At 41.3% G+C, this 57,671-nt stretch carries 47 protein-coding genes and 3 pseudogenes (1 of these 50 running past the window's edge); 33 read left to right on the top strand and 17 right to left on the bottom strand.

All coding sequences use genetic code 11. The features are described from left to right. Window positions 1-267, top strand: a 267-nt coding sequence (locus LGZ99_RS11305) for an alpha/beta fold hydrolase (protein ID WP_262979122.1), incomplete at its 5' end; no start/stop codon positions are given. Window positions 268-293: 26 nt separating this feature from the next. Further along, a complete protein-coding gene (locus LGZ99_RS11310; RefSeq protein ID WP_081858316.1) occupies window positions 294-1,820 on the top strand; it encodes a flavin-containing monooxygenase in 1,527 nt (508 codons plus the stop codon). A gap of 81 nt (window positions 1,821-1,901) precedes the next feature. Here the strand turns inward: LGZ99_RS11310 and cynS are convergent, their stop codons facing one another. After that, window positions 1,902-2,372 carry a cyanase gene (cynS, locus tag LGZ99_RS11315; protein WP_021323418.1) on the bottom strand — a complete coding sequence of 157 codons (471 nt, stop codon included), beginning with the start codon at window positions 2,370-2,372 and terminating at the stop codon, window positions 1,902-1,904. 291 nt (window positions 2,373-2,663) lie between these two features. Between cynS and cynR the strand changes: the two are divergent. Continuing rightward, window positions 2,664-3,557: pseudogene (cynR, locus tag LGZ99_RS11320) on the top strand (transcriptional regulator CynR). Between the two features lie 46 nt (window positions 3,558-3,603). Here cynR and LGZ99_RS11325 read toward each other — a convergent pair. The 9 genes from LGZ99_RS11325 to LGZ99_RS11365 all read right to left on the bottom strand — a co-directional run bounded on the left by LGZ99_RS11325 (window position 3,604) and on the right by LGZ99_RS11365 (window position 18,340). Beyond that, window positions 3,604-4,800, bottom strand: a complete 1,197-nt coding sequence (locus tag LGZ99_RS11325) for a DUF3322 domain-containing protein (RefSeq protein WP_036839150.1) — start codon at window positions 4,798-4,800, stop codon at window positions 3,604-3,606. Then, the gene (locus LGZ99_RS11330; protein WP_036839151.1) at window positions 4,797-8,195 is read right to left on the bottom strand and encodes an ATP-binding protein; all 3,399 of its coding nucleotides are present in this window, start codon (window positions 8,193-8,195) and stop codon (window positions 4,797-4,799) included. The genes LGZ99_RS11325 and LGZ99_RS11330 overlap by 4 nt, the downstream gene beginning before the upstream one ends. Further along, window positions 8,188-9,096, bottom strand: coding sequence for a DUF4194 domain-containing protein (locus tag LGZ99_RS11335; RefSeq protein ID WP_051769470.1), 909 nt, complete (start codon window positions 9,094-9,096; stop codon window positions 8,188-8,190). The genes LGZ99_RS11330 and LGZ99_RS11335 overlap by 8 nt, the downstream gene beginning before the upstream one ends. Before the next feature lie 58 nt (window positions 9,097-9,154). Next, the gene (locus tag LGZ99_RS11340; RefSeq protein WP_036839152.1) at window positions 9,155-10,615 is read right to left on the bottom strand and encodes a DUF3375 domain-containing protein; all 1,461 of its coding nucleotides are present in this window, start codon (window positions 10,613-10,615) and stop codon (window positions 9,155-9,157) included. 318 nt (window positions 10,616-10,933) lie between these two features. Then, window positions 10,934-14,200 carry a pullulanase-type alpha-1,6-glucosidase gene (gene pulA / locus LGZ99_RS11345; protein WP_036839158.1) on the bottom strand — a complete coding sequence of 1,089 codons (3,267 nt, stop codon included), beginning with the start codon at window positions 14,198-14,200 and terminating at the stop codon, window positions 10,934-10,936. Between the two features lie 487 nt (window positions 14,201-14,687). After that, on the bottom strand, window positions 14,688-15,140 hold the full coding sequence (locus LGZ99_RS11350) for a hypothetical protein (protein WP_036839161.1): 453 nt from the start codon (window positions 15,138-15,140) through the stop codon (window positions 14,688-14,690). A gap of 652 nt (window positions 15,141-15,792) precedes the next feature. After that, a complete protein-coding gene (locus LGZ99_RS11355; RefSeq protein ID WP_036839163.1) occupies window positions 15,793-16,281 on the bottom strand; it encodes a GlcG/HbpS family heme-binding protein in 489 nt (162 codons plus the stop codon). 101 nt (window positions 16,282-16,382) lie between these two features. Beyond that, window positions 16,383-17,009, bottom strand: coding sequence for a response regulator transcription factor (locus LGZ99_RS11360; protein ID WP_036839166.1), 627 nt, complete (start codon window positions 17,007-17,009; stop codon window positions 16,383-16,385). Continuing rightward, window positions 17,009-18,340 (bottom strand): sensor histidine kinase, encoded by a 1,332-nt coding sequence (locus LGZ99_RS11365; protein ID WP_036839169.1) that lies wholly within the window; start codon window positions 18,338-18,340, stop codon window positions 17,009-17,011. Before LGZ99_RS11365 ends, LGZ99_RS11360 begins: the two co-directional genes overlap by 1 nt. 724 nt (window positions 18,341-19,064) lie before the next feature. Here LGZ99_RS11365 and LGZ99_RS11370 point away from each other — a divergent pair. Then, entirely contained in the window at window positions 19,065-19,760 is a 696-nt protein-coding gene (locus LGZ99_RS11370) for a pirin family protein (RefSeq protein WP_023043928.1), read from the top strand. A gap of 59 nt (window positions 19,761-19,819) precedes the next feature. Here the strand turns inward: LGZ99_RS11370 and pckA are convergent, their stop codons facing one another. The 4 genes from pckA to LGZ99_RS11390 all read right to left on the bottom strand — a co-directional run bounded on the left by pckA (window position 19,820) and on the right by LGZ99_RS11390 (window position 25,128). After that, window positions 19,820-21,439, bottom strand: a complete 1,620-nt coding sequence (gene pckA, locus LGZ99_RS11375; RefSeq protein WP_036839171.1) for a phosphoenolpyruvate carboxykinase (ATP) — start codon at window positions 21,437-21,439, stop codon at window positions 19,820-19,822. 205 nt (window positions 21,440-21,644) lie between these two features. Next, window positions 21,645-22,517, bottom strand: a complete 873-nt coding sequence (gene hslO, locus LGZ99_RS11380) for an Hsp33 family molecular chaperone HslO (protein ID WP_036839172.1) — start codon at window positions 22,515-22,517, stop codon at window positions 21,645-21,647. 22 nt (window positions 22,518-22,539) lie between these two features. Continuing rightward, window positions 22,540-22,956, bottom strand: coding sequence for a ribosome-associated heat shock protein Hsp15 (gene hslR / locus LGZ99_RS11385; RefSeq protein ID WP_021323434.1), 417 nt, complete (start codon window positions 22,954-22,956; stop codon window positions 22,540-22,542). Window positions 22,957-23,013: 57 nt separating this feature from the next. Further along, window positions 23,014-25,128 carry an IgaA/UmoB family intracellular growth attenuator gene (locus LGZ99_RS11390; RefSeq protein WP_036839175.1) on the bottom strand — a complete coding sequence of 705 codons (2,115 nt, stop codon included), beginning with the start codon at window positions 25,126-25,128 and terminating at the stop codon, window positions 23,014-23,016. 478 nt (window positions 25,129-25,606) lie between these two features. Here LGZ99_RS11390 and nudE point away from each other — a divergent pair, with 478 nt between their 5' ends. Next, window positions 25,607-26,155, top strand: coding sequence for an ADP compounds hydrolase NudE (gene nudE, locus LGZ99_RS11395; RefSeq protein ID WP_036839178.1), 549 nt, complete (start codon window positions 25,607-25,609; stop codon window positions 26,153-26,155). Between the two features lie 43 nt (window positions 26,156-26,198). Here the strand turns inward: nudE and mrcA are convergent, their stop codons facing one another. Continuing rightward, window positions 26,199-28,727, bottom strand: coding sequence for a peptidoglycan glycosyltransferase/peptidoglycan DD-transpeptidase MrcA (mrcA, locus tag LGZ99_RS11400; protein WP_036839181.1), 2,529 nt, complete (start codon window positions 28,725-28,727; stop codon window positions 26,199-26,201). A gap of 119 nt (window positions 28,728-28,846) precedes the next feature. Here mrcA and pilM point away from each other — a divergent pair, with 119 nt between their 5' ends. The 12 genes and pseudogenes from pilM to LGZ99_RS11460 form a co-directional block, all read left to right on the top strand. Further along, on the top strand, window positions 28,847-29,677 hold the full coding sequence (pilM, locus tag LGZ99_RS11405) for a type IV pilus biogenesis protein PilM (RefSeq protein WP_021323436.1): 831 nt from the start codon (window positions 28,847-28,849) through the stop codon (window positions 29,675-29,677). Further along, a complete protein-coding gene (locus LGZ99_RS11410) occupies window positions 29,674-30,228 on the top strand; it encodes a PilN domain-containing protein (protein ID WP_031280606.1) in 555 nt (184 codons plus the stop codon). Before pilM ends, LGZ99_RS11410 begins: the two co-directional genes overlap by 4 nt. Continuing rightward, window positions 30,215-30,760 (top strand): hypothetical protein, encoded by a 546-nt coding sequence (locus LGZ99_RS11415; protein WP_036839183.1) that lies wholly within the window; start codon window positions 30,215-30,217, stop codon window positions 30,758-30,760. Before LGZ99_RS11410 ends, LGZ99_RS11415 begins: the two co-directional genes overlap by 14 nt. Further along, window positions 30,753-31,787, top strand: a complete 1,035-nt coding sequence (gene pilQ, locus LGZ99_RS11420) for a type IV pilus secretin PilQ (protein ID WP_023043933.1) — start codon at window positions 30,753-30,755, stop codon at window positions 31,785-31,787. Before LGZ99_RS11415 ends, pilQ begins: the two co-directional genes overlap by 8 nt. A gap of 602 nt (window positions 31,788-32,389) precedes the next feature. Then, window positions 32,390-32,911: a shikimate kinase AroK gene (gene aroK, locus LGZ99_RS11425; RefSeq protein WP_011144496.1), complete on the top strand. Its 522-nt coding sequence runs from the start codon at window positions 32,390-32,392 to the stop codon at window positions 32,909-32,911. A 46-nt stretch (window positions 32,912-32,957) separates the two neighbouring features. Continuing rightward, entirely contained in the window at window positions 32,958-34,058 is a 1,101-nt protein-coding gene (aroB, locus tag LGZ99_RS11430; protein ID WP_021323440.1) for a 3-dehydroquinate synthase, read from the top strand. Window positions 34,059-34,212: 154 nt separating this feature from the next. Continuing rightward, window positions 34,213-35,127 carry an SPOR domain-containing protein gene (locus LGZ99_RS11435; protein ID WP_023043935.1) on the top strand — a complete coding sequence of 305 codons (915 nt, stop codon included), beginning with the start codon at window positions 34,213-34,215 and terminating at the stop codon, window positions 35,125-35,127. An 84-nt stretch (window positions 35,128-35,211) separates the two neighbouring features. After that, window positions 35,212-36,024 carry an adenine-specific DNA-methyltransferase gene (dam, locus tag LGZ99_RS11440; protein WP_023043936.1) on the top strand — a complete coding sequence of 271 codons (813 nt, stop codon included), beginning with the start codon at window positions 35,212-35,214 and terminating at the stop codon, window positions 36,022-36,024. A 58-nt stretch (window positions 36,025-36,082) separates the two neighbouring features. Further along, window positions 36,083-36,763: a ribulose-phosphate 3-epimerase gene (gene rpe / locus LGZ99_RS11445; RefSeq protein WP_021323441.1), complete on the top strand. Its 681-nt coding sequence runs from the start codon at window positions 36,083-36,085 to the stop codon at window positions 36,761-36,763. Next, on the top strand, window positions 36,753-37,457 hold the full coding sequence (locus tag LGZ99_RS11450) for a phosphoglycolate phosphatase (RefSeq protein WP_036839185.1): 705 nt from the start codon (window positions 36,753-36,755) through the stop codon (window positions 37,455-37,457). The genes rpe and LGZ99_RS11450 overlap by 11 nt, the downstream gene beginning before the upstream one ends. A gap of 4 nt (window positions 37,458-37,461) precedes the next feature. Beyond that, complete coding sequence (gene trpS / locus LGZ99_RS11455) at window positions 37,462-38,499, top strand: tryptophan--tRNA ligase (RefSeq protein WP_036839186.1); 1,038 nt, start codon at window positions 37,462-37,464, stop codon at window positions 38,497-38,499. A gap of 287 nt (window positions 38,500-38,786) precedes the next feature. Then, window positions 38,787-39,071 (top strand): annotated as a pseudogene (locus LGZ99_RS11460) (ISKra4 family transposase); the annotation flags it as partial. A gap of 26 nt (window positions 39,072-39,097) precedes the next feature. Here LGZ99_RS11460 and accA read toward each other — a convergent pair. Continuing rightward, complete coding sequence (accA, locus tag LGZ99_RS11465; protein WP_021323445.1) at window positions 39,098-40,057, bottom strand: acetyl-CoA carboxylase carboxyl transferase subunit alpha; 960 nt, start codon at window positions 40,055-40,057, stop codon at window positions 39,098-39,100. Between the two features lie 234 nt (window positions 40,058-40,291). Beyond that, on the bottom strand, window positions 40,292-40,450 hold the full coding sequence (locus tag LGZ99_RS11470; protein WP_390894011.1) for a hypothetical protein: 159 nt from the start codon (window positions 40,448-40,450) through the stop codon (window positions 40,292-40,294). A gap of 815 nt (window positions 40,451-41,265) precedes the next feature. On the opposite strand from LGZ99_RS11470, the pseudogene LGZ99_RS11475 reads away from it, so the two are divergent. The 16 genes and pseudogenes from LGZ99_RS11475 to LGZ99_RS11550 form a co-directional block, all read left to right on the top strand. Then, window positions 41,266-41,475, top strand: a pseudogene (locus tag LGZ99_RS11475) (transposase domain-containing protein); the annotation flags it as partial. Window positions 41,476-41,742: 267 nt separating this feature from the next. Further along, entirely contained in the window at window positions 41,743-42,027 is a 285-nt protein-coding gene (locus LGZ99_RS11480; RefSeq protein ID WP_036839187.1) for an acyl carrier protein, read from the top strand. Window positions 42,028-42,305: 278 nt separating this feature from the next. After that, complete coding sequence (locus LGZ99_RS11485; RefSeq protein ID WP_152552740.1) at window positions 42,306-42,905, top strand: hypothetical protein; 600 nt, start codon at window positions 42,306-42,308, stop codon at window positions 42,903-42,905. Then, window positions 42,898-43,647, top strand: a complete 750-nt coding sequence (locus tag LGZ99_RS11490; RefSeq protein WP_036839190.1) for an SDR family NAD(P)-dependent oxidoreductase — start codon at window positions 42,898-42,900, stop codon at window positions 43,645-43,647. Before LGZ99_RS11485 ends, LGZ99_RS11490 begins: the two co-directional genes overlap by 8 nt. Before the next feature lie 203 nt (window positions 43,648-43,850). Next, window positions 43,851-46,052 carry a beta-ketoacyl-[acyl-carrier-protein] synthase family protein gene (locus LGZ99_RS11495; protein ID WP_036839194.1) on the top strand — a complete coding sequence of 734 codons (2,202 nt, stop codon included), beginning with the start codon at window positions 43,851-43,853 and terminating at the stop codon, window positions 46,050-46,052. 193 nt (window positions 46,053-46,245) lie between these two features. Continuing rightward, window positions 46,246-46,578 carry an ApeI family dehydratase gene (locus LGZ99_RS11500; protein WP_036839197.1) on the top strand — a complete coding sequence of 111 codons (333 nt, stop codon included), beginning with the start codon at window positions 46,246-46,248 and terminating at the stop codon, window positions 46,576-46,578. Between the two features lies 1 nt (window position 46,579). Beyond that, window positions 46,580-47,401: a transglutaminase domain-containing protein gene (locus LGZ99_RS11505; RefSeq protein WP_036839199.1), complete on the top strand. Its 822-nt coding sequence runs from the start codon at window positions 46,580-46,582 to the stop codon at window positions 47,399-47,401. After that, window positions 47,401-47,796 carry a hotdog family protein gene (locus LGZ99_RS11510; protein WP_036839200.1) on the top strand — a complete coding sequence of 132 codons (396 nt, stop codon included), beginning with the start codon at window positions 47,401-47,403 and terminating at the stop codon, window positions 47,794-47,796. The genes LGZ99_RS11505 and LGZ99_RS11510 overlap by 1 nt, the downstream gene beginning before the upstream one ends. Window positions 47,797-48,059: 263 nt before the next feature. After that, the gene (locus tag LGZ99_RS11515; RefSeq protein ID WP_200875287.1) at window positions 48,060-49,685 is read left to right on the top strand and encodes a phenylalanine aminomutase (D-beta-phenylalanine forming); all 1,626 of its coding nucleotides are present in this window, start codon (window positions 48,060-48,062) and stop codon (window positions 49,683-49,685) included. A 167-nt stretch (window positions 49,686-49,852) separates the two neighbouring features. Further along, window positions 49,853-50,101, top strand: a complete 249-nt coding sequence (locus LGZ99_RS11520; protein ID WP_036839202.1) for a hypothetical protein — start codon at window positions 49,853-49,855, stop codon at window positions 50,099-50,101. 7 nt (window positions 50,102-50,108) lie between these two features. Beyond that, window positions 50,109-51,692 (top strand): AMP-binding protein, encoded by a 1,584-nt coding sequence (locus tag LGZ99_RS11525; RefSeq protein WP_036839203.1) that lies wholly within the window; start codon window positions 50,109-50,111, stop codon window positions 51,690-51,692. Between the two features lie 224 nt (window positions 51,693-51,916). Further along, window positions 51,917-53,599: a non-ribosomal peptide synthetase gene (locus LGZ99_RS11530; protein WP_036839207.1), complete on the top strand. Its 1,683-nt coding sequence runs from the start codon at window positions 51,917-51,919 to the stop codon at window positions 53,597-53,599. Between the two features lie 293 nt (window positions 53,600-53,892). After that, complete coding sequence (locus LGZ99_RS11535) at window positions 53,893-54,300, top strand: ester cyclase (protein ID WP_036839210.1); 408 nt, start codon at window positions 53,893-53,895, stop codon at window positions 54,298-54,300. Between the two features lie 58 nt (window positions 54,301-54,358). Then, window positions 54,359-56,992 carry a beta-ketoacyl [acyl carrier protein] synthase domain-containing protein gene (locus LGZ99_RS11540; protein WP_036839212.1) on the top strand — a complete coding sequence of 878 codons (2,634 nt, stop codon included), beginning with the start codon at window positions 54,359-54,361 and terminating at the stop codon, window positions 56,990-56,992. Continuing rightward, the gene (locus LGZ99_RS11545) at window positions 56,985-57,287 is read left to right on the top strand and encodes a Dabb family protein (RefSeq protein WP_036839214.1); all 303 of its coding nucleotides are present in this window, start codon (window positions 56,985-56,987) and stop codon (window positions 57,285-57,287) included. The genes LGZ99_RS11540 and LGZ99_RS11545 overlap by 8 nt, the downstream gene beginning before the upstream one ends. Window positions 57,288-57,295: 8 nt before the next feature. Next, window positions 57,296-57,671: the 5' portion of a beta-ketoacyl synthase N-terminal-like domain-containing protein gene (locus LGZ99_RS11550; RefSeq protein ID WP_262979123.1), read on the top strand. Its footprint extends 2,540 nt past the window's final position; the window shows 376 of its 2,916 coding nt (coding positions 1-376); the start codon lies at window positions 57,296-57,298; the stop codon falls past the right edge of the window.

Below are 57,671 nucleotides of genomic sequence, written 5' to 3' on the forward strand. Positions count from 1 at the left end.
CTTGATGCCCGGGTCGACATCACTCAGATTGCTCCTACGATAAAAGCCACAACGCTGATTATTGGCTGTACACACGATAAAATAACCCCTACTTACCATAGCAAAGCACTTCTCGGCGCAATCCCGGATGCACGCTATATAGAGATAGAAGCCGGGCACGCTGTCATTTATGAACGCCCTGCCCAGTTAATGTTGGTTATTGACCAGTTCTGCGCGGCACCTTCACTTTACCCTGCCGGGGCCATTATTCCCGCTGACCAGATATAATCCCTTTTACGCTTTGGAGAGCTATTATGAATAAAAGTACACCAGACCATAATCCACAAGCAGATATATCGCAGGTCACAGATGCAGAGATTATTATCATCGGCGCAGGTTTTGCCGGCCTTGGTATGGGAACCCAGCTTAAGCGCCGATCTCAGCACAATTTCCTCATTCTCGAACGTGCCGATGATGTAGGAGGCGCCTGGCGCGATAATACTTATCCCGGTGTAGCTTGTGACGTCCCCTCACACCTTTATTCTTACTCATTTCGCCCCAATCCTGACTGGTCTCATGTTTTTTCACCAGGGAATGAAATATTCGCTTATCTTCAGGATACAGCCAGGGATGAAGGGCTATTGCCTCATATCCGCTTTGGCGCCAACGTTGAAAAAGCCTACTGGGATAACCAAAAAGAGCGCTGGATAATTATCACCACCGCAGGTGTTTTCAGTGGGCGGTTCTTGGTAACAGGCACCGGGCATTTAACAGATGCAAATCTTCCACAGATCGAAGGTTTGAGCAGCTTTACTGGGGAAGTTTTTCATTCAGCCTGCTGGAAACATGATGTCTCTCTTCAAGGTAAGCGGGTAGGTATTATCGGATCGGGTGCTTCAGCAACTCAGATCGTGCCTGAAGTAGCGCAAAGTGTCTCTGAACTTGTTGTTTTCCAGCGAAGCCCATCCTACATCATTCCACGTCCTGACCGAAGTTATTCAGATAGTGAAAAACGGCGTTTCCGACGCGATCCAGAGTCTATTCCCGCTCTTCGTTCAGATATATTCTGGCATTTTGAATCTCTGTATCCGGCCCGTCGTTCTATTCCGCAATATCTTGCAGAATTCAAGCGCATAGCCTCAGATCATCTTAAACAGCAAATCCCCGATCCGGAATTACGTGCAAAACTCACCCCCAGCTATGAAGCGGGTTGTAAAAGGCTTGTGATTGCAAGCAATTATTATCCTACGTTTCTGCAAGATAACGTTAAACTCGAAGCATCAGCCTTGAAGCACGTAGATGGGCAAAATGCAGTTTCGGTGGCCGGCAACAGTTATCCGCTTGATGTGTTGATCTTCTGTACTGGTTTTCAAACCACCCAACCACCTTATTCCCGCCTGGTTCATGGCCGTGATGGCCTCAGCCTTGCTGATCACTGGGCCCAAGGTATGGAAGCTTTCGCATCAACCACTGTTACAGGTTTTCCAAACCTATTTATTATCAACGGACCGAATGCGACACTTACTCATAACTCAATGATTTATATGATTGAGTCTCAAATAGAGTACATTATCGGTGCTATTGAATACAGCAGGAAAAATAACAACTGCGTACTTGAGGTTTCTCCCAAAGCTCAACATCGTTATGTAACCGAATTACAAGAACAGGTTAATGGCACAGTATGGGTTGGAGATAATTGTACAAGCTGGTACCGTGATTCCCGAAATAAGCGTTTAACACTGATATGGCCTGATTTTGCTCACACCTTCAGACAGCACAATAGCAAATTTGATCCTGCTCCTTATCTGTCTCATACGACGACCGAAATCACTAATCCATAAGCTTTAAGCAGCAATTGGATATTCATTCTGTGAAACGGCAAGGGAGAGAACTTGTCTCCCTTGCCGATGCCAACAATCACTTTAGAATGGTTTGGTCGGCAAATACTTCCCGTCGAGGGTAATCACGGCACGGGAACCGCCATTAGGATCATCAACCTTTTTGATATCAAGTTTGAAATCAATCGCGCTGATAATGCCATCACCAAACTGCTCATGGACCAGCGCCTTAAGCGTTGAGCCATAAACTTGCACCATTTCGTAGAATCGATAAATAGTCGGATCAGTCGGTACACCACCTGGGATGCTGCCGCGCACAGGGATAGTTTGTAGCAGAATGAAAGCATTCTCATCAAGTTCAAGCTGGTCAACTACCATCCTCGCAGCGTCGGCAGGCAATGGATGCTGACCTAGCAATGCAGCGGTAACGAATGCGAGACTCAGGCCAGTTCCTTGTGCGATATCTTCAAACGTCAAATTCTTGCGTGTTTTGGCGTCGATGATAGCATCGGTAAGAATCTGGCGGGGAGTTTGGGAATATTGAGATTGTGTCATAATGATTTCCTTTGGATTAATAGGCTATTAAATGCCGTGATGAAACACGGATTGCGTTGCAAAAACATGCTGATGGATGAAGAATGAACGAATTTATCTATAGCGTCAAAGATCGGATTACTATCATCTCTATAGTATTTACCAATAATTGACATGCTCGGGAAGCCCTTATAGTCTTCACTCCATCGTGGCCGATAAGACAGCTGACAGGTGAAGAATGAACGAACTTTTCTATAGTTTCAAAGATCGGGCAGTCATTATTTCCATATTATTTTCAAATAGTTAATTGATATGCTGTTACGACATATCCGTTATCTGCTGGCAGTTGCCGAACATCAGAACTTCACTCGCGCCGCAGAGGAGCTTCACGTCTCGCAGCCGACCCTATCGCAACAAATCAAGCAACTTGAGGAGTCACTGCATGTGCAGTTATTCGACCGATCGGGAAGGAGTGTACGACTCACCGACGCTGGCGAGGTATACACAAGTTATGCCCGCCGTGCATTGCAAGATCTGAATGCTGGGAAGCGTGCGATTCACGATGTACAGGATTTAAGCCGTGGATTGCTCAGGCTCGCAATGACACCCACCTTCACGACTTACTTCATCGGCCATTGGGTAGAGCGTTTCAACGCACGCTATCCGGGAATTGCATTGAATATCAAAGAAATAACGCAAGATCAGATAGAAGCGGCTTTAGCGGAGAACCAGCTCGATCTCGGCATCGCGTTCTCTGAGGTGCGATCCCCCGACATTGATAGCGAGCCATTGTTCATCGAAACACTCAGTCTGATCGTTGGTCAATCCCATCGATTCATCGGTCAACAAACATCATTGACAGCGAAGATGCTGGGACATGAAGGATTAGCGCTACTAAGCAAAGACTTTGCAACGCGAAGCCATATCGATTCGTACTTCCAGAAATAGGGGATCACGCCGCGCATTGCAATTGAAGCTAACTCAATCAGCGCAATCGTAGAGATTGTCCGCCAGGGACGGCTCGCGACTTTATTACCTGATGTCATAGCCCACGAGCAGGCCGGGCTCTATTCCATTGCCATTCAACCTCCGTTGCCGCAGCGCAATGCCGTGCTGTTGTGGCGCAGCGGCGCATATCGAAGCGCTGCAAGTCAGGCGTTTGCCAATCTGATCACGCACCGTTTCGACATAACGCCAAGAAAGTGATCATTCCTGATAAACAGAAAACACCGTGCGCTTGGTGGCTTCCGAGTTAGGACAGCCAATCTATAAGTTTGTTTCTAATGTAATCAGATGAAAGACGCTCCTGTTCTAAGCGTGAAGAGTGGAACCGGCCAGAGATGAGATCATTAAACAACTTTGCTTCATCTTCATTTAGCGATGAAGGATTGGATTCAACTGGATTGGGTTCAGGAACCATTCTATCTTCATGAACTTTAACGGTTTCAACATCCATCATCAGGGATTTAATATCCACAAACTTGTCTCTGGCGTCACTGAGAATCGACAAGCCCCAGCTATCAATATCTCCCCAATACCCTACACGCTTGTCTTTCAACCATGCCGCATCCATCCAGGCAATGTTTTTCCCTCCTCCTATCACCGCTACTGTGTCAGGCATGTCGGGTAACGCCAAACCAGACTGTAAGTTTTCGACGACTAATATATTCGATGCCGGAAGTTCGTGCTGTTTAAGTAATTCACCCGGTATTTGAAGTATCGGAATTCCACCAAACGCGACCGTCGCAGTATGGCAAAGCGGTCTGATGGTTAACCAGCCCTTGGGATTTGTTAAACAACCCAACCAAGCAGTAAGACCACCAAATGCTGAAACGGCACCTTTGTGAATCACATCGGTCAGCTCTTCGATCAGGATTTGGTGGTTCTCAAGAAACTTAGTATCAATACCAATGAGGGGTAATGCTCTTAAATATTGTCCTTCCCCCAAGCCTTGCTTTAATTGTGGGAGCAGCTTTGCCAATAATTCCGCATCTCTCAGAGAGAGTTTTTCCACAATATCTATACATTTAACCAATGCAGGATAGAGATCTTTATCAATCCGCAAGAATGGCTTCATATTTCTTTCCCACAACTTACTTCGGGAAAGGGCATCATTCCCTAAAAATTGAATCAAATGTTGCATCGATTCAATAACAACAAAAGTTGGAATTCGCTGCTCAGACAACTCCCGAAAATTTTTGGAAGACCACTCCACATGGTTTTGATAGGGAAATAATTTCCACTCTTCAACAAATCGCTGAAAATGAACCATATCTGATATGGCAGAACTGCCTCTGGGGGGTTTTAAACCAACGCGGACAGGGAATACTTTGCTGCCCAGTAATCGAGCCTTTAGTGAGGAAAGATTATCCCACTCACGTTGCTTAATGAGCTTCTTAACCTGCGCCGGTAGTAACCCCCAGCGCACCCCATTCAGCTCTCTTTTCATATCAGTTTCTCAAGTTCGATACCTAAACCAGAAGCCTCGGCAGCTAACTTTTTCTCCTTCTCTTCTCCCATTCTCCGGTCAATTTCTTCCCAGGTGACTTCACATAAATGGCTGTCGTGGTTTTCCTGGTCTCTTTCCGCAATGAGCAACGAACGGGCCGATTCTCTCGCCAAATTCAGGTTCTTATAAGGTGTAATCAAATTAACGTGAATATGCAGTTCCCTAAACACCCTAAGCACACGCCGGCTTACTGTTTCGGCTGTATTCGAGAACGCTTCGTCCAGGAAAACAGTACAGTAAACAGGCCGATCATAGCCAACCGGCGTCAAAACGTAGGCCAAACTTGCCGCAACAATAGTCGCTGCGAATGACTCCTTTTCTCCTCCAGACTTTCCACTGGATGACTCCAATACATCACGGATCTCACCCGTATTAATATCCAATTCTTCGGCATAAAATGACATCTGATAACGGGGATCAAGCAGCCTCAAACTTTCCAATGTATTTGAGGAGCTTGGCGCACTGGCTTTCCCAAGGATCTCAACTACCTTAGCCAACTGACGGAACCGTGCTTCATGGTCATCACTGGTTACCTGACTAAGTACCTTACGCAGATGCTGTTCAAATTCATTAACATGCGGGAATTTCTCCCTCTTTGAACCCAGCTTTAAATGTGTCTCTGATCGAAACTCTGTACGCTTGAGGACCCGGTTAATGATGTCAATCCGCTCGAGGATATCTTCCCGTTCAGATTCAAGCTTAGTTTTAATCCGCGCCAGCGACTGCGTTGCATGCTTATTCAAACGTTCAATAAACTGCTCCACAAGGTTGGGAAGCCCTTCCTCTTCCAGTTGTCGTAAATGATTAAGATAATCAGGTAAGCTGCCAATATCACTTTGCCAGTCAACCGTGAAGACTTGCCATTTATCGTTAGACCTGAACGAAACCATAATGCTGATGGCTGATCTTTCCGCTCTGTCTTTATTGTTCCGGCTAGAATCTAATAGACGATCCAAACCTTCTTCAACTTTCGACACCAATTCAGCCATCCGGCTTAAATCGTTGGTATTAAGCACGCCTACCCGAATCGCAAGTAACTGCCTGGCTGCATCAGGTAATCCCTTCTCCGCTTTTGCCCGCGCTTTGTTCCACTCTTCTTGTGCATTTCTCAGCGTATTTTTAATGCCACCAGAATCAGAGTTGAGTTGATTTAATGCCGATTGAATCTGAGCCAATTGCTCTTTAGCCGATTCCCAACGTTCTCTGGCCTTATCAAGATCACCGCCTGACTGCTCTAACACCTTAAGGTCAGCCTGCAAATCAGAAAGCTTTTCGTGCCAGTAAGGAGCATTAATATCATCCCAACGGTAACTTTGGAGCTTCTCCCAAAGTATTTTACGATCAGAAACAGAATTCAAATCCTGACGGGCCTGGCTCACCTTTTTTCCGGTTTCCTCCAGTTTCAAACCTAAATCTTTTTTATCGTTATTAAGAATGGCTAAACGTGATTTGTTTGAAAAGCCCAGACACCAGCGTCTTCTATCATCTATCCGGTGCTGATCTTTTTTCTCAAAGCGCCCCTTATCCATGTGCATTAACCCCTGTTGTGTCATCGAAAACGGGGTTTGATCCAACTCTTCCGTATTCGAAACACATTGCAGGTCAAATCTTTGCAAGTGACGCTTGAGCCACTCCCGATAAGGGTGAGTGCGCCATACTAGCTTCCTTAAATAACCATCAGGCTTAAACTCCGCCGATTGACCCTGGTTAGTCGCAGCATCATTCACAACTTGAACACGTACATGTAAACCCGTATGCCGGGCATTTAACCAGCGAGTTACCATCGAATAACAATGATGTGGCACAGCCAGTGTTGTTCGTAACCCGCCCAACGCCCTCTCTATCGCGCCTTGCCATATCTTTTCATGATCTTCGACGTCGATAAGCTCACCGATAAATACACATTGGTCTTTACTTAATTCTAAGGAATTAACCAGTTCATCCCGCAATTGCTGATATTTCACATCAATATTAGAATCCGGCCTTGCCTCGATTTCCCGAATTTCCTGAGAGATATCATGGATATTTGCTTGCAACTCACTGAATTTGGCACTGATGGTGGCAAACCTGTCCTGATACTCTTCTTCGTCTCGCTGAATACTGGCAAGCCTGGCTGATACTTCGGATTGATTTTTGAGAAATACAGCCTCCTCTAATACAGAAGGAAGAGCCAGTTCATTAGCATGAGTTTGATATTGCGATGAATTTCGAACCACACGATTCAATTGATCTTGGGTATGACCCATCTCTTTTCGAAGCGACTCTATTTTATCCCCGCCAAACTGAAGATATTCCTCATGCCTTCGTTCAACCAGCTTATCCGCATCGACTTTCTGCCCTTCAGCTTGCTTAATTTTGAGGGATAGTGCTTCAAGTTCAGCCTCAATATCGGCAATTTTCTCACTCCACAATTGTGCGAAGATTTCCCCAAAGTAGACCGGAAGACTATTTCTTTCGACCGTCAGCTTCTCAAATTCTTTCGTCGCTTTTTCGATAATTGAGCTGAGTTCAGGTAACCTAGATAAGTGCACCTGTTGTGCTCTTGCATCCACTAATTGACTATGAATCGCCACCAGATCAGCAAACTCTTCCACTACCTTTTTGGCATCATCTTTGACTGCACTCGGTTCAAGTACCAATTCACGAATCAACCCGGTTAAATCATCAATTTTTTTCAGGCCCAACGCCCGCGACAACAGTGCAGGCGCATTCTTATTGTCCATATACAGAAGCTTTCGGTACAACTCCTGATAATCGGAAAAATTATCATCACAGCATGTCAGTGCCGGGTCATCACGGAGCCATTGCTTGAATGATCGGGCATTACCATCCCCAAAAGCATCAAGCATTTCCTTAAGAGTCAGGTCTCTTTTAGCGACAATATAAACTCGTGTCACGTCCGCAAGCACATTCGTCGATTTAGTGATCCAGAAAAGTGCCGCAAGTGTGATTTTTGAACCATCATCACCCTGATATAACGCTCTCAGCCCAGTCACCACGCCAGATTCACGCTTACTTCTGACTCTCGTACCCGCTCCATCATGGGCAGATCCAAAACTTCCCCGCATATAAGAAAGTAAAGTCCGGTCAGAACGATCACCCTGCGCCGCAGCCACATTAAAGGTTGCCTTTCCGGCAGGAAGGAGTAAAGCCATAAGACCATCAATAAACGTCGATTTTCCCGCGCCGTTATCCCCAGTGACCAAAGTTCCCATCGGATCGATCAACGCGGTATGCAAGCCGTTAAATGACCCCCAGTTATAAACTGAGAGTTCGGCTAATCTGATTTGACCAACATGAAATAATGAATCAGCCGAAAGAGTTTGATCAGTCATTTTCATCTCCTGTTTCCTCCTCTCCATCTTGATAATCAACAGCGTTGCTGCCGTTTTTATTTAGCTCAATACCCTTCTCATCCGCCATTTTCAGGTATTCATTCAACATACTTTCGAGAAATTCAGCACTGACTACGTAGCGGATCACCGGTGTAATCTCGAAGCGATCCTCACTTCCCCGCACCGAACTCAATATTTTTTTCGTCACCATTTTCTCAAGAGCACCCTTGAGTTTCCTCCGGTCAGATTTAGTACTGTTTGTCAGCGGTAAAAACGGTGTCAGATGGGATTCTATACGCTCGATATCAATGATAATCCTTTGCTCGCCCGATGTTTCCCGATCCTGGTAGTGTTTGCGCAGCACTAACAGCAACAACGTATCGTATAAAGAGAGCGTCCTTCGGCTAATCAGAGAGACAACCTCTTCACCATCTATGCCCAATGATTCGGTATCTTCCTCATTTTGAAAACCGGCTATAAAGGCGACACCCGCTTTCTCATCTAAGACCAGCTTCAAATAGACTTCTGACAGATGTTTGCGTACAGCACATTGGTATCGACAAAGTGATTCAAACAACTTGGCTTTCTGCGAAGACAATATAACGCCCTGACGCAGCAAGCTAACCAGCACTCGGCGCGCATCAGGTGGCATACCACTGTTTGAGCTTTCAGGGTGATCACTGACTAACACATCATCAACTTCAACGGATGAACTCTTATTGGCAGCGACAGCAGATTCAACACCGGTTGTGTCTGTAAGCGGGTTGTACTCTGATTGAGTACGATGTTTTATCAACTGATCGAAAAACCCTGTTTGCTGCTCTTTTTGAGGATCTGAATCAGACTTCCCAAGGGTTGCGGGGGTACCACGATCTTTATTCAACTTTTTGTCTTTATGCATTCCAACCCTCACTATGAAATCTACAGCCACTTTCTATTCACTACTACGCTATCCACCATTACAACACCAATTCATCCAAACTGTCTGGAAACAGGTCGGCACTCAGAAGAAAAGTGGGGATAGACGCCCGCAAGCGAATTCCCTGTTTGTCACTGATTTCAATTGATTCCTTCTCTTCCAATGATGCAGCCCCGACAGATTTCGCAACCCGCAAATAGGCAACTAACTCTTCCAACCCTGAATTAAGCGGGTGATAATGTGCAATAGATGCAATCGTCATTGGACCAAACGCTTTTAACGTTTCTAACGCCTTCTCAGCGATCAATCGGATTTGAACAGCATCAAGGCAATCCAGCATCTGTATACTCGGTTCTCGAGAGTTAAGCTGTTCTTCAACACCTGAGGTATCCAGCTTTTCATCAGGTGATTTAAGGAGCATGCTTTCGGGAGAGCTAATACTTGCCGCCCCAACGGGCAATGAAAGAGCTGTTGTTGTTTGCAAGTCGCAATCAGCATTCTTCAATTCAACAGCGAGTCGCTCCAATTGACCAAGCAATCTATCAACAGCACGATTTTCTTGAGCAGTACCACTCTCTATGTAAGCACGCAAGCTCTCTTCCGTTCTTCGCCTGATTTGAAAAACTCGGTCACTCTCTCGACTCAACTCTCTCATGAGCTGACTTAAGAACTGACGTTGCTGAGTAACCAAGTGTTTTGCAGCGGGACGATTTAAAATGCTTCGAAGCTGATCCCGCAGCTCCATAGTTCTATTTTGATCACATAACAAATCAAAAAAGCTTTCAAACGCACTACCGGCATCTGTTTTAGCCAGAAACGCTTCTTTCTCTAAAACAGCAAGAAGGATATCTCCTCTGGTGGAGTCTCCCTCAATAATTTGAATACGAATTTCCTGATCCAACCGACGAATTTCATCTTCAACCCGGCGAAAATCACCCGTTAAAACAGAAGCCAACTGGTAAATTTCACGAATTCTTTCCCGCTGCTCAACCTCGGTCAGCTCGGTTACAACACCGGCCCTCAGGGCATCAATCTCTCTCTGAATTTCGGATTTTCTATCTTCCAAAAGCGTGACACGCTCATCGACATTTGGGCTAATCGCCACCGCAAAGTCCCTGACCGCTTCCTGAACAATTCGAAGATGAGACGCAGTAGTTCCTGAACTGCGCTCATCAAGTCCCTGACTAAAACGGAGCGCAATTTCACTGGCATCCGTTTTAGTTAATGCGTCATCCATCTCACGCAACCAGCCCTCCCGAATCCATTTATTGAGGTACGTGCTGGCACCCGTTTCAGTTTCCCAAAGACCAAGTTCACGACAGCGTACCAACTCTGCATCGAGTGACACACGGGCACGACTAAAAGGGACTTCACTATCTTCCGAAAATAACTCACCCAAAAATGCCAAAATTAAAGGGGAATTATCCGCTCTTAACAGTTTCCAGGCTGCACTTTCCTGAAATAGACGGCGATACTTTGCCTGTAACCCTTGGAAGTTCAACTTGCCTCCTCTGTGTGGTTATGAGTAAAAAGCGATTAAATGAGTACTGGCTCGTTACCACCCTTTCCAAAAAGCCACTACCAAGAATTTTGTATGATTCACAATCAAATAAAAACCATATCATCATGCTTTTTATTATGTCAACGCCTGTTATTAACTCTTGTAATTATTATGCGCTGTGATCAGAGAGAGAATTAAGATGATAAACAATGTCTCAATTATCATCAGCAAGGGAAACGGCGGGAGTACCCCTTCGAAGTTAGAGATGGGCGGTCTGGACAGACCGCCCCGATGCAAACAGTGGAAAATTCCTGTGCGTTACTTCCTGCGAACAGGCAAACCAGTACCGCGAACGCCATCTTGTGGTAAAACCAGCACCGCTACCGACCAGGCCGGCAACGTAACCGCGCCATCTTTTGCTATTTTGATACCGGCCGCCAGCGAGGTATTGCCCAGCTCGCTTTGAATATCATTCAACTTCAATCCCTTGATATTAAGATCTCTCACTGTAGCAAACCATGGTGCAGCATTGATCACCACCACCAAGCCGTCAAACCGCAAATCACGGTCATCATCGGTGGTATTACCATCATCTATCGTCATCACCAGTAATCCAAGTTGCTGATTCGGTCCGACATTACGAAAATCGATACGTTGCTTAACCGATGCACCATCACCGAGCGTCATCAGTGGTGAGAATTGACGCAGGCGCAGCAGTTCCTGATAAAAAGCTGTCATCTGCAATAACTCAGTTTGGCCTGGTTTATCCACTACGTTTTTCACTCGTTCAATCAATGCATAATTTCCGCCATCATTACGCAGGCCCGGCATACCAACATCATAGTTGTTGTCTTGGTAAGTGTAGCTGACACGGTTAAACCAATCGCCGGCATCATAGGAATCACGAGTAAAAGACTTAGAACGCAGTAGTTCCGATCCATGTTGGGCGAAGGCCAGTCCCTGCCCAAGGAATGTAGTAGCGAGGGATATTGCCTGCATGCGAACCCTGGTTGCCAGATCCGCCTCACGTGCCGCTTTGTAGCTGATTAGGTCCCATAACGTTTGGTTATCGTGTTTAGATACATAATTGATCACCTCAATTGGATCAGCAGCATAACCGGCTATAGCCCCTTTGTAGTCAATTTCTCTGCCGGTTTTCACCGCCCCATCTTTATCGATCAACACGAAATCAGCCAGATTGCCCGCCATACCCAAACGTACCAGATCCGCCAGATGACGCACCTCATTAGCATTTAACCAAGTCTGTTCGTTAGGTAACGTTCCAGCACCATTACCCACTCCCTGGTTAATACGAATGCTATCAGCAGAATCGAACGGTCCACCACCTTGTACTGCGTCACGCAATCGATCAGAGAAAGTACCAATCCCGGTGCCCTTAAGATTAATCTGTGAAGCCATCTCGAAACGATCGTCCTGCCCGGAATTCCAACCTTCACCGAAGAAGTAGACCGATGGGTTAATCGCACGTACTTTTGCCAGCGCCAATAACATCTGTGCCTTAGGATGAAAGCCCATTAAGTCAAATCGGAATGCGTCGATCTTATAGTCCTTAACCCAGGTCACCAATGAGTCTTCGATTAGTTTAGCGAACATGCGGTGCTCTGGCGCCGTATCGTGACAACAGGTGTTGGATTCAACATTACCGCTGATTTCATTCAGGCGATGATAGTACCAAGGGACTATCTTATCCAACACGGAAGATTTGTCTGTTGGGCCAGCAGCATTGGTGTGATTGTACGCTACGTCCATAACCACATTCACTCCCAGTTGCTGCTTGATGGCCTGAATCATGGCGCGAAACTCTTTTATACGCACCGAACCTTCCGCATCTGTGGCATAAGAGCCTTCCGGTACTGAATAATGGAACGGATCATAGCCCCAGTTGTAGGAGTCGGTTTCTGCAATCATCGCATTCAGCTCTTGTACCTGTGGATTACTGGCACTATCACCGCTCCGTAACTCCTGCAACACTTCACCCACGGTTTGTGAACTATTACAGTAATCAGCAAAGCGGCTGTTTCTCACCATTGTATTGACCTGGCACAAACGACTGAATGGATGATTAAGATCAGCCACTTGGTCGCTGAATTCATTAACGGAAGCCAAATCAAATACTGGCAACAGCTCCATATGAGTGACTCCGGCCTGGCTCAGTGCCTTAAGATGCTTGAACATATCGCTGTTGTTGGCAGTCAGAGCCAGATATTTACCACGCCAGGCTTCCGGCACTGTGCTATCTGCAATGGAGAGATCACGGACATGAGATTCGTATATGGTCATGCGCGCAATGTCCGCCAGTGTACTTTGCGAACGCGGCATGATCAGGCTATCCCAGTTCTGTGGTTTCAGTGCCTCATCATCCAGGTTGATTACCTGACTATATTCCGAATTGGTGGATAAGCTGTGGGAATAGGGATCAGTGACCTCATAGTGTTCCACATTACGGGAACGTGGATGGTACACCGTTAGAGCATAACGGTAGTAAGCACCAACCAGTGCCTTATCGCCTTGCCATGACCAAGAGCCACTAGCAGGATCACGGCTCATTGGATGGTTGGCGATTATTTGTTTATCTGTATCATAAATAACCAACCCGACATCCTGAGCAGTAGGCGCCCACAAACGGAAGGTAACACCTGCATCATTGATCAGCGCACCATACTCCAACGTGTCAGCTGCATCGGCAAAACGGTCATCCAGCACTCCGGCAGTTTGTACCTGAGTCGCCGATAATAACAAACCTTCTTTATTGGTCGCCAACACGACCAGATCACCAGTGAGTAATGTCTCGATATCCGTGTCTTCTGGCAGGCGGAACGCTGTTAAATTCTTCAAGTGTGGAAATCGATCAGCTGTTTTCTGGCTCAGGGTAGTCGGTGTTAATGCCAGATAACTATCGGTAAAGTTTCCTTGGTCATTGGCTACGACTTTGCTCCAGCTATGATATAAACGGACATAAGGCTTATCTGCTCCGCCTGACCACAACAGTGTCTGATTGTCGATCCAATGTGCCGAAGCCTGGGAAACACCGAACACAGATTCAAAGGCTTCCGCCCGACTACTATAAATTTGATCACTGCCGGGTATCACAGAAATAGTACGGTTACTGAAATCGGAGAAGGAAATTCTCAGGTCACTGTCGATCAATTTAGTGTTGTTGCCATCACGCACGATAAAATTAATACAGCCCTCGTTTTTGTTTAACGGCACAACCCAGTAAGGGCCATAACTATCGCTGCCCGTAGGAATTGCACTGAAATCATTCCAGCTCAATGAGGGAGAAGCCAAGGAATCACAGTTTTCATCGTTCCATAGATAAAGCGTGTTAGCGCTGTAGTCATGATTTGTTGTCGGACTTTGACTTAATTTAGCAATGTCCACCAGATGGATCACCGCCTGTAAATCACCAGCACGGGCGGCTTCACCCGGTATTTTGATAGGAAGATGCGCTATCGGCTCTTGGGAGGTATTAGATGAAGAACCATTGTTGTCACAGCCAGCCAGTAAAACAAATGTACCGCTTAATAGAGCCCGGTAAGCCTGTTTAACGAAGTGAGCTACCATAATCAGACCTTTTAATAGTAAGAAATTAGCGATGATATTATTGTTAATTCAATGAAACGGAAATATTAAATAATGTCTCGAATAACACAGCATCCTCCTAATTTTGATACTGATAGGGAGTAGGAGCCAGGAGGAAATGCTTTTCCGTGATATCTCGCACAATAATAATGTAATAATCTTTTATTACATAAGGCTGACGTGAATTTTATATGTATTACTCCATGTATTTTCCATGTGTTTTCCATGCTGATGATATTATCCCCCCCCGGTCTTATTTCGCTTTTACCCTCAGTACCAATGCTCACTTTTCCTTTAAAGAACTATTTCGTATCTGACATTAGTAGAGAATGTCATAAAGCATTCTCTATTAAGTTATCCAAAATAAAGCCAGAACCTATTTTCGAACAATGAATTAAAATCTACCGTTGACACAGTTTATGAAAAACGCCAAGTTAACAACACCTATCATTAACAAATGTGAAGTTCGTTACCTAAAAAACTTCAACATCCCATGCTTAAATGTTTCAGCCTGGACAATTTCAATATTAAAACCAAAGTTATTTCTTATAAATCCAGAAACTGGCAATAAACGCCCTACGGATGGTCTGTAATGACCAGAATGATTCACTAAATACACTGTGTTCCTATATCGATACATGTAACCAGCACTGATAACTCGACTTCCTCCCTCCCTTGCCGCTAAAACTGGGTGGGAAAGCATCTTCGGATTAACCTTTTTACTGATACTCCCGATAACCAGTTGTCCTTCTACATTAAAGATAAATTTATGTGATTTAGTTGTATCAAGCAAAATATCTAGATCTCTAGCCTCAGTGATAGTCTGTACAGACGCATTACCATAATATCGCGCCCAACCAGCTAAGTTTTCCTCCATATCAAACAGATTTAGTTTGGTATTTCTCAAATAACCTTCAAACATCTGTGACACCCCAACGGTGTTTTGAATACTTGTCTTTTGACATGTTAATAGATCCTCATACAATTTCCATTTTCCAGCTTGCTACTCTAGATACCAGACAATGAGAACACTTTTATAGCTTATAGTTATTTTCTAATAGGTGATAAACGTAATAAAATATTTCTCTATTATTTCTGACTTGTCAGTAAACGAAGCATTTTTTGATGTTGAAGGAATAGTCTGGCTAGAGAATTAACCGCATTATTGTAACAAATTAAATTGTTTATAAGGATTTTAAATACAAGACATTAACGATTCTATTTTTTTGGAAAAAACCATGAAATTCATATTCAGGCAAACAAACATCTTTATTTTATTCATAAAATAAAGATGTTCGATGCTATACATCGAACATTCTCAAACTAAAAAACTTAAATTTACTTAACTCCATAATAAAAATGAATTATTGTAAACAACCTGTTAACAACTACCATAATTTAACCGATATAACACTTCCTTAATTATTAATTCCATACAAAATATACGAGCATGGAAAAATCAGATAAATATTATATATTTTCTATATTAATATAACGATAATGGATTAATTCCATCGCAATATTTTTATTAAATTCGTAAATATTTAAAGGCTGATCAATTCATATCATAAACTTCAAAACTCTAATGAAACCTTTTGAATTGCATCAATGGCACATTGATGATCTAAATGACCTCCAGGTGCACCACCAATACCAATCGCACCAATCACTTCATCACCAGATTTAACCGGAACACCACCACCTAATAATAGGAAACCTGGGATATGCACCAGATTTTGAGCACCAAGATTTGATTGTGCAGATTTCATTACTTCATCTGACGTTCTTTGGGTAGATAATGCAGTATAAGCTTTCATTTTGCTCGCCTCAACGGTATGTAAACCTGCTTTATCCATACGCTGAACCGCTTTCACAACCCCACTTTTATCAACAACAGAAACCGTCACGTTATAATTATTCGATTTACAGGATTGAATTGCCTCAGAAGCTAATTTATTTGCTAACTCAAGCGAAATATTACGTTCAGTAATTGTTGATGTAGCAAAAGCCATTTGTGCAAATAAACCTGTTGCCAGGATAGAACAAAGAAGAGAACGTTTCATAGGTAAACCTCATTAAGTTGGTAAATTATTCCCCTCTAACTTAATGAGATTTATAGACTGTATCTATTAGGTTGATTACTTATCCTGCTTAGTATAAATACTTAGCCATAAGATAATGACTTAAATAGTTCATACTCTTTTACTAATTGTGGTAAAGAGTGTATATCTAATTTATGAAATATATTAGCCCGATGAGCTTCAATTGTCCGTGGAGATAATACCAGTTGTTGAGCAATTTGCTTACTGGTTTTACCCTCCAGGATAATTGCCATCACCTCGTTTTCACGCTCGGATAACTGGCTGAATTTAGCTTTCAACTGCTCATATATCCGACGTTGCTTAAATATTTTCTGATGAAGTGATAATGCACTTGAAACTGTTTCAATCAATAAATCTGCATCAATAGGTTTAGTTAAAAATTCAAAGGCGCCGTTTTTAAAAGCACGGCGACAAATGTCAATATTTCCGTGTCCTGTCATAATAATCACCGGCAATGTATTGTTAAGCTTTAGAAGTTCATCCTGTAACGTCAACCCAGGTTTTCCCGGCATACGAATATCCAATAAAATACATCCCTGAAGCGCTGAAATATTTGTCTTATCAATTTCATCAAGAAATTCTTGAGCGCCAGGAAATGAAATTACCGACCAATTCATTGTTTCTAACAACATAGATATTGAATCACGAATCGCGTCATCATCATCAATGAGATAAATCACTGCTGCCATTACTCCTCCTTACCTTTATTGACGGGTAACCAAATAATAAAACGAGCACCGCCCGTTTCACAATTTTCAGCACGAATATCACCACCAAGTTTCTGAATTAATGTCTCTGTTAAAGTCATACCTAACCCTATTCCCTGCTGGCGTGTTGTAAAGAATGGAATAAAGATGTTTTTCAAAACCTCATCACTTAATCCTGGTCCACTATCTGTAATCACGATTTTTATCATTTCGTCAGCGCAGGTGATATCAATGCAGATCCAATTCTGATGGTTTGTGTGATCTTGTTGCGCCTGAATTGCATTACTGATTAAATTATGGAATATCTGTTCTACCCATAATGGTTCGGCGAATATCATGGGTAAATCATCATAAATATGTTTGATGATCTTTATCCTCCCCGCTTTTATTTCATTTTCGAGCAATATTTCAACCCGACCTAATATCGATAGAATATTTACAGCCTGTAATACAATACTACCCGTCGTCAGCTTTTGACGGTATTGCGTTAATAAATTTGCGATACGTTGAGTTTGCAGGATTGATGAGTCCAGTATTGAAGTGATTTTATCATATTGCTGCTTTCTCATTAGCCGCAGTGCGGTTTGATTATAACTCATAATCGCCGTCAAAGGCTGGTTTAACTCATGAACAATGCCTGTTGCCACTTCATCCATGGTATTCAAACGGGTGAATTCAAAGAAATGTGCCCGTAAATCAGAAATTTTCCTCAATCTCTTATTTTTCTGAATTAAAAAGATAAAACAGATAATCACCGCCCATAAGAAACTGAGACAAGTAATATAACCCCACGGCAGTTGCGACCATTGTTGATTATTACTAGCTTTAAGCACGAAAGGCTGAAAACGACTGGTCAGCTTTTTCTCCCAGTTCCAAAAATGCTGTTCTTTCTCCGGCCCATATGTAATCAATGGATGGTTATTCCAATCCAGTTGTACCGATCGAAATTGTGACAATAATGATAATTTCTTCATAAGGATATTGAGATCAATCAATAATCGGATACTGTTGTTTGTACTATTAAGCCAATATCTTCCATCTCCCTCTTCACTGATTACAGGAAATATCAACACATTCACCGGAATCTCCTGTAATCCAATGATTTGCGGAAAATTTTCCTGTAACTGCTCTAATCCGATATTCGCATCCATCAGCGATATAATGGCATCATGCTGTGCAAGCTTTTCACTCAATTCCCGATAAAGTATATTAAATGAAACAGTCTGTTGTTGATAATTTTGTTCTAATGAATGATTAATCATTCCCCAAGCAGTCAAAACTGTTAACACGATCCACGCAAAAAAATGCCACATATGATTACCGAAAGGATATATTTCATGATGTTAAGATGTAGTAAGAATATATAAATGAAACAACTATCAGAGCAAACGAATTCAGGGTGAATTGGATTTTAGATAACGTTTGTAATTTAGTGTCACACTAAAATTCATTACAACGTAATTATTTCATCAAAAATTCCTCAAAAAAGTAGTTGGCTACGGTAATGTCAAATTCTAGCTTTTTCATTTTAACTGAGCATTTTTTAGCCATTAATAAAATAATTTCGATAGATGAATACTGGATAAGCGTTTACGGCGGTTTTTACTAAGACTCTTAATATCATGTCAAATTTCCTGAATAATTTAAGACAATCATTTAGCAAATCGATTAAATGAGATGATTTTCGCTCCCTTAGGCATTCCTCAGCACTCACAAAAATACTGATATTTATCAATCATTTAAATTAAATTCCACAATTATTCCATATTTGACCAGAAAAAACACTTTACAATCGATAGTGATAATTATTATCATTCGTATCGCTTTCAGATGAACCGCCTTCAGGGTAAGGATGAAAGCACGACATTGCTCACATTGCTTCCAGTGTTTACTTTAGCCAGCCGGGTGCTGGCTTTTTTTTTATTGATCAATCCGGTTTTTATATTTTCAAAATATTTGAACAATTAGGTTAGGTTTTTAGACTTTTATGTTATCTCTTCTCAACTAGACTATAAAAACCATTGAGGAGATTTGAATATGATCTATTTACGCAAAGCATCAGATCGCGGCCACGCCAATCATGGCTGGCTAGATAGCTGGCATACCTTCTCATTTGCCAACTATTACGACGCCAATTTTTTGAATTTTTCAGCGCTGAGAGTGATTAATGAAGATTTCATCGAAGCAGGTCAAGGCTTTGGTACCCATCCACATAATAATATGGAAATACTGACCTATGTACTTTCCGGTGCAGTTGAACATCAGGATAGTATGGGAAATAAAGAGCAAGTACCCGCCGGTGAATTCCAAATTATGAGTGCAGGTACCGGTATTCGTCATTCAGAATATAACCCGAACAGTGATCGCCAATTGCACCTGTATCAAATCTGGATTACCCCAGACAAAACCGGCTTGGCACCGCGTTACGAGCAGCGACGTTTTGATGATGTGCAAGGTCGCCAGTTAGTGCTCTCTCCCGATGCGCGGGATGGCTCACTAAAAGTCTTCCAAAACATGACCTTGTGGCGCTGGGTACTGAAACGTCATGAAACTTCCGAATATCTTACAGAGAATGGCCGTCATATCTGGATACAAGTGGTACGTGGAGAAGTGACTGTTAATGGTGTGCAAGCAATCACCAGCGATGGTCTGGCGATCAGGGATGAAACCCATCTTCAACTTAACGCCGGTGATGATAGTGAAATATTGCTGTTTGACCTTCCTGCGGCATAAATCCCCAATAAACCTCACCCATACGGATGAGGTTTATTTATACAAGAAGAAACTCACAATTACAGTTTAGGACCCGCTTTTACTAACGCTTCTCCTGCTGGGGTATCCGTGTATTTATCAAAGTTATCGACAAAACGATGTGCCAGATCTTTCGCCTTCTCTTCCCACTGAGATTTATCTGCATAAGTATCACGTGGATCAAGAATATCGGTATCAACACCAGGCAACGCAGTCGGCACCGCCAGATCGAAGATAGGTAATGTAATGGTGTCAGCTTCCTCAATATCACCACTCAGGATGGCGTCAATGATTCCACGGGTATCCTTAATAGAGATTCGTTTACCCGTCCCATTCCAGCCAGTATTCACTAAATAAGCCTTGGCACCTGCGGCCTGCATGCGTTTTACCAAAACTTCCGCGTATTGAGTTGGATGCAGACTTAGGAAGGCAGCGCCGAAACAGGCAGAGAACGTTGGTGTTGGTTCGGTGACACCGCGTTCTGTACCAGCCAGTTTTGCCGTGAAGCCAGACAAGAAATGATATTGAGTCTGCTCCGGTGTCAGGCGGGATACCGGAGGCAACACACCAAACGCATCTGCCGTCAGAAAAATGACCTTGGTCGCGTGACCTGCTTTGGAAACCGGCTTAACAATGTTTTCAATATGGTAGATAGGATAAGAAACACGGGTGTTTTCAGTTTTTGAACCATCATTGAAATCAACCGTGCCATCTGCTAGTACCGTCACGTTTTCCAGCAATGCATCACGTTTGATCGCATTGTAGATATCAGGTTCTGCTTCTCTGGATAGATTGATGGTTTTCGCGTAACAGCCACCTTCAAAGTTGAATACGCCGTCATCATCCCAACCGTGTTCATCGTCACCAATCAGTTTACGTTTTGGATCAGTAGAAAGCGTGGTTTTACCTGTACCTGATAAGCCGAAGAAGATAGCAACATCGCCTTTCTCACCAACGTTGGCAGAACAGTGCATTGAAGCAATGCCTTTTAATGGCAACAGGTAGTTCATCATTGAGAACATCCCTTTCTTCATTTCACCGCCGTACCAGGTACCACCGATAAGCTGCATACGCTCTGTCAGGTTGAACGCGACAAAGTTTTCAGAATTCAAACCCTGCTCTTGCCATTGTGGGTTAGTGCATTTTGCACCGTTCATTACAATAAAGTCTGGTTTGAATCCGGCCAACTCTTCATCTGAGGGGCGGATAAACATGTTCTTAACGAAATGAGCCTGCCATGCAACTTCTGTAATAAAACGGACTTTTAGGCGTGTATCTGCATTCGCACCACAGAAAGCATCGACAATAAACAAACGTTTGCCTGAAAGCTGTTGAGTAACCAGACCTTTCAGATGTGTCCATGTTTCCTGTTGCAATGGCTTGTTATCATTCTTGCCTTTTCCCTGGTCAGCCCACCATACGGTGTCACGGGTAATATCATCACGGACAATATACTTATCCTTGGGGGAACGACCAGTGAAGATCCCCGTATCGACAGCCACAGCGCCCAGGTTGGTCAAAGTGCCACTCTCGTAACCTTCCAGTGAAGGTTTGGTTTCTTCTAAAAATAACAGCTCATAGCTTGGGTTATAAACAATCTCACTAACATCATGGATTCCATAGTCCGCGAGTTCCTGCGGGGTAATGCCTTTAACACTCATGTTATTGCTCCTGGGTCCTGGATAGTCACACTTTTTCTGTGAGCAATAATAAATAGTTATGATTAATTAACAGCGATTGTTATCAAAAAATTGAAAACCTATCATTTTTTTAGGGGTAATCTGAAACGAAAAGCACGAAAGAAGCCTTTGAATATTATGGATATTGATAGAAAGGCGCGGATCCGCGCCCTAAAACAGATGGATATTAATGTAACCGGCTCTTTTTTTCTGACCTGATTCCAACGATATCATCAGCATCAAAAATATAGTGTGTACCGCAGTATTCACACTCCATATTGATGTTGCCATCTTTCTGCAAAATATGATTAACATCCTCATCGGAAAGTGTGACTAACGTGTCAGCACAACGTTGACGAGAGCAAGTACAGCGGAATTCAACGGCTTGCGGCTCATATAATACAACATCCTCTTCATGATAAAGACGATGCAAGATCTCTTTAACTTCCAGTGAAAATAGCTCTTCACCTTTAATGGTTGCAGTAAGCTGTACCAGATGATCAAATACGTCTGCACTACCTTGATCCCCGGCTGGCAAAATCTGTAGCAACATACCGCCGGCAGCAATACTTCCATCCTGAATACCGGTACGGATAAACAGACAGGTTGGTAACTGTTCAGACTGTCTGAAATAATCATCCAAACATTCCGCCAGCGTTTCACCTTCCAATGCAACGACACCCTGATAGCGCTCACCATGAGTTGGTGTAATAGTAATGACCATATAGCCTGTGCCAACCATCTGCTTCAAGCTGCTATTTTCAGCAACTAATCCGTCAATACGGGCGACACCGCGCATTTGTTGCTGATGATTACCATTAATGACAGCCAGTTTTACCGGGCCATCTCCCTGAATTTGAACAGTAATATCACCATCAAATTTCAGTGTCGCCGTTAATAAACTGGTTGCTACCAATAGTTCTCCCAATAATTGCTGTACCGGCTGCGGGTAATCATGATTTTCCAGAATATGCTGGTAAGTTTCACTGGCTAAAACCAGCTCACCACGTACAGAATAATTCTCAAACAAAAAGCGGTGTAATTGGTCTTGTTTAAACATAAATATCTCTCACTGGAGCAGATTATTCCTGCTCACTTAATTTGGTGTTTTTGAACTTAATCAGCGTGCGTCTTTCTTTTTTATCCGGCCGGCGATCAGGATGAGGCATAGTTAATGCGTTCATTTTACGGGCTATTGCTATTTTTTCCCGGTTAGCAATACTTTCTTCAGTCTCCCGGTAAAGTTGTTGAGCTTCCGGTGCACCGCGCCGATGGCTGCTTAACGCAAGAACTTCAATAGTACGTTCATCATTACCCTGACGCAGTTTAATTTCAGCTCCGGGTTCAACCACTTTACTCGGTTTACTTCGTTGACCATTATAGTGAACTTTACCGCCATCTATCATTTCCCGTGCCATAGCCCGTGTTTTATAAAAGCGGGCAGCCCACAGCCATTTATCCAGACGGACAGCTTGATTGGAGTCTGAATTATCTTTCATTTTTTTCTCCCAATATCAGCTCCGGCAAAAAAGCCAAGCCTAACACACCATTGCTGATTATCGCCAATGTGTAGGTGGGAAAGCCGTATCAAAACAGCTATCGTAATACTGCCTGATTTTGCTTAGACGTTGTTTGTTTTGCCGGTTTTTCTTAACAGCTAACACCAAATTAATGACCAAAATCGCCAAAAGCACCAAGAGTAAAAGCGTTGTGCCAATACAACGGATCAGCGTCATGGAATCCAGTGCACTATGTAATACAATCCGGCGGATTCCATTAGTATCTACGGACAATTCTGTAATAATTCCTACTGTCTCAAATGGTGTTTGCAACACCGTATCCGATAACCGCTGTAACTCACGCCATTGTTCTAACGCGCTATGGTCATAAGAAACAATTGCCGGCGTGATATATTCAACCAGCTGTTTACCTTCCTCACTGATCAGCAGAACACCGCCCGGAGAAGGGCTATTAAGTAGGATTGCTATTTTATCTATTTCCCGGTAGATAAATGACGATGTAGTCGCATCAACCAGCTTTCCCAGCGCTTCAGCCCCCGCTGGACGCAATAAAACATGGATATCATCAAACTTGCCATCTTCTGTATTCTTTAACAAAGTTGTCCAATCATTGGCGCTACCCAGGTTAACCAAAGCATTCTTCAATCGGAAGCAGTCTACTTCTTTTCCACATAATTTATTAGTTTTCAATATGATATCAGGAAAATCATCCAATAAAATCATACCAGATTTGGCAATCTCCTGAGCAAGACCTGAATTAATCACATCGCTATTTTCCTGTAGACGTAATTGCTTATTAACGGTTGCAATCAGTTTAGCCGCATTTTTTATAACTTCTGATTCTTGGATTGGCAGTGAATGAGTACTATTCCAATATATCCCTGAGCAATCGAATGGAGAAAAATAAGTGTTTCCTTTGCCGTTCATATTATTTGGCGGCATATAACACATACCAACCCCTTTTGCTTTCAGGATATCCCCGACCCGCAACGCCATCTCTTTCATCGTATTCGCATCAGTGACAACCTTTGTGCTGCTACCACGCAACCAGGCAAAACTGAGTTTCATTGGTACACTAACCGGCTGATAAAAATAGAGCAGCAGCATAATAAGCAAGCTGCCACCAATCATTATTAGATTTTTCCCATAACGATGATAAGGGTAATTTTTCTCCTCATTGTGCAAAGAGAGATAATGCCCTTGCCTGACTACCTGGCCGTTAGTGTAAATATCGATATTGGTTTTCTGATCAAGATCGCAGGTAACATAAGATTCCCAATGAGGTGGGTAAATTAAATCAATCCCACCAAGAGAAATATTACTCATTTGCCCTTGTTCAAATTCTCCAAATAATCCCCACCGTTTTGGTATACCGGTAAAACAGTGAATATCCTCGCGCCTGCGTCTTGAAGACGGACAGAACAACGGCCAAAAGCTGACAGCCATTAAAGTACCAGCAATCAACATCAGCCACGGCAAAAACAGTATCGGTGAGAGTAACGCAAGGAACCAAATAAAAAACCCGAGACACAAGAATCCTCCCTCCCAAATACCCGATGAGTGATTCAACCGGTATTCTTCCGCTGTCTCTTTACGGATATTTTGTAATTTTATGCTGGTATCGCCATTTTTTTGGATCGACGCCTGCTGATGGGACATATCTGAAACTACTGGAGCAGAAGGAAAATCCCGTTGAAAATCTTTCAGGAAGTGACCATTAATCGAAATAACAAGTGGTATTCCCGCAGTGTGAACAACATCAATAATATTTTGTTGTTTAATAAAAGGCTCAAGGAAAAATGGCAAATGAACTTCTGCCATATCAATATAATAACGCCAGCTATGTGGCTCATCTGAGGCAACAGAAAACCGGGTAATGGAATTACAGATAGTATAAACCGTGTCATTTTTGTCCGTCAGAATTAACCCGCTTGTTTTATTGATACGGTCGGTTAAAACCAGTGGCAACATCTGCTTCAGATAACATTCAATGGCCTGATATTCATCAACATGAAGTTTACGATAGGTCGGGTCAGCAACAGAAGGCAGATAACGGGCGTTATCATGCGGCTTCCATCTGAAAATCAGAAAAGAAGCCATTATAATCAGGCTAATTATCAAGATAGCCAATATAACGGCTGTTGAGTTCATTTTTTCCCCATATCCATGACAATATCGCTATTGTTGCTTGCAAAATAGTAACCGCTCGTTCAGTTCTGAATCAGGTTCTTTCTATCTGTTTTTTTAATTTATTTTACAACAAGTTATATAATCACCCGCTGAACTATCTATACCCAATAGATTTCAAGTTGCAGCGCGGCGGCAAGAGAACGCATCCCCAGGAGCATAGATAACTATGTGACTGGGGTAAGTGAACGCAGCCAACAAAGCAGCAACTTGAAAGATGAAGGGTATATAACACAGATCTATTTCCAAAGAGGATAAAGATAACAGTAACAACGATGACAAGCGATAATCACTATCATTTATCAAAATAATCGGCCATATTTAGTCAAGCTATGGAGTGTACCTAATTTCATCATAAAACCTAAGGTTAATGAAATAATTTATGACGTAATAATGCACAGACACTCAAATCAACCAAATATTAATGCCATCAGGGGCAACTATGAATGACCAGAAAAACCCTAAAATCCTGAACATAGAGAACATTGCCCATTCACGTTTATTTCATATTCAGTCAGTCGATCTCGAATTCAGTAACGGTGTAAAACGTGTTTATGAACGGATGCGTCCAGCAACCCGGGAAGCGGTTTTAATCGTCCCGGTCATTGGGGATGAATTAATACTTATCCGTGAATACGCAGTAGGTATTGAGCAATACGAATTAGGCTTTCCCAAAGGCGCTATCGACTCTGGTGAAAGTATCCTTGAAGCGGCTAACCGTGAATTAAAAGAAGAAATCGGTTTTGGCGCCAGAAAAATAGAGCAATTAGCCAAACTTACTATGGCTCCGTCCTATTTTTCCAGCAAAATGAACATTGTTATTGCCGAAAATCTCTATCCGGAAAGCTTGGAAGGGGATGAGCCTGAACCATTGCCGCAAATACGTTGGCCAATAGCCGATATGATGTCATTGCTGGATCACGCTGATTTCAACGAAGCGCGAAATGTCTGCGCCCTGTTTTTGGCGCAAAAACACTTATACCATCGTTGAAGTTAACAGGCACAACGGATTTCCCGTTGTGCCTGATTTATTATCAGAATAGCTCCTGACTTTCACCATTCTCGATCAACGTTGTGCCAACTTCCTGCACCGCACTCTCTGTAGGTTGAGTTCCGTCAATGAAATATTCACTGCGGGTATCACCACCACCGCCAGCAAGTTTACCTGTTTTACGATCTATCACGACGGAAACAACCCCCGGAGGGGCGGCTACTTCTTTTTCAGGAACACCCTCTAGTGCAATTTTCATAAAATCATCCCAAATTGGCTGCGCACTCTTAGCACCTGCCTCACCACCACTGGCTGCTGTACGACCAAGGCTTCTACGGTGATCGTCAAAACCAATCCAGACGGTCGTCACAATATCCGGCCCATAACCAGAAAACCAGGCATCCTTTGAACTGTTGGTTGTCCCAGTTTTACCACCAATATCACGACGTTTCAGATCACGCGAGGCACGCCACCCTGTACCGCTCCAACCTGGCTCACCAAAAATATTGGTATTCAAAGCATCATGGATCAGAAATGCCAAAGGGGTACTGATAACGTGAGGAGCATATTTTTGCCCATCTTCACTACCGTCAACTACCGGAACTTTCTCTAACTCAGGCAGCGGTAATATCTCCTGCTGCCCAACCTGAGATTGAGCCACATTTTCAATCGAATTTTCAGAAAGTTCGATTGAACGCACAGTATCACCATAAATCACCGGAATATCGCACTGTGGACACGCAATCTTAGGTTTCGCCTCAAACAGGATATCCCTATCTTCATTTTCAATTCTGGTAATGAAGTAAGGATCTATCAAATAGCCGCCATTAGACATGACCGAATACCCACGCACTATTTGCATTGGTGTAAATGATGGGGATCCCAAAGCCAGAGATTCTGTACGAACAATATTTTGTGCCAGGAAGCCAAACCGTTGCAGGTAATCAGCGGCATAATCAACCCCCATCGCACGCATTGCCCGAACCATTACAGCATTCTTCGATTGCCCTAATCCCTGACGCAAACGAATTGGCCCCGCATACGTTGGCGGGGAATTTTTCGGGCGCCAGTCAGTACCAGCGCCCGCATCCCAGCGGCTGATTGGCAGGTCATTAAGCAACGAAGCCAGCGTCAGCCCTTTATCCATCGCAGCGGTATAGAGAAACGGTTTAATATTGGAACCAATCTGACGTAATGACTGCGTAACCCGGTTAAACTTACTTAAGCTGAAATCGAACCCACCCACCAGCGCTTTTACAGCGCCATCATTAGGATCAATAGAAACCAAAGCCGCATTAACTTCCGGCATTTGTGACAACCACCAGATATCTTTTACTTTCCGAACCCAAACCTGTTCACCAGCCTGAACCACTTCATTCACACTACGTGGAACTGCACCCTGCACACTATCAGATTTGAATTTTCTGGCCCAACGGACACCCGCCATCGGCAATTCTGCACTGCTGCCATCAACCAGCATCACCGTCGCTTGATCAGCTCCCGTGCTGGTCACAACCGCCGGCATTAACGGCCCATAATTTGGCAGAGCCTTAAGCTTCTTAATAATCTGTTCCCTATCCCAGGCAGGTTCACCCACTTTCCACAACACTTCCTGCGCCCCGCGATAACCATGACGCATATCGTAATCAATGATGTTATTACGCACCGCATCCGTAGCAGCCAACTGAAGCTTGCGGGTAATCGTGGTGTAAACTTTATAGCCGTCGGTATAAGCATTCTCGCCATAACGCTCAATCATGTCCTGACGTACCATCTCAGCCAAATAGGGCGCAGAAAAAGCAATCTGAGGCGCATGATAATTAGCCACCAGCTTTTCACTTCTGGCTTGGTTATATTGCTGCTGAGTAATATAGCCCTGATCGAGCATACGGCTCAGAACCACATTCCGGCGGTTAATCGCCCGGCTATAAGAATAAAGCGGGTTAAAAGTAGAAGGGGCTTTTGGCAGACCGGCAATCATGGCCATCTCACTCAATGTCAACTCATTTATATTCTTACCAAAATAAACCTGAGCCGCAGCCCCGACACCATAAGCCCGGTAACCGAGATAAATTTTATTGAGATAGAGTTCAAGGATCTCATCTTTATTCAGTAACTGCTCAATCCTGACAGCCAGAAAAGCTTCCTTGATTTTACGCATCAATGTCTTCTCAGGACTGAGAAAGAAATTTCTCGCCAATTGCTGAGTAATGGTACTGGCCCCTTGAGAAGCACGGCCTGAAGTCATCGCCACAGACGCCGCCCGGATAATTCCTATAGGATCAACGCCATGATGTTCATAAAAACGACTGTCCTCCGTTGCAATAAATGCCTTCACCATAACAGGTGGAATTTCGGACAGAGTAAGAGGCATACGGCGCTTCTCACCATACTGAGCAATAAGCTCTCCATCCGCACTGAACACCTGCATTGGTGTCTGTAATCGAACATCTTTTAATGTCGCCACATCAGGTAACTGAGGCTCGATATATTTGTACATGCCAAAAATCGAGGCTGTTCCCAGAAAAATGCAACTCACGACAAAGATTAAAAAATACTTTACGAACTTCACCTGAAATTTCCCATGCCACGTTAGTTGGGTGGTTTATAAACAATCGGCGCGTAGTATAAAGGTTACACAGCACCTTGAATATGGTCTTTTATTAAAATTACTGATATGGAGATCGTCATATGTACTCACCAAAGTGGTATGTCGGCCTGGACATCCAAAATGGAGCCATTCGTGCCGTCGCAGCCATAAAACGCCGTAGTGGCTGGCAGCTTCACCACTGCTGGCAATATCTTTTATCTGATGCAGTTATGCCAGAAGGTCGTTTACAGCGGCCAGAGATATTATGCGATATATTAAATCAATGGCGTCAAAAATTACCCAAAAAAATCAGTTTCAGACTCGCCTTACCTGTACAGCAAACATTGCAGCGGAATCTGACGTTACCTTCAGATATCACTCTTAAAGAGCCGGAACAAGGCTGGTTTATCAATGCCAGCGCCGAAAAACAATTTCCCTTTAACACCCGAGAACTGGCTCTGGATTACCGTATTATCGAGCAAAACGCCTATATCAGCGCAGCCCGTCAGAAAGATCTGGATATCTGGCTACAGTGCCTTGCACAAGCAGAAATCTTCCCAGACGCCATTGATATTGCCCCCTGTGCACTACGCTATATAGCGCAATATGCTGGCGTTCCGGCTGATAGCTGGCTACTGCACCGGCAACAATCCAGTTGGTTATGGGTATCTCCTGCCAATGCACCCTTTGCTTATGATTTAGTATCAGCAAATACCGCAACTTCTCCACTACAGGTTATTAGCCAATTACCGGCCTCATCCATAACTAAAAAGAATATTTATTACAGCAGCTACCAACAAGAAACGCTGCCTGAAGGAACTTACTCCTGGGATATGCTGGCAGCATTCCGTCACTATCAACCACCGCTCCCGGTTCAACTGATGGAATATGTGATAGCTGGTGGCTTGGCACTCAGACCGGATGATAAATGATGTATCAGGTTAATTTTCTGCCCTGGCGACAAACCCGGCTGAAATCCCGCTATCGGTGGTGGACGATTCTTCTCCTATTGCAATTGGCGTTGTGGCTGGCAGTGCTCGTCTGGGTGTCGTTGAAACAACTGGAAACAATTAACAAGCATCAAAGACAATTACAAAAACTCAACCAGCAACAATTGCATTTACAACAACAGATAACTCAGACAGAAGAGGCGTTCAATCTTCACAACAAACTGGCCTATAAATTAAAACAACAACAAACGCGGCTGAAACAGAATCAGCAACATTTGAGATTATTCAATGAATTACCTGAGTTACTACCGGAAGGAAGTTGGCTAACCGCTTTCGATGATCATGCGGGTCAATTGAAATTGGTTGCTAACAGTCTGGATTATTCCAGTATGACATCGCTGCTGGATAATCTCGAAAACAACGGACAACTATCTGAAATTCAACTGAGAAAAATGACCACCACTGAACAGCAAATCAGGCAGTTTATTATTGATGCGAACTGGCAGACGGAGATACCCGATGATAAAAAATGACTATTTATGGTGGTTTGCCAAACCCGCCTGGCTACTCTTTATTTGGCAGCAAACTATCATCATCCTAGTCCTGATCCTGTTTTATCTTTTCTTCTGGCAAGAGAAAGCTGAACGGGAAATTGGGCTGACACAGGAAATAATCGTCCAGCAAACCAATACAAAATCAGCCAATAACCAGCTAAATCAGTTACCTCAGTTGGAAGATATACGGCAACAGATAAACCAAATTGAAAATGAACTTAACCAGCCACCACAAAACACCGTAAAAATTACCGCAGTAAAACAACTGCAACAACCGTTGATAAATTCTGGCGGGCAAATTATTGAATGGCAACGTAAAAATGAAGGAGAAAAAACGCTCTGGCAAATAACGATTTATTTAAACTATGAACAAATGCTGGATTTTCTTGATGCATTACAGGCGTTATACCCGCCGCTGCTGATCAAACAGTTTTCTGTTTCTCCATTAGGCGAATCTCTAAATGTCAAAATGACCTTGTCAGAAATCTCATATGAGGAACTTTATGACTAAAATATTTATTCTTTTTATCATTTTCCTGCCTGCTATCTGCATTGCAGAAATAAGAAACCCTTTTGCTCCACCAATAACAGAAACAGAAGAGCAACCTATTGAGTTATTTGATCAATCAGTCAATGAAGCTGAGATTCAGCACCTCTCAACAGCATTACAATATGCAGACGCAGAAAAAATTGCCCTTAATCTCAGACAAAATATACCCGCACTGATGACCAAAGAGGGTAAGGCTGATTTTGATCCTGAAACTAACAGCCTGATTTTGCAGGATAGCCCCATTGCAATCGCTCAAATAAAAAGCTGGCTGAAAGAAATAGATACACCACAACAGCAGGTGCAAATTACCGCACATATCGTAACCAGCAGCAGGGAAGCATTGCATGAACTGGGAGTCTATTGGGGGATGCCGATAGGAGATCAACTTAATACATCAACAGGTATAAACCGCCTGAATATCAACCAAGCTGCCAACGACAACATGCACCGATTTGCGTTCAATATTGCCCGCATCCATACCCGTTTGCTGGAAATGGAACTCAGCGCCTTAGAACAGGAAAACCAACTGGATATTATCGCCAGCCCAAGACTAACCGCTTCACATCAACAGTTAGCCAGCATTAAACAAGGCTCTGATATCCCCTATGTCAGTCAGGAAAAAGAGAAAAGTACCGTGCAATTTAAAGAAGCCGTACTTGGAATGGAAGTCACACCTCATATACTGAGAAAAGATAAAATCAGGCTCTCACTGAAAATCAGCCAAAACATGCCGGGAATCTCAATCAGTCAAGGTGGTGGTGAGAATTTAACCATCGACAAACAGGAAATAGTGACCCAAGTTACTGTAAAAAATGGTGAAACACTGATTCTCGGTGGAATTTTTCAACAGAAAAAAAGTGAGAAAACCCAAAAAGTGCCTTATCTATCAGACATCCCTTTGATCGGTTCATTATTTAGCCAAAAAGGTCATAAACACAGCCGACGTGAGTTGGTGATATTTATCACTCCTCAATTGATGGATATTTAATCGAATGAAAAAATATAACCACTATATCAATGATGTCGGCAACAAAAAATTCAGCAATTAGGTATGATTATGCGCAGATTTTTTCATCTAACCCTGTTTATAGATTTGACGCTGAGTCCGATTTAGCATACAAGAGTGAGCTAATTAAATAGTCGGGTTAATATCACAATAATAACCAGTGCTTCCGTTACAAGAAGCTCATCGTTGATTTATATAGTTGCAAACCTGGCTGATGTACTGAGATAATTTTCTCACCAGTCGGCCTCCAAGAAACCTCGTTCTTCAGGACGGGAAGGAAAGGAAGTGGTTTTCCCACTAACGATTAATTTTTGCATTTTTACATTTTCCTATGTAGTGTGTGACCCTATGAAACACGCATATAAAGCGCGAAATATCAAAGCTGTCAGGCTGACAGTGTTAGCCTACGGAGAGAAGGTAAGCTTGGGCTCGCGTCACTGCGAGTCAGATACGTCTCTGTGAAGTGGGAATCCTCTTCCTTTTAGGAAGAGGAGCAGTCAAGAGGGTTTCAGTTTAGGTCCCGCTGCTAATTTGATTGGCGGGGCGGGTTATCATTAACGAATAGTCTTAGTAATACCAAAAACATGGCAGAGAAACGTAATATCTTTCTGGTTGGGCCTATGGGTGCCGGCAAAAGCACTATTGGTCGTCAGTTAGCTCAGCAACTCAATATGGAGTTTTATGACTCCGATCAAGAAATTGAGCGACGTACCGGAGCTGACGTGGGCTGGGTATTCGATGTGGAAGGTGAAGAGGGCTTCCGCGAACGCGAAGAAAAAGTGATTAACGAACTCACTGAAAAACAAGGCATTGTACTGGCGACTGGCGGGGGCTCTGTTAAATCCAGAGAAACCCGTAATCGTCTGTCTGCCCGTGGTGTCGTGGTCTACTTGGAAACCACCATTGAAAAACAGTTAGCACGCACCCAGCGCGATAAAAAACGTCCTTTACTTCAAGTTGATGCACCAGCACGCGAAGTTTTAGAAAATTTAGCGAACGAACGTAATCCTCTGTATGAGGAAATAGCTGATGTCACTATCCGTACCGATGAACAAAGCGCTAAAGTTGTCGCTAACCAAATCATTGAGTTACTGGAAAAGAACTGATTCAAGCAAGTCTGTACAGCGATAAATAATAAAGGCGAAGGCTGCTATGGAAGAGATCACTGTCACTTTAGGGGAGCGTAGCTACCCAATTACTATCGCAAAAGGGTTATTTGATGATCCTTCTGCTTTTGCACCCCTAAAAGCAGGTCAGCAGGTTATGCTGGTGACGAATCAAACACTGGCTCCGTTGTATCTGGCAAAAGTAAAAGCCACTTTGCAGCTAACCGGGATTCAAGTAGATGAAGTGATTCTACCCGATGGTGAACAGTACAAATCTCTTTCCGTATTAAATGACGTATTTTCTGCTTTGCTGGAAAATAACCATAGCCGGGATACAACCCTTATCGCTCTCGGTGGCGGCGTAATCGGTGATTTAACTGGTTTTGCCGCTGCCTGTTATCAACGTGGTGTCCGTTTTATTCAGGTTCCTACCACCCTTCTTGCTCAGGTTGATTCCTCTGTTGGAGGAAAAACCGCAGTAAACCATCCTTTTGGCAAAAATATGATAGGTGCATTCTATCAGCCGGCCTCTGTGATGGTCGATCTTAATTGCCTGCAAACACTTCCAGCCCGTGAGCTTTCTTCAGGTCTGGCTGAGGTAATTAAGTACGGTATCATTCTCGACAGCGAATTCTTTAGCTGGCTTGAAAATAATATGGATAAACTGCTCAATCTTGATGACCAGGCAATGGCTTACTGCATCCGTCGTTGCTGTGAATTGAAAGCAGAAGTTGTCGCAGCAGACGAAAAAGAATTGAGTGGCCTGCGTGCCTTGCTGAATCTTGGTCATACATTTGGTCACGCAATTGAAACAGAAATGGGATATGGCGTCTGGCTGCACGGAGAAGCTGTTGCCGCAGGAATGGTTATGGCAGCAAGAGCCGCTCAATTGGCTGATAACTTCTCTGAGCAGGAGACTCAACGTATTATCCGATTGCTGGAGCGGGCAAATCTGCCTATACACGGGCCAAAAAACATGCCACCGGAAGCTTATCTCCCGCATATGATGCGAGATAAGAAAGTTATAGCAGGTAAATTACATCTGATTCTTCCGACAAAAATTGGCAAAGCTAATCTCCGTTCAGACATTGGGCATGATTGTGTCCTTGAAGCTGTCCGCCAGTGTTTACCACCTGAAAATGTGTAATTATCAATAAATTAAATGTTTTTTTGCATACATCTGGTTGTTGTGTCATAAAATAGCTACTTTATCAGACAAATTTTCATTCATTGCTATTTAGGTCAGCCTATCGGACCGACTTTAATTGCAATTGGCAGTATTAGCTCTGTTTGGAGGGCATATGGACGAATTCAAATCAGAAAATGAACAAAGGGCAGATAACGAGTTTAGGCCAGATACCTCAGACCGCCGTCCTTCACGATCACGCCAACCATTAAACAAACCCAAGTTTGCAGTTTCACGCCAGCAAATGATGATCGGGATTGGAATTTTGGTGCTGTTACTGCTGATTATGGCTATCAGTTCTGCTTTAAAAGCGCCAACTGAACATGAGAAACAGCAATCTCCAAATGTTGCAGAAAAAAATATTGATTTATCAGGTTCACCATCCAAAAACGATAACAATCAATCCGTCACATCGGAGAATACCACTGCAAATACAATTAACGGGCCACAAGAAATCAATATTCCTCCTGTCAGTGGTACCCCAACGCAACCTCAACAGCCTCAATTTAACAATGGTGAAAGCCAGCGCATTGAATTACCCGGACATACTCCTGATGCACTGACTCAGCAACAAAGTAATATAAATCATGCAGTGCAGAATCTGAATCAGGCCCAGCAACCGCAGACAGTAACACCACCACCAGCGGTACAGCAGAAACCGGAAAATATCCATCCACTGAAACCAGAAACACTTGCTAAATCAAAACCATCTACAAGTCATACCAGCAACAGCAAAAATAATGTGGCCGGCAGTAATCCGCTGAAAGCCCCGGCAAATCACTACACTTTGCAATTAAGTAGCGCCAGCCGTTCAGATACACTGACTGCTTTTGCTAAAAAGAATAACCTCACTCATTACAAAGTTTATGAAACTAAACGTAATGGGAAAACCTGGTTTATTTTGATTCATGGTGATTACAGTTCTGTTTCTGAAGCCAAACGGGCCGTTTCATCTCTGCCAGCCGAGATTCAGGCGAAAAAACCTTGGGTTAGAACAATGCAGCAAGTGCAACAAGATCTGAGAAATTAAAACAATACTTATTAGGCGCTGATATGCTGTCCTAAACAGAGTACAATCTGCGGCTCTGGAATGATTGAGTAATTAATTGACAGCATGAAAAAAAAACGCGCTTTCTTAAAATGGGCCGGTGGAAAATACCCGTTGGTAGATGATATCAAACGTCATCTGCCAGCGGGTAATTGTCTGATAGAGCCATTTGTTGGCGCAGGTTCTGTTTTTCTGAACACAGACTATGATTCTTACATCCTCGCTGATATCAACAGTGACCTAATTAACCTGTACAACACAGTAAAATTCAGGGCTAATGAGTTTATTACTCATACACGCCCTCTGTTTACCCAGGAATACAACACCGCCGAACATTTTTATCAGTTACGGGAACAATTTAACCAAAGTACCGATCCGTTCCAGCGTAGCGTGTTATTCCTTTATCTCAATCGCCATTGTTACAACGGCCTCTGTCGTTATAATTCTCATGGTAAATTTAACGTACCGTTCGGCCGTTATAAAAAACCCTATTTCCCTGAAGACGAATTACACTGGTTTGCTGAAAAATCCCAAAATGCCACTTTTATTTGTGAGCACTATCAACACACTTTGAACAAAGCACGGGAAGGCTCGGTTATCTATTGCGACCCACCTTATGCCCCTCTGTCGGCAACAGCAAACTTTACGGCGTATCACACCAACAGTTTTAACATTGCAGATCAGGAAAATCTGGCACAGATTGCATTTAAGTTATCATCAGAACGTGCAATTCCTGTTTTGATATCCAATCACGATACGCCAATGACACGAAAATGGTACCATCAGGCTTCACTTCATATTGTCAAAGCACGTCGCACTATCAGCAGGAATATCCTTGCCCGCAGTAAAGTAGACGAAATTTTGGCCTTATATCGCTAACTTATCCACCCCCTTTTGCCTCGCAATTAAGGGAGATAGAAACGATTTGGAGAAGATAATGAAAGATTTTCTGATTGCCCCATCCATTTTATCTGCAAATTTTGCGCGGTTGGGTGAAGATACAGCAAAAGTACTGGCAGCAGGTGCAGACGTTGTTCACTTTGATGTGATGGACAACCATTATGTTCCTAACCTGACTATCGGCCCTATGGTCTGCCAGGCTCTGCGGGATTATGGCATTACTGCGCCAATTGATGTGCATCTGATGGTAAAACCGGTTGACCGCATTATCCCGGATTTTGCCAAAGCAGGAGCAACTTACATTACCTTCCATCCAGAAACCAGTGAACATATTGATCGCAGCCTGCAACTCATCAAAGAGCATGGTTGTAAAGCCGGCTTGGTATTCAATCCTGCAACTCCACTGAGTTATCTTGATTATGTTTTGGATAAACTGGACATCATTCTGTTGATGTCGGTCAATCCTGGGTTCGGCGGCCAATCTTTCATCCCTGGAACACTGGAGAAGCTGCGCCAGGTTCGTAAAATCATTGACGAAAGTGGTTATGATATTCGTCTTGAGGTAGATGGTGGTATTAAAGCCAGCAATATCGCAGAAGCGGCGGCCGCTGGTGCAGATATGTTCGTTGCTGGTTCTGCTATTTTCAATCAGCCAGATTACAAAACCGTCATTGATAATATGCGTAGTGAATTGTTAAAGGTATCTCATGGCAAATAAGGTATTAAAAGGTATTCGTGCTATCGCCTTTGATCTGGACGGCACGCTGGTAGACAGCGCAGGTGGTTTGGCTGATGCACTGGATCAGGCTCTGTTAGCTAAAGGTTTCCCTGCTCCGGGAAAAGAACGGGTTGCTGTCTGGGTAGGTAACGGCGCGGATATTATGGTCGAACGTGCGTTGACATGGGCCAGAGTCGAATTGACCACACAACTGCATCAAGAAACCCGTGAGCTGTTTGACCATTTCTATGAAACAACGGTAACAACAGGTAGTCAGTTGTTCCCGGAAGTCAAAGTCACATTGGCCGAACTGGCAAAACACAACCTGCCAATAGGTATCATCACCAATAAGCCAACACCGTTTATTGCTCCTTTGCTGGATTCTTTAAGTATCAGTGAATACTTTTCATTGGTGTTAGGCGGTGATGATGTTAAAAAGAAAAAGCCACACCCGGCACCTATTTATCTCACAATGGGCACATTCGGACTGCATAAGGAAGAACTGCTCTTTGTCGGTGATTCCCGTAATGATATTTTAGCGGCACAAGCGGCTGGTTGCCCTTGTGTTGGTTTAACCTATGGATATAACTACGGTGAATCTATTGAATTAAGCAATCCAGACTGCATATTAACGAATTTCTCGGATCTGCTATCCACAATTGGACTCCCATCTTTGAAACTTCAGGAAGCATAATAAAATGAATGAACCCACTGTATCTGAAAAACTAAACTCCCAAAAACCTATTGTATTCAGCGGCGCGCAGCCTTCCGGTGAATTAACCATCGGTAACTACATGGGGGCGTTACGTCAGTGGGTTAAAATGCAGGATGATTATGACTGCATCTACTGCATCGTTGACCAACATGCAATCACTGTCCGCCAGGACCCAAAAGAATTGAGAAAACGCACTCTGGATACATTGGCACTCTACCTGGCTTGTGGCATTGATCCAGAAAAAAGCACCATTTTCGTTCAGTCCCATGTACCACAGCACACTCAATTAAGCTGGGTCCTGAACTGCTATACCTATTTCGGCGAACTCAGCCGTATGACTCAATTCAAAGACAAATCAACCCGCCATTCCGAAAACATCAACGCAGGTCTGTTTGACTATCCGGTACTGATGGCTGCGGATATTTTGGTATATCAAACAAACCAGGTCCCGGTAGGTATTGATCAGAAACAGCATCTTGAACTGAGCCGCGATATCGCTCAACGATTTAATGCTATCTACGGCGATATCTTCACTGTGCCAGAACCGTTCATCCCAACGGGTGGTGCCCGTGTTATGGCCCTTCAGGACCCAGAAAAGAAAATGTCTAAATCAGATGATAACCGCAACAACGTTATCGCTCTGTTGGAAGACCCAAAATCAGCAGCTAAAAAGATTAAACGTGCAGTCACAGATTCAGAAGAACCACCCCGCATTCGTTACGATCTGGAACAAAAACCTGGGGTTTCTAACTTATTGGATATCCTCGCTGGCGTTACCGGCAAAACTATTCCTGAACTGGAAACAGAATTTGCAGGCCAGATGTATGGCCATTTAAAAGGTGCTGTGGCTGATGCAGTTTCCGGTATGCTGACTGAGTTACAAGAGCGTTTCCATCATTTCCGTAATGATGAAGCCCTGCTGAACAAGATCATGGCAGAAGGTGCAGCTAAGGCAAAAGCCCGCGCTCAGATTACGCTGGATAAAGTGTACGAAGCTGTTGGCTTTATTGCTCATCCTTAATAATTAAGAGATAAAATGTGCACGTTTACCGCGTGCGCATTTCAAAGTGCTAACCAACCCATTTGATATTTCTCGTCATTGTAAACCTTAGATAATGTGCTGTCGGCTGATTAGTTTTCTCCAATCCTTTAATAACACTTTATTGCATCAACGATGGTAAAAGCCTAACAGATTAATCAGCCAGAAAGGTTATAACCGTTAAACAGGTATTTAAGTGTTAATAAAACGCGAAAATCACTTAAAAACAACGACATGAATTGATTTTAGCTCTTCAAGTTAATTGCGTATATATTGAAAATAACAGCATGATGATCCTGAATTACGGCGAAATGTACCGATATGGTGAGCCGATTTCTTCTTCATTTGTTGAATCGACGATCAATGAAGTCATCGCTAAACGCATGGTGAAAAAGCAGCAGATGCAATGGAGCCAACAAGGTGTGCATTACTAACTCCCGACATACACAGCGGTACTCAATGATGATTTAAAAGCCCGATTCGAGCATTAGTATCCGGGCATAAAATTATGTGAAGAAACGGATCATAATTTGACAGAGGTGGTTGCCGCATAAGTGCCCCTGACTTTTTTATGCTCTCCTTAACAATAGCCAATTGCCATAATTTTTTGGTAGCGTTCCGCCAGTAATGTTTCAATATCGAGCTTTTTCAATGCTGACAAATCGGCGAGTAGCTGTTGTTTTAAATTTTCACCCGCGATCAGATAATCACGATGAGCACCACCAAGTGGCTCTGGGATAATAGTATCGATAATACCAAGCTCTTTGAGTCGTTTCGCCGTCATTCCCATCACTTCAGCGGCAACCTGAGCTTTTTGTGCATCTTTCCAAAGAATAGATGCGCAACCTTCCGGTGAAATTGCCGCATAGGTACTGTATTCCAACATATTAATACGATCGCCAACCCCTATCGCTAACGCACCACCAGAGCAACCTTCTCCTGTGATCACACAGACGATTGGCGTTTTTAAGCAAGACATTTCCATAATGTTTCGCGCAATCGCTTCGGCTTGTCCCCGCTCCTCAGCGCCAATACCTGGATAAGCGCCCGCAGAATCAATAAAAGTCACTACTGGTATATGGAAACGCTCGGCCATTTTCATTAAGCGTAATGCTTTACGATAACCCTCAGGGGAAGGCATACCAAAGTTGCGCATCACTTTTTCTTTCGTGGTACGGCCTTTTTGCTGCCCTATTACCATCACAGGTTGGCCATCAAGACGAGCTAAACCACCAACAAGGGCTTTATCATCTGCAAATGCTCGGTCACCCGCTAGCTCTTGAAACTCAGTAAAGATCAAAGAAACATAGTCGAGGGTGTAAGGTCTCATGGGGTGTCTGGCAAGTTGGACGATTTCCCAAGCGCCAAGTTGAGAAAAAATGGTTTTCGTTAATGAAAGACATTTCTTCTCAAGTAATTTGATTTCCTCGTCGATCTTAATATCCGACAGATGGCTATTTTCTTTAAAGGTCACTAAGGCGTCGATTTTTTCATTCAATTCGACGATTGGTTTTTCAAATGCGAGAAAATGAGTAGACATAGAATCCTTAACATGGTAACCATCCCATTTTTAATGGAGGTTATTAGCAGTAGAATTTTTGTTTTATGACAGCGTCAATTTTTGAATAGGAGTTATTTCCCCTAATCCCATGTTAGGGAGTTCGTGACTATAAGTCTATAACCATCGCGTTGTTTTATCTTGGTGACCATAGATTTTTATGCTCTCGTATAGGTGTACAGAGTGAAGTTTGTTATTTATTTCTGATATACCCGCTTAACTTGAAGATGCAGGATTCAGACGGGTACGGCTTCCCGTTGTTTTCACCGCAGTTTTCTGGCCTTTGCGCATACAGCCATAAGCGAGTTTCGTCCCCTGCATGGGATGGAGGTGCTCAAGTTCGGCTTTTTGTTCATCGGTAATGAATATTTTCATGACTGATACCATGAATCCTCATTTTGGGGAAAATCAAGCAGTTTCAATGAGCACGGGTATACTACGATTTTGGATATTAACAGATAAAAAACAAAAAGCACTAAAAAAATATAAAAACAAATGAAAACCATATTGGAAGATTGTAACTAAACGTAATGAATAATAAGTTAATTAATAAAATAGAATAAAATTAACCACATATCATTTTATTAAAAATACAAATTAGACATGATATATAAAATATACTATATCTAATGAAATTATTTTTAGAATAGGAATTTTGATGTAAATAATAATTTTACAACTAGATTATATTTGCTTGAATTAATCACAGCATGGAGTCTAGTTTAGTATTGTATATTATGGATACGCGTTAAGAAATAAAAGTATGGTATTTATCACAAAAAGGAATCTTAGACTATCTTATAATAAGTGAAATTACTAAGACAGCCGGTCAGTTATTATGGCTGGTGCCTTTTTAGTCAAAGGAAAGTGCATTATTTACATTGATTGAATGAAAATCGCTATTTACGTAGGCGCATTCGCAAAAGTAGCAACAAAGTACTTATCTTTTCTAAAACTAAAAATTAGAACTATAACCATTGATAATGGCCAGGGATTTACTACTCATGATCGTACCAGTAAAAATTTAGGAAAAAAATATTGTTCCCATCCTTATTATCTTTGAGATAAAGGGATAAAAGAGGATCCTAATAGATTACTTTTTAAAAGCAAATTTTAATATCATTGATTGCTTGTAGGAGCCAAACCTAAGGGCGGTAGCGTACTCAAATAGGATAAAAGCTCACACCTAATCAGAGCAGGATTCTTTGCCCTTTACCACGGGGCGGAAAAACGGGTTATTTTCCACGTCAGCTAGCGGGGCATTCGCGAGTGCCAACTTGTACGGCCTGGTGATGACGTGTCGCGCGAATGACATCAATCCTTATTTTTACTTCCGGCACATATTTACCGAATTACCCAAACACTATTCCGGTAAGTCTTTACTTGATCTTCTACCATGAAATGTTGATCTCAGTGAGATTGAGTCTAATCGTACGGGTTAATTGGGCACTTACGACTCTCTGTAAACCTGGTATATTATTTAGTCTGTCAAAGACTGTTGAAATAATAAGGGCAGAGAGTGCGGATTTTCATCAGGGCTCTTTGAAGCCGAATATATGTTTGCGGTTTGCGACTACTTTTATTAGAAAAATATGTCATCCACTTGAATTGAGTCGGTGTTCATATAAATTATATAGTAAATTTAACATAAACCAAGTAGGAAAATTATGGATAAGAAAGAAATTATCGCTTATATAAAAGAAAAAATTATTTATGAAAATCTTGAACTCAGCGAATGGGGGCATGAACTGTCAGATATTAAAGATGATACATCTTTAATATCTGACGATGGACTGGCTTTGGATTCTGTAGATTTACTTGATATTTTTGTGGCAGTTCAACAGAAATATGGCATTGAATTAGGTAACATAACTAAAGAAATGATGGAAGAACATTGTAGAACGCCATTAACCTTAGCTGAACTGGTTATTAATAATCTTGGTGGTAATTGAGATAAATAACATATACCCAATAGATTTCAAGTTGCAGCGTGGCGGCAAGTGAACGCAGCCAACAAAGCAGCAACTTGAAAGATGAAGGGTATAAATGGTCATTAGATAGTACGTGATGGGTCATTTGAATTTATTTTTATATGACCCGTCAATCCATTTACGAATAGTTGTTAAACCTATAAGTACTTCTATAGAATATGAAAACACTAATTATAACCAACTATCAATCAAATCTCGTTGAACATATATTCAATAACCTTGACTCTGACGATATTCTTTTGCACTCAGTAGATATTAAATATAACACTAAAGAAAATTCAAAAGTTAAGTTGATTGAGAAAATTGAAAATCATAATGATACTTATGAAAATGTCATTGTTGATTTGAGATACAATGAGCAAGAAGACTTAGAAAGAATAGTAGACAGTCCTGATATCAACAATAGAGATGGTCTTTTTTCAAATACAGTAACTGATAATGTTCTATTTGTAATGCAAACGATAAAGGGTTTAATATTAGATAACATAAAATCAGGTAAGGGAAAATACTTCTTCCTGTTGCAAGATGATTCATTCGGTTATCTAGACAGCTGTTATAGCTCTCCAGTATACAATGAGACAATAACTGCAATGTCGAAATCCTTAGCAAAAGAGTACTCTCGTTACAATATGTTTTTTAATACATTAGTAATTCAACCCGAGTTAAAGGAGTTGAAACTTGATCGAAATAGTAAAGAAGTTTTAAAAAACTATGCATTGAAATATAAAACAATCAACTATGAGGATGTAACTAAGTTTCTAATTTCAATGATTCAAAACGAGTTTCCCCTAAATGGGGCTACGATACGGCTAGGAAATGGAGTTGTAGACTATGTCTAAGAAAGTAGTACTCATTACCGGAGGCGGCAGAGGGATCGGTAAAGAAATTTGCATGAAACTATCATCCGAAAACACCCATGTAGCTCTAACATATACAAGAAATTCATATAAGGCAGAAGAAGTTAAACATTACCTAGATGAAAGAAACATATCATCTTCTATCCATATGCTAGATATTAAAGACTTCAACATGTGCAAATCAATAGTTGAGGAAATTGAAAAAAAACAGGGTTCAATAAATATACTTGTAAACAATGCAGGTATAACTTTGAGTAAACAATTTGTCAGTTGTAATGATGCAGAGAATAAAGACGTTTTATATACTAACCTTCAAGGCGTTATAAACATGACTTTAGCTTCTGTCCCATCCTTGAAAAACTCCACATCTAGCAACAATATGGGAAGAATTATAAACATATCCTCAAACACATCGCTTTGCGGCAATGCGGGTCAAGTAGCATATAGTAGCTCCAAAGGAGGCGTCAATGGATTCACAAGGCTTTGCGCAAGAGTTTTATCAAAATACAATATCATTGTGAATGCTATTGCCCCCGGATATATCGACACCGATATGACAAATGACATCCCAAAAAGTATCTATGAGCATGTATTACGTGCTTCAGCTATAAGTCGTGTAGGAAACGTGGAAGATGTCAGCTCAATAGTTAAATTACTATGTGATGAAAATTGTAATTACATGACTGGTCAAGTGCTCCATGTTGATGGTGGAAAGTTCTGTTAAGTATCTAATAAGGTCAGAGCAGGATTCTACTTTGCGTAAAAATTATCCATTTCGCAGATATTGATAATTTCTCACATTCAATACGTTTTATTGATAGGTTTTGACATCTCAGCTACGTATTTATTGAGCTGCCAGAGGGTTGTTTTTATACATAATAATCATATAAAGAATGTGAGATCCCGCTCTGCTAATAAGGTAAATTAATGAAAAATTCAATTATTATTGCTGGTATGGGATTGTATACCCCACCTGTTCCTAATTTAGACGAATTAAAATTGTATATTGAAGACAAACACAAGCTAATAAATAACCATGAATACAATTCTATTGGAATAAAAAATGCGACTGTATCTGTTCATGATATAGAATGTACAGATTCTTTTGGAAAAAATGGTTGGATTAATAATGCTTCTATTTTTGCTTTACGAGCAACTCAAGAAGCTATCAAAAATTCAGGATTAGATCTTGATGATTATGATAAGAGTAGGATTTCTGTTGTATTAGGCAGTTATAACTCTGGGACAGATAGTTACTCAAAGATGTTCTCTAAAGTACTGAAAGGAAACGTAGAACAAGTAAAGCTTAGTGAACTTATGTCATCAATGTTGTCTCATTGTAGTAACGCTATTGCATCCCGTTACAACATCGAAGGAAAAAACATTGTCGTTTCATCAGCATGCTCTTCTAGTTTAACCGCTGTGGGTATAGCTACTGATTTATTAAACTCTAATAAAGCTGACTTAGTAATTTGTGGAGGCTGTGACTGTATTGATCTGCCGGTATTGGCTGGATTTAATAGTTTGAGCGCATTAAATGAAGGAAGATGTGCACCTTTTTCAGAACTTAAAGGGATAAATTTAGGTGAAGGTGCAGGTATTTTTATACTAGCAAGAAATAATGACGAAAATAGTAGTAAATGGTTAATAACGGGATATGGTGCGTCAAGTGACGCTTATCATGAAACATCACCAGAGCCAAATGGGGCAGGAGCCATACAGGCCATTGATGCAGCTCTATTTGCCGCTGACCTTAGTAGAAAAGATATAGATTTAATTTCTGCCCATGCTACAGGCACAAGCGCAAACGATGTACCAGAATCGCATGCTTACGACAAGCTGTTTGGTAACGATATTCCAGTGAGCGTAATGAAACCTTTTTACGGTCATACATTAGGAGCTTCGGGAATTATAGAGCTCATCAGTATTTTGTCTCTTCTAGACGCCGGTATTACACCAGAAAATAATAATGTATTAAAACTCAGAGAAGATTGTAGCCCTATAAATCTTAATTACAAAAACTACCCTAGCCAGAAAATTAAGACTATATTGGCAAACAGTTTTGGCTTTGGTGGAAGTAATAGTGCACTAATCGTAACCAAAAACAGTTGTAATCGAGAAATTAAATATGAGAAAACAGCTATACCTATAATAAAAGCGAGCTCTAATGATGGTGAATTCAAAAAAATAATCAAACCCGAAGGAAGTGTTTTTGGGGAAAAGTGTAGGATTAATCAACAAAATAAAAGATTTAAAAGGGATTCACCGGAGATAAAATTCTGCATAGAATCTGTAGGAGATGTGATTGATGGCTTTGAGGATGTAATACAAAGTAGTCCTAGAGCCGGATTAATTACAGGGAACTCACAAAGACCGCAAAAATGTTTAGAAACTTATCTAAAGTCTATCTATGAAGGTGATCCCAAGTTTGCAAGTGCTCGTCATTTTCCTGGGCATATCGTTAGCGCAATCTGTGGTCAGGTGTCTATCGCGCATAAAATTAGTGGACATTGCACGGTATTATGCAGTCCAACAGCTGCTTTCGAATATAGTGTCGATCTTTTAAGGAGCAATACTCAAGATTATATGATTGCTTGTTCAAGTGATGAAGTAACGCCTGCACAAGAAAGTGTTATAAACCATTTGTTTAAAGATGCCGAATGTAACCTTTCTAATGGGAGTGCAGCTATTCTATTGTCCAATAGAGAAAATCTAAATAAGACTAATGGCAAGCCAATAGCGTGGGTGCGAAGTATACTTCATTCTTCTTATAACGGACTAGTGTTGAGGAATGACATGAAGTTCCATAGTATTTTGGAGCGTCTCATTCTTGATTCTTGTGAGGAAGCATGTATAAGCTATGAAGAAATTGACCATTGTATTTTATCCAGCTCATTGATTGATAATGATATATATGATGGTGCTCGAAGTGTGTTGACCAAATACAACTCAAATCTACTAGTTGAGATTAAGAATGAGAAAAGGCTTTCATCTGACTTTATGACAAATATTGTGGAAGCAACCGAGAAGATATCAAACAATTCTAAAAAAACCGTTTTGGTAATATCGATAGATTTATCTTCAAATATCGGTGTTTGTATTATCTCTAAAGAAGAGAGATTGTCATAACCAGATATCTTTAAATAGGTAAAAAAGTAAGTAAAATTAAAAGAAATAATCACTTCTTATGTGGGTGTTGCGCTGGTTCTTATGCAGATTAAGTGTGGCGCTACGATCAATTTTAATTCGTCACTGATAAAATTTATATCCACCCACTTTATTCTTTTAAAAATAATACATTATACTCCGGAGATAACTTATTTTGAATAGAAAAAACAGTCATGGAGCTATTGTTGAAACTATTTCGAGTGAATCTTTTTCCATACTATTCCCTCATAGTTGTTCATTTTTTAAGGGGCATTTCCCAAACAATCCTATTGTCCCTGGCGTGCTGCTATTGGATACAATATATGACAATCTTGTCAAAATAGGCGTGCTAGATATTAATGGCATAGATAACGCTCGTTTCTATAATACCGTTACACCAAATGAGAAAATAACAGTTAAGTTAAATAATTTATCGAATAAGGTTGTTTGCACAGCAAAAAATGAAAAAGGTAAGGTGTTAAAAGCTAGTTTTATGAAAAGGCTTTGATATGATAGATTATTCAACGCAATCATATAATACGACACTGGGTGATTCTGTCCTTAGTATTAATACGATTAATAGTTCTCCTCTAAGTTTAGCGAGAAACTGTAGGAATATTATAGAGCATCAGAGTGGCGTCAACTCTCATAATATACCCTTATCTAGACATAAGGATTATGAGCTTCGTACAGCTTCGGAAGTTCTTAAAGAGGCATATAGACGAGGTCTTGACTTAAACTCTGAAAATCCTTTTGAAAAAAAAATAATTGGAAATTGTCAAACAATTTCACTGTTATGTCTAGGAATTATGCGTGAATTGGGAATTCCTTCGAGGTATCGATTTTGCTTGTGTACATATTTTAAATCAGGTTCATATGTTGAACACATCGTAATTGAGTATTGGTGTTTTTCAAGTAACACGTGGAAAGTTTTAGATCCAACAGTCACTCATGAGATTATTGAAAAAAATAAGACTTCTATTGATTTTGACTTTGATAATATACCTAAAAAGAAATCTAATATATTTACAGATCTATGGAAAAATTACAGACGAGGCGATTTAGATATTGATGAGTTACATCATAAATCATACAAAAAAATTGTTGGATTTGAACGGTTCGTGTGGAGAACATTGCAGGATATCTTAGCTTTAAATAAAGTAGAGTTGTTTTATTGGGATTACTTCGATTTTAAAAAGTATGTGAATGATCCCACGTTAGTTGATGTGCTAATTGATAATATAGATGAAAACAAGAAAAAGATCTCTAATATTAATATTAACTTTGACGGCTTTACTAATTTACACCCCTACCAAAGAGATTATAAATAATGCAAGATTTTATTAAAGGTGCACATGCTGAACCTTTTTCCTTTATTCACTCAGTTGAGTCTATCTCTAAAGATGAAGTCACTGCACGATCTAATTTTTCTACTGAGAGTACATATAGAGAGTGCTGTCAAAATTCTTGGCATTTAATTGTGGAATCCTTAGCTCAGGCAGCGGGGATACATATAAAAAATCAACTTGATATTAACTACAATGGATATTTAGTAGGAGTGGATGATTTAAATATTGAGAATGCCAATGTACTTATGGAGGATTACTTCTTGGTGGCTAGAATGATAAGTAATATTGATAATAAGTACTTGTATCATTGCGAGGCCACTGACGATATGCATCGCTCTATCTTAACCTGTAGGATTTTACTGTCCAACTCAAATTAAATTACAGAATGAATAAAATGTTCCTTATTTTGAATTGGTTTCTTTCTCCAGTGCCGTAAATTCAAAAAAGGAGACGTTTTTATGGCAAAGTCTATTTTGGCTCTGATCACCTCCCTTATTACACTAGCTCCTATCTGACGATTTACTCCCGCTTTTAACCATGTTCTATTTTTAAACTGCTTTCGGTTATGAGCTAGTTTATTGTTCGATTAAGTTTCATGGGCATTATTTATGCTCAGTATAAATCATTAATGGATAAAAAAATGAAAACAAAAGATAGAGTTATTAGCGAACCAGTAATTGATGATGATGAAAACTTAACTTCATTGAGCTTGAAAAGTTTCCATATAGAATTTAATAAGGAAGCTTCCCTTGAAGATATTTCATACGCAGCTATAAATCATTTACCAGTGACCCTAGATGATGAAGTGATCGCTAGAGTCGAAAAGTCACGTCATATTTTAGAAAATATGGTAGAGGAAAATCGAGTTATTTATGGTGTAAATACAAGCATGGGGGGCTTTGTCAATTATATTGTTCCTATTGATAAAGCGAGTGAGTTACAAAACAATTTAATTAACGCAGTTGCTACTAATGTAGGCGCATTTTTTGACGATACGACCGTCAGAGCAACAATGTTGGCGCGAATTGTGTCGCTGTCTCGTGGTAACTCCGCGATTTCTGTGGCTAACTTCTGTAAATTGATTGACGTTTATAACAAAGGAGTTGTCCCTTGCGTTCCTGAAAAGGGGTCTTTGGGCACCAGTGGTGATCTTGGGCCATTGGCAGCGATTGCTCTTGTTTGTACAGGCCAATGGAAAGCACGATATCAGGGGGAGCAAATGAGTGGTATCGAGGCGCTTGAAAAAGCAGGTATCTCCCCAATGGTACTGAGCTTTAAAGAAGGGATAGCGCTGATCAATGGTACCTCAGCGATGGTAGGTTTGGGGTCGTTATTGTATGACGAAGTGAAGCAGGTGTTTGATACTTACCTTACTATCAGTGCGCTGTCTATTGAAGGACTACATGGTAAAACCAAACCATTTGACCCAGCCGTACACAAGCTTAAACCACACAAAGGGCAACTCGAAGTCGCAACTGCCATATGGAATATATTAGCTGAGTCGTCTCTGGCGGTGAATGAACATGATGTAGAAAAAATAATTTCTCAAGAAATGGATGGTTTGGTCAAGCCAAGCAGCCATCAGATAGAGGATGCTTACTCTATTCGTTGTACGCCGCAAATTCTTGGACCTATTGCTGATAATCTCAAGAATATTGAACAAACTTTAAAGAATGAGCTGAATTCATCTAACGATAACCCGTTGATTGATCAAAACACTGAGGAAGTATTCCATAACGGTCACTTTCATGGTCAATATATCGCAATGGAGATGGATCATCTGAATATTGCACTTGTCACGATAATGAATTTATCAAACCGTCGGATTGATAGATTTATGGATAAATCCAACAGCAATGGTTTACCTGCATTTTTATGTGCAGAAAATGCTGGATTAAGATTAGGCTTAATGGGTGGACAATTTATGACTGCGTCAATAACAGCCGAATCCCGAGCATCGTGTATGCCTATGTCTATTCAGTCCCTTAGCAGCACCGGTGACTTTCAGGATATTGTTTCGTTAGGTTTGGTGTCTGCTAGACGAGTCAGAGAACAGTTGAAGAACTTAAAGTATGTTATGGCTTTTGAGTTATTATGTGCTTGTCAGGCAGTCGATATTCGTGGTAACGCTGGCTTGAGTACAGCTACCCGAGCTCTCTATGAAAAAACGCGTAATCAAGTCCCCTATTTGGACGAAGATAAAACAATCACGGACTATATTGAATTTATTGTGAAAAACGTGCTAACAAAAAATTCTGACATTTAATTGATATATACCCAATAGATTTCAAGTTGCAGCGCGGCGGCAAGTGAACGCAGCCAACAAAGCAGCAACTTGAAAGATGAAGGGTATAAATCCGCATGATTATACAGTTATATCTATATAATAATATATTTTAAATCACTATAAATATAGTGTTTGGAGATTGTAAAGTGGAAAAGTCGACGATTGAAAAAGAGCTTAAAAATGAAATTGACAAAATATGCAATTATAATGTAAGCACTAAAATTTCAGGAGATACAAAACTAAAAAACCATCTAGATTCAGTTGATATTCTTCGATTTATACACAAAATTAACACAGATTACAATTTGAATTTTGGTAGTAAAATAGAAGATGAGAAATACTTAGATACATTTAATTCGATTGTTTCTTGGGTTCATAGTTCTATAAATAAATAAGATAAAAATGAAAAAAAACAATTTGATATTAATGATAAAACGCTTTAAAAATAATCATAACGTAGCTTATTACGATCATAACAATGGAAAAACATTTTCAGAGATTTATTCGGAAATAAAATCCATATTAAATTACTTTGATTTTAAAGGGATGACCAAAGGGAAAAAAGTAATATCACTTATGGATAAGGCGTTTTCAGAGTTTTCGCTTTTTTATGCATGTTTATTAAAAGGAGTGGCTTTTTGCCCTCTGGATAATAATACACCATCAAACAGGCTATCAATGATAATATCAGATGTTAATCCTGATTTGATTGTCGCTGATGATTTTTATATTGGTGATGAAAGTTCATTTCGAGAAGATCTGTTAATTCATAAAGATTGTATAGTATCTAATGGGGAATTTATTTCTCCACTAGAGCATGATATATACTATGAAGATAGCTTAATCACGGATTACACTGACACTGTCGCGTATATTATTTTTACATCTGGATCTACAGGTAAGCCAAAAGGCGTTCAAATTACTCATGATAATTTCAATTCATTCATAGACGCATTATATCCTCAATACGTAAGTGAAAAACCTGAAAAATATTTATCTATTGGTCCTTTGTATTTTGACATGACCATTTTGGATAGTATTCTACCTCCACTATATGGGCATTCTGTATATTTATATAAACCGCCATTTATACCCAATATTTTCGCTAATATTATTGAAAGGTATAATATAACTAGATTTAGTTGTGTCCCGTCTGTACTAAAAATTTTGCTCCCACAACTCAGTGAGGGTGGGGTATTTAATCAGTTAAAATCGTTAAATCTAATTTTACTTGGTGCTGAAAAACCCAATGAACAATCGATTAAAACTTTATTGGAAAACATTCCTCAGCTTAAAGTCATAAATGCATATGGTCCTACAGAAGGCACTATGTGCTGCTTCTCCTCCGAAATTACTAGCGATAATGTGACTAAAGATATAAGTATTGGCAAGCCATTTAGAGGGTTAGAGTATATTTTAGAAACAAGTTCTGGATATTCAAAATTTGGAGAAGGGAAGCTTTTAATCTCAGGAAATCAAATAATGAAGGGGTACATAAATCATTCGCAATGTGATGATCCATTTATTTTTCACAATAGTGTTAAATACTATGATACAAATGATATTGTTAAGGTTGGCGATGATGGTATCTTCTACTTTATAGGTAGATCAGATGACGAAGTCAAATTAAATGGATTCAGGGTACACCTTCAAGACGTTGAAATGAACATAAAGAAATTACTTAATATTGGTAATATATTTTTGCATAAATACAGCACCAATAGTAAAGATTACTTAGTTCTATCATACGAGGAAAATTCGATAGCAGACCCGAATGAATGTTTCATTAATTTAGAAAAATTGTTGCCAAAATACATGGTTCCTAATATTTTTTTAGTCTTCAAGTCATTGCCAAGGCTTCGAAATTCGAAATTGGATAGAAGTAAAATTCAATCAATAGTAAATGAAAAAATTGAATCCTCAAATAAAACTTTACCCTCGAGTAGATTTATTACTCTAAAAATACAGTCGTTTTTATTATCTTAATGGTGTTGCTCTAATGCTTCGCCAATTATGCAGTGCCCGGCATAATTGGTGTTATCATATAGTAATCTAAAAATCATTTGGATCACTTTTACGTTTAAATATACCTTACAAAGTATTTAAAACTTAAGTCTGTTTGTGATTTTTCTGACTTATTATGCTTCGATATGATTTTTAATCAGGTGATTGATTTTAAATTTATTGTAAGTTAAATAAAGGGAAACTTAATGAAAAATGTTAACCTAAAGAATGCACTTCGCGCTGTAAGAGAGCGTTATGCAAGGAAAACTGCCATCGTATCGAATGGAGTGGCATATTCATATAGCGAGTTGAATAAATTAATCAAAATTTGTAAAAAAGCTATAGCACGCAGTGATACGACAGTTCTGATAAATGTCGATGATAGGCTGAAAGCAATAATTCTTATTTTGTCAGCAATTGATTGTGACGTAACTTTTATTCCTGTCGATAGTGATCGGCCCGATTCATTTTTAAAAAATATCACGGATAACTTTGCTAAGATTCGTATAATCAATGACGTATGTCTGGAAACGGGTGAACTCTTTTTGCAAACTATAGAGCACCATGATCACACGGATTCGCCTAGGTGCTTAGGCGATGAGGGAGTGATGTCGATAATGTATACTTCAGGCTCCACTGGCAAACCAAAAGGTGTGTTGGTAAGGTCTAACTCCGTGTTTAATTTGTTGTATCGTCCTTCGTTCATCTCGCTCAGTGATGAAGATGTCGTTGCATCCTACTCCTCGTTATCATTCGATGCTTCAACGTTTGAAATCTTTAGCCCCTTATTAGCAGGTGGTACTCTAGTTTTGTTGGACAAGATGACGGTGCTTGACGAAGAGATTCTTGTCCAATTCATTGAACGATATAAGATATCTTGCATGTGGATGACAGCTGGCTTGTTTAGGAATCACATGTTGTCAGGTTACTGCAAGGCGTTGACTAAGCTCAAACACCTGATTACTGGCGGGGATAGAGTCGACCACCAAGCCGCGGTTGCATTTCTTGAAAGTACATCCTTTACAAAGCTCTACCATGCCTATGGCCCCACCGAAAACACGGTGTTCACGACAATATCTGAGTTAGAACTCAGCAGTATAAGAGAAGAGAAACGCCTTCCAATTGGAAAACTTGTACAAGGTGTCGACTACTTACTGTACGACGAAGATACTGGGCATTATCTTAAAACTGGAGTGGGTCATCTGTATGTCTCTGGAAAGGGGCTCTCTGCCGGCTATCATAATAATCCCACCGAAACAGATAAGGCGTTCTGTACCATCGACAACACCCGATATTACGATACGGGTGATGTCGTGGAATATACGGAGAATGGTGAATTTTACTTTTTAGGTCGGCAGGACCGCCAGGTTAAGTTAAATGGGCATCGAGTAGAACTCGATGATATTGAGAAAAATCTGGAGAATGATGAGCTGATAGTTAAAGCGTTATGCTTTATGTGGCAAGAGCACCTTGTTGCCTTGATAGAGAGCAAAAATAAAGAGTTTGAATTAGAGTCTCTGATATCACGAGCGCGTTCTCAACTGAGTGCCTATGCCATCCCCGACTTCTTTATCGAAAATAATGAATGGCCACTCAGTAAAAATAATAAAGTTGACACAAAGTATTTAATAAATAATACCATCAAGATATTGGAAAATCGTCAAAATAGGTCTACTAGCAATTCGGTAAAAAGTATCGTCGAAGAGATACTAGGAAAATGTATTAATCATCGTAGCATCGGCTTATTTGATATTGGATTTGATTCTCTATCAATGCTCACATTAAGTCATAAACTAAGTAAATCATTTGATATAAAAATTACCTTACTTGACCTTTACTCTTCAGGAACATTGGAAGAAGTAGAAAATTTGGTTACGTCTAAAAAATAAAAATAGCCAGAAGCCCGTTCTATATTTCATGAGTTACTCACATCAACCTTTAGACCTTCGAATAACGATATCACTTCCTTTCGCTAACCAGTGATTTAGTGACTTTTGTCGTCGGCATATTCTTCTCAGACAATGAACACAAGATATTTATTACTTCACCTATGAGCGTGTGGATTGACGCTACAAAAGCTATTTCATCTATCAAACAAATAAATGCCTATTTCTACACGTCCGAGACGAGTAAATAGCAAAAACCCGATAACGGGAAATCAACTTATAAAAGGAGCCACATTATGAACAACTATAGTGAAACTGAATTGAAAAACATTGAAATCGTGAAATCCCTGTACACGGATGTGTTTGATACTGGCAACTGTCCAGTGGTCAATAATTACTACCATGATGATGCAAAGTGTCATTTAAAAGGTAAAACACTGCTCGTTGAACAAATGAAAGGTGGGATGGCGGAGTTTGTCGAAAAGCACACATCGATTTCAACCTCGATTGAGTCGCTCTTTGCCGTCGGGGACCGTACCTATGCGCGTTTGAATCGTCAGGCGACATTGAAAGGTGAAGAACAGGTTCGTGATATTGAAATTATGGTGGAAAAACGATTTGTTGACGGAAAAGTCGCCGAATTGTGGTTCATGGTTGATGACGAAATATACAGCAATATTTGGCTAAATCAGCTCTCAGCATAACCCCCAAAATCTGGGCATGGAGATCTCCCTTCATGCCTATTACATAGGTAAAAAGAAAATGGATATAGCAATTACTGGCTTCTCCTTTCGCCTTCCTGGTGCAGGTAACATTTTAGAATTAGAAGCGTTGTTGGAGTCAGGTCAAGATGCTCTTACCTTTCCTTCCTATACCCCTAACAACCGCGACGGTTGGGTCAGCCGGGCGGGCTATTTGACCGACGCTGATCAATTTGATTACGAGTTATTTGGCATTTCCCTTCGCGATAGCTACGTAATAGAGCCTCAGCAGCGGATGTTCATTCAATGTGCATGGCGGGCTTTAGAACAGGCAGGTTATAACCCGAAGCGCTGTGAGCAGACTGTTGGTGTCTATTCCTCATCTTCTGACAGTCATTACCCTTCCTATCTCGCTGACAGCGAATTAGCGTTGGATAAATATGATCCCTTCGAGATAGAGATTGGCGCGAACAAAGAGCAGCAATCGTTGCGTTGTGCTTATTTATTTGATCTGAAAGGACCGGCAGTAGGCATCCAATCGGCATGTTCTAGTGGTTTACTTTCTGTCCATATGGCAATGCAAGGGATCGCAAGTGGTGATTGTGACATAGCTATCGCCGGTGGCGCCTGTCTCCCTTACCCACTCCATTCAGGTTATCAGTATCAGCCAGGTATGAACCTATCGCAAAGCGGCGTGCTGGCATCCTACTCTAGCAGTGCTGATGGCATGGTTCCGGGGTTTGGCTGCGTGGTGTTTGTCCTCAAGGCACTCTACAAAGCGCGCAATGATAAAGACACCATTTTCGGCGTGTTGTCGGCGAGTAGTATTAATAATGATGGTCGGGCTAAGTCTAGTTATATGGCGCCCTCCGTTAAGGGTGTCGCAAGAAACATTCAAAATGTGCTGGCGAAATCTGCATTGGATGTCCATGAAATAGATTTTGTCGAAGGGCATGGCTCAGGCACCAAAATCGGTGATGTGTTAGAAACCGCAGCGTTGAAAAAAGCCTTTGAAAATAGTGGACTAGAGATTAACAGCATTGCATTGTCTTCGGTTAAAGCCAATGTTGGGCATCTTGACGTCGCAGCGGGTCATGCGGGTCTGTTAAAGTCGGTGCTGCAAGTATGGAATAGCAAGCTGTACCCTGCGGCCAATTTCTCAACGCTCAATCCGAACTTGAATTTGGAGCTATCCCCCTTCTATATTCCAACGAAAGTCCGTGAAAAAAATGACTTAACGGGGATAGTTAACTCATTGGGTATCGGTGGGACGAATTGCGCCTTGGTGATTCGTAGTGAAGAGTTTCGTTTATCGGTGCTGCCGACGACATCGGAGCCAATGGAAGTGCTGATTGGCGCAGAGAATGACGAACGCCTGAAAACTTTGCTGCGCCAGTTGCAAGCGGAAATAAAAAGAGATCATCTGTCATTAGAAGATGTGGCCTACACCTTAGCGAGACGTTCGATAGGGAAAGCGTGTATGGTGAAGTTTTCTGTTGAATCTCTCACCGAACTCCATGAGCAAATCGCAGCCTCAATTCGCTTAGGTATTGCCAGTCACCATTGGCCAATTTGTCTGAACAAGTACGTTGGAAAAACAGTATTAATTGAAGCAAGCGAAATCGATCCTGATTCTGTCGTGAGAGTCGAGTCCCACGCAATGATGCAGGAGAACGCCGAACTTGAAAAAAGGGACAGCGCCCGATCTGAACCGGCTGTTCGTCATGAAATCTTACGCACTATTTGGCTTGATAACTTGATGTTGAATGATGTTGAAGAGGAAGACAGTTTTTCAGATCTTGGCGGTCACTCGATACTAGCACTTTCGTTGGTCACGGACATTAACGCTGCTTTTGACCTCACTTTGACTTTAGATTGGGTGGAAAAGTTTGATGTCTTCTCTGCACAACTGCAAGAACTTCAAAGGCTAACAAGCAGAACAAAGCAGTTTTCGTTAGTGAAACCTTTATTTTTTCCTGACTCCGCCAAGCGAGCCACGCTTATCTTGATCCACGCTTCTATTTCAGGAGTGGAAGTGTACAAAAATCTGTCGAAGAGTATTTCTGATGAAACCGAAGTGATAGGGATAGATTCATATAATTTATACAACAAAAATAAAGTGGTTTCGATAGATAAACTCGCCGCCATCTATGCGGACGACATTTTGGGGCACGTAACAGATAAGACGACTCCAATCTTTATTGGAGGCTGGTCATTAGGCGGGTTATTGGCCAGAAAAATCACTGCTCTCTTGACAGGAAAACTGCCAGTAAAGGGCAATATCTTATTAGATTCTGTCAAATATTCCCCTTGCAGCGCTCCGCTGTTTTCGGATGAGAATCTGTCATATTTCATGGTCCTGGACCACTTTTCTAACACGCTTAGCTGTGACGACAGAGCGAGAGAAAATCTCAAAACAATATTTGAAATAGAAAGGCGTATGGTCAAGGACTTTCAAGATCCGGAGATCAATTTGCCAATACTTAATGTTGTCGCAACACGTTCTCTAACAAAAATAGATAATGACAAGGTTTCGGCAACATTTGAGTTGTTGAAAAGGAACCGCAATAACTGGCAAATAAATGAATTGATGACGGTTCGCAATATTCACACTGACCATGTCGGGCTGGTTGCAGATTCAAATATCAATGAAGTGTCAAACTGTATTCGAGGGTTCTTATATCAATATGTATAAACATATCATTTTATTTAAGTTTAGTGCGTCGCTGTCAACAACTGATGCACTGGACTTGCTTCGTCAGCTGGGTGAATTAAAAGCCAAGATACCCGAGATAAAAAAGTACAGCTATGGTCTCAATGATAGTGACAACCTCAATAATCACGGTTATCAGTACGCCTTTGTAATGGAATTTGACTCAAAACAAGATCGAGACGCTTATCAAATCAACCCACATCATCAAGCGTTCATCAATGAGAAGCTTAATTCAGTTATCTCAGAGGCAATTGTCTTCGATATGGTTACAGCTTAGGAGGAATGATGGAACATAAAATCGCAGTTACAGGTATGTCAGGGCTATTTCCAGAGGCCAGAGATTACAACGAATTTTGGGATAATCTTTGTAACGGTCGAGTGTCATACCATGCATATACCGATGAAGAAGGGCACGTGAGATCTAAGGGAAGATGTCCCGATCCGGAAACATTCGATGCTCATCGCTATCGGCTTTCAGAGAAAGACGCGATGGTTATGGACCCCCAAATAAGAAAATTCATTGAACTGATAGACTCGGCACTTATTGACGGTGATCACCTCGATCGTGACGCGTTAGGTACTGTCGCAGTAATTGCTACGCAAGGCAGCAACCATACTTACCATGATCAATTGCAAATAAACGTAACCAAAGGGCTCACCG

The sequence above is a fragment of the Photorhabdus temperata genome, from assembly GCF_025384845.1.
Taxonomy (GTDB): Bacteria; Pseudomonadota; Gammaproteobacteria; order Enterobacterales; family Enterobacteriaceae; genus Photorhabdus; species Photorhabdus temperata.

Excerpts from the sequence above, each read along its gene's own strand:
- LGZ99_RS11310 (WP_081858316.1), top strand. The coding sequence starts at position 294 with ATGAATAAAAGTACACCAGACCATAATCCACAAGCAGATATATCGCAG.
- cynS (WP_021323418.1), bottom strand. The coding sequence starts at position 2,372 with ATGACACAATCTCAATATTCCCAAACTCCCCGCCAGATTCTTACCGAT.
- LGZ99_RS11325 (WP_036839150.1), bottom strand. The coding sequence starts at position 4,800 with ATGAAAAGAGAGCTGAATGGGGTGCGCTGGGGGTTACTACCGGCGCAG.
- LGZ99_RS11330 (WP_036839151.1), bottom strand. The coding sequence starts at position 8,195 with ATGACTGATCAAACTCTTTCGGCTGATTCATTATTTCATGTTGGTCAA.
- LGZ99_RS11335 (WP_051769470.1), bottom strand. The coding sequence starts at position 9,096 with ATGCATAAAGACAAAAAGTTGAATAAAGATCGTGGTACCCCCGCAACC.
- pulA (WP_036839158.1), bottom strand. The coding sequence starts at position 14,200 with ATGGTAGCTCACTTCGTTAAACAGGCTTACCGGGCTCTATTAAGCGGT.
- LGZ99_RS11350 (WP_036839161.1), bottom strand. The coding sequence starts at position 15,140 with ATGTTTGAAGGTTATTTGAGAAATACCAAACTAAATCTGTTTGATATG.
- LGZ99_RS11355 (WP_036839163.1), bottom strand. The coding sequence starts at position 16,281 with ATGAAACGTTCTCTTCTTTGTTCTATCCTGGCAACAGGTTTATTTGCA.
- LGZ99_RS11360 (WP_036839166.1), bottom strand. The coding sequence starts at position 17,009 with ATGGCAGCAGTGATTTATCTCATTGATGATGATGACGCGATTCGTGAT.
- LGZ99_RS11365 (WP_036839169.1), bottom strand. The coding sequence starts at position 18,340 with ATGTGGCATTTTTTTGCGTGGATCGTGTTAACAGTTTTGACTGCTTGG.
- LGZ99_RS11370 (WP_023043928.1), top strand. The coding sequence starts at position 19,065 with ATGATCTATTTACGCAAAGCATCAGATCGCGGCCACGCCAATCATGGC.
- pckA (WP_036839171.1), bottom strand. The coding sequence starts at position 21,439 with ATGAGTGTTAAAGGCATTACCCCGCAGGAACTCGCGGACTATGGAATC.
- hslO (WP_036839172.1), bottom strand. The coding sequence starts at position 22,517 with ATGTTTAAACAAGACCAATTACACCGCTTTTTGTTTGAGAATTATTCT.
- hslR (WP_021323434.1), bottom strand. The coding sequence starts at position 22,956 with ATGAAAGATAATTCAGACTCCAATCAAGCTGTCCGTCTGGATAAATGG.
- LGZ99_RS11390 (WP_036839175.1), bottom strand. The coding sequence starts at position 25,128 with ATGAACTCAACAGCCGTTATATTGGCTATCTTGATAATTAGCCTGATT.
- nudE (WP_036839178.1), top strand. The coding sequence starts at position 25,607 with ATGAATGACCAGAAAAACCCTAAAATCCTGAACATAGAGAACATTGCC.
- pilM (WP_021323436.1), top strand. The coding sequence starts at position 28,847 with ATGTACTCACCAAAGTGGTATGTCGGCCTGGACATCCAAAATGGAGCC.
- LGZ99_RS11410 (WP_031280606.1), top strand. The coding sequence starts at position 29,674 with ATGATGTATCAGGTTAATTTTCTGCCCTGGCGACAAACCCGGCTGAAA.
- LGZ99_RS11415 (WP_036839183.1), top strand. The coding sequence starts at position 30,215 with ATGATAAAAAATGACTATTTATGGTGGTTTGCCAAACCCGCCTGGCTA.
- pilQ (WP_023043933.1), top strand. The coding sequence starts at position 30,753 with ATGACTAAAATATTTATTCTTTTTATCATTTTCCTGCCTGCTATCTGC.
- aroK (WP_011144496.1), top strand. The coding sequence starts at position 32,390 with ATGGCAGAGAAACGTAATATCTTTCTGGTTGGGCCTATGGGTGCCGGC.
- aroB (WP_021323440.1), top strand. The coding sequence starts at position 32,958 with ATGGAAGAGATCACTGTCACTTTAGGGGAGCGTAGCTACCCAATTACT.
- LGZ99_RS11435 (WP_023043935.1), top strand. The coding sequence starts at position 34,213 with ATGGACGAATTCAAATCAGAAAATGAACAAAGGGCAGATAACGAGTTT.
- dam (WP_023043936.1), top strand. The coding sequence starts at position 35,212 with ATGAAAAAAAAACGCGCTTTCTTAAAATGGGCCGGTGGAAAATACCCG.
- rpe (WP_021323441.1), top strand. The coding sequence starts at position 36,083 with ATGAAAGATTTTCTGATTGCCCCATCCATTTTATCTGCAAATTTTGCG.
- LGZ99_RS11450 (WP_036839185.1), top strand. The coding sequence starts at position 36,753 with ATGGCAAATAAGGTATTAAAAGGTATTCGTGCTATCGCCTTTGATCTG.
- trpS (WP_036839186.1), top strand. The coding sequence starts at position 37,462 with ATGAATGAACCCACTGTATCTGAAAAACTAAACTCCCAAAAACCTATT.
- accA (WP_021323445.1), bottom strand. The coding sequence starts at position 40,057 with ATGTCTACTCATTTTCTCGCATTTGAAAAACCAATCGTCGAATTGAAT.
- LGZ99_RS11470 (WP_390894011.1), bottom strand. The coding sequence starts at position 40,450 with ATGAAAATATTCATTACCGATGAACAAAAAGCCGAACTTGAGCACCTC.
- LGZ99_RS11480 (WP_036839187.1), top strand. The coding sequence starts at position 41,743 with ATGGATAAGAAAGAAATTATCGCTTATATAAAAGAAAAAATTATTTAT.
- LGZ99_RS11490 (WP_036839190.1), top strand. The coding sequence starts at position 42,898 with ATGTCTAAGAAAGTAGTACTCATTACCGGAGGCGGCAGAGGGATCGGT.
- LGZ99_RS11495 (WP_036839194.1), top strand. The coding sequence starts at position 43,851 with ATGAAAAATTCAATTATTATTGCTGGTATGGGATTGTATACCCCACCT.
- LGZ99_RS11505 (WP_036839199.1), top strand. The coding sequence starts at position 46,580 with ATGATAGATTATTCAACGCAATCATATAATACGACACTGGGTGATTCT.
- LGZ99_RS11510 (WP_036839200.1), top strand. The coding sequence starts at position 47,401 with ATGCAAGATTTTATTAAAGGTGCACATGCTGAACCTTTTTCCTTTATT.
- LGZ99_RS11515 (WP_200875287.1), top strand. The coding sequence starts at position 48,060 with ATGAAAACAAAAGATAGAGTTATTAGCGAACCAGTAATTGATGATGAT.
- LGZ99_RS11525 (WP_036839203.1), top strand. The coding sequence starts at position 50,109 with ATGAAAAAAAACAATTTGATATTAATGATAAAACGCTTTAAAAATAAT.
- LGZ99_RS11530 (WP_036839207.1), top strand. The coding sequence starts at position 51,917 with ATGAAAAATGTTAACCTAAAGAATGCACTTCGCGCTGTAAGAGAGCGT.
- LGZ99_RS11535 (WP_036839210.1), top strand. The coding sequence starts at position 53,893 with ATGAACAACTATAGTGAAACTGAATTGAAAAACATTGAAATCGTGAAA.
- LGZ99_RS11540 (WP_036839212.1), top strand. The coding sequence starts at position 54,359 with ATGGATATAGCAATTACTGGCTTCTCCTTTCGCCTTCCTGGTGCAGGT.
- LGZ99_RS11545 (WP_036839214.1), top strand. The coding sequence starts at position 56,985 with ATGTATAAACATATCATTTTATTTAAGTTTAGTGCGTCGCTGTCAACA.